Here is a 56,520-nt window from a genome sequence, read left to right on the forward strand (position 1 = left end):
CTTGGCAATCGTCGGTCTCCAAAAACAAGGTGCCGCCTGCGCCCTTGGCCACCAGTTCGGCCAGTTGTGTGCTGGACCCAGCGTCGAGCATTGGTGGTTTTGGAACGGGCATCAGCACCAGCCCGACGTCATCTTGCCCGACGGGTCCGACGCACAGCCACCGGAAGTTCCACGCCTCCATCGTCACATCCGCTCGGATCTCCCAGCCGAGCGTCTTGGTGTAGAACTCCAGCGCTGCGTCTTGGTCATGCACCCAGAATTGGGCGTTAGCGATCTTGAGCATCGATTCTCCTGACTTTGGTCTGTCGTTTCGAAGCTACGGGGGTCGCGGGTTCGCAGTCTTCTCGAAACGTGCGGTTTAGCGGACGCCCGTAGGCCAGCACGACACAGCGTGGAATCCGCACGTGGTGGTCGGCAGGCGGGAACTTGTCCCGGTACGCCTGCGGCGTGCCGCCGAACATGCGGCGAAAGCTGGTGGTGAACGAGCCGACGCTTTCCCAACCGACGGCGAAGCAAACAGCGGCGACCGTCCAATCGGTTGTGCGAAGCAATGCTGCGGCTCGTTCGAGCCGCCGCGTCAGTAGGTACTGGTGCGGCGACTCGCCGAACGTCTGCTTGAAGCGTCGACTGAAGTGGGCAGGTGATAGGCCTGCGGCCGCGGCCAGATCGGCGACGGAGAGCGGCTCGTGATAATGCGCGTCGACCAGGTCTTTGGCGCGAAGGAGATGCCGGGCTGTTGGTGCAGCTGCCACTTTCATAGTGTGCCGGACCTTCCACAGCTCTTCACGCGGATTGTGAACGTCCCAACGCGGTTTCCCGACGCGATCATGCGTGGGCGACCCCTTACCGGGTTGCCACGACCAGGCCGATGCTGCCCAGGGCGAGCAGCCAACTCGTGAAGCTGCCGACCAGGAAGTACTCGGTCACCTCGTCGATGCCGACGTCGCCGTTGCGGTTTGTTTGAGCGTTCAATTCGGGAAACCGGATGATGCCCTTGGCGGCGACGACGGCGCTGGCCGCGGCCACCTGTCCGCCGACACCGAGGCTCAGGATCAGCAGGCGCTCCATCGGTCCCAGCAGCCTGCCGCCCTTGAGCCGGTCCGAGGGCTGCGGTTCGCCGGCCGGCCGCACCGCGCCCACCGAGCCAAGCACCAAGCGCACCAACTGGTTTGCGGTGGCGAACTGAGCCAGGACCACGCCGACGAGCATCAGCAGGCGGGTTGGCGCAACATGGTCGAGCGGCAGGTGAACCCAGGCCGACCACCGCGCGACAGCGCCGTTGGCCGGCGAGGACCAGCCGGACGACACCGCCAGCAGCGCCAGCGCGCAGCCGAAGACGGCCAACGGTGCGCCCTGCGCGGCGCCGCTGCGCTCGCTTCGCGCGCACAGCCATTCCCAGGCGATAACCGCCGCGGCCGCCAACACGAGCAATGCGATGTCGCCGGCGTGCCACAGGGCCCCCAGCGCCGCGCACGCCAGCACCACGATCGGCCCGATCAACAGCGGCGGCCAGACCGCGCGGGTCGCCCGCCGGCAGAGGTCGGCGACTCCCAGTGCGATGAGAAAGACCGCGATGGCGCTCACGGCAGGCTCCGAAGATACTGGCTGGCAAGGACAACCAGATCCAAGCCATCGCGACTCGCGCGCTGGGACACCGCCGACGGGCTGATGCCCTCGTCGGCGGCGAGCTCCTTTTTGGTCCGGCCTGTCATCAACCCCGTCACAATCCGCAACGATCTTTCATCGAGAGATCCAAGCAGATGGTCCCGACAAATCAGGGCCGCGTTGACCGCGGCGACGTCGTCGCGTGTGTCGCCGTCGGCCCGGAACGTCGTGCGCACCAGCGCGAAGCCCGGCTGCCGCTGGGCCGCTGCGGTCTGCTCGATGGCCTCCCGCGCGGTCCACCAGCCCGGCCCGTCCTGGATTCCCGCGGCGGCATCCAGGATGGCGACCGTGCCCCAGCCGATGCCGAACCGGACGTCGACCTCGGGGCCGACGGCCAGCCGCACCGACAGGGCGGCATCGATCGCGGCACCCACGGTCGGGTAGCTGCCCTGAAACTCGTCGCCGACGGTGAATGCCGGCGGGTCGATGGCGTCGCCGGCGACGTGCCGCAGGGCGCTCGCGAGGGCCCGGTGCAGCTTTGAGCGGTCGGTGGCACGCCGGGAGCCGACGACGTCACCGATGAGCGTCGCGCGCGGTGAAGAAGATGGCTTCATCCGGGCCATGTGAAGATTATAGCTTAATAAAGCAAGACTTTAGCTATACACTTCAATAGGTGGGAGCGGCCGGTTACGGCCCTTCCACCAGCCCGGCTGCCGCTTGCAGGTGTTTGACGGCGTCGCGCACGATCGATTCGATCAGCTCGGCGCACGACGGCAGGTCCTCGAGAATGCCGGCCACCTGTCCGGAAGCCAGCACGCCGGCATCGGTGTTCCCGTCAACCAGGCCTGCCTTCAACAGCATCGGCGTGTTGGCCGCCATCACCACCTGCGACCAGGTCAGCTCCTTGCCGTGGCGCATCGCCAGGCCGTCGCTGATCAGCGACCGCCAGGTCATCTGCGACATGTGCTTGAACTTGGCGGCGTTGCGCACCGCGGCGGTCAGACCCCTGATCGGCGTGCCGTTTTCCAGCTTCTCGACCAGGCCGGTGCGCAGCACCCGGTGCGGCATGCCGTCCACACGCGTCGTGACGACCGTGCCGTCCAGCGCCGACTCCAGGTAACGGCGTTTCACCGCCTCCGGCACGGTCGAATCCGAGGTCAGCAGGAAGCGGGTGCCCATCGCGACGCCGGCGGCGCCGTAGCTCAGCGCGGCCGCAAGGCCGCGCCCGTCGAAGAATCCACCGGCCGCGATCACCGGAATCCCGCTGCCCTGCACCGCGTCCAGCACCGAGGGCAGCAGCAAGGTGGTGGCGACCGGCCCGGTGTGGCCGCCGCCCTCGCCGCCCTGCACGATCATCGCGTCGGCGCCCCAGCTCGCCACCTTGCGGGCGTGCTTGGCCGCTCCGATCGACGGAATCACCACGGCACCAGCCTCTTTCAGCCGGGCGATGAGTTCCTGCTTGGGCGCCAGGGCGAAGGACGCCACCTTGACGCCTTCGCGGATCATCAGGTCGACGCGGTCGCCGGCGTCGGCGGCGTCGGCGCGGATGTTCACGCCGAACGGCTTGTCGGTGGCGGCCTTGACCTTCGCGATGGCCGTGGCCAATTCGTCCAGCGTCATGGTGGCCGAGGCCAGGATGCCCAGCCCACCGGCGTTGGCCGTGGCGGACACCAGCCGGGCACCGGCCACCCAGCCCATCCCGGTCTGGACCACCGGGTGCTCGACACCGACCAGCTCGGTCAGCGGCGTGCGCAGCTTCATACCCACCGCCGACGATGCAGAGCGAAGCGATGAGGAGGAGGCGGAATAGTCATCAACGGATCTCTCTGTCGCGCAGCGCCTTCGGATCGATGACCTCGCGGATCAGGCGCAGCTCGTCGTCGGTCGGCAGCCTGGTCTCTGCGGCGCCGTCCAGGCCGTGCACCTCGAACGAGGTGTTCTCGGCGACCTCGTCGGCCGTGACACCGGGATGCAGGGACACCGCGCGCATCGTGCGGTCCGGCCCGCCGAAGTCGAACACACCGAGGTTGGACACCACCCGATACGTGTTCGCGAAACGGAACGCCGGATTGTCGTTGTCCACGTTGTCCCAACCGATTCCGCAGACGATGTCGACCTTCTCGCAGAACACCCGCTTGGAGTGGTTGCCCACCCAGTAGCTGGTCGCGTGGTTGATGGCGTTGCCGGGCGCACCCCGCACGCCGAACATCTGGCGCTTGGGCTGCTGCAGCGGGCCGAACGCCGAGATGTTCTGATTGCCAAAGCGGTCAACCTGATTGGCGCCCATCACCACGTGCCGCCGGCCCCACGCCAGGGTTTCGAAAACGCGGCCGAACGGCATCCAGCCCTCGACGGGAGCGGACGCGCCCAAGGCCGGGGTCTCGGCCAGCAGCTGCGCCTCGCCGTCGGTCAGCAGGATATCCGGTGAAAAGGTCAACCGCGCCAGTCGCGCGCCGACCGAGGCCATGTTGGTCATCGGGCTGACCATGATCTCGCCTGCGTCCCGGAACAATTCGGCGCAGGCGACCGCGCAGATCTCCGGTCGGGTGATCGCTTCGCCGCTCATGACGAGGCCTCCTCTTTGAAAGCGCGCACGGCCGCCTGGTAGTCCTCTTCGCTGCCCGAGAGGAAGGTCTGCACGAACTGCTGCCAACCCTCGTCCGTCGAGGCGGCCTCGGCGTAGTGCCGCTGAAACTTCTCGTCGCGGCCGTAATCCGGTGCGGCGGTGGTGAAGTGGGCGCCGCCCGGCGCCTCGATCACACCGTCGACCATCATGCGGTTCACCAGCAGCGCCTGCGGGGGGACCGCCTTGACCAATTCCTGGGTGGACACGACGCGCTCCACCGACAGGAAGCGCTTCTCGGCGGCCATCAGGAACAGGTCGTCGAAGTACGGGTCGATTCCCGTGTAGGCCGCATTGCCTTGCGCGTCACCGAGGTTGAGGTGCGCGAACGCGGCATCCAGGCGCAGCGCCGGCATTGCGATCAGGGTCTCGTGCCCACCGCCGGGTGCCGGATACGGGCTGGTCACCGTCTGCAGCTCGCCCTCCCAGAAGTCCAGCACCGAGCTGCCCAGCCCGGCGCGGATCGGCAGGAACGGCAGGCGCTGCGCGGCGGCCTGCAGTCCGCAGCGCAGCATGCCCTCGTCCATCTCCCGGGCCTCGATCGCGCCGTTGGCGCGGGCCTTGGCGAACCAGGGGTCGTAGAAGGGCGGGGAGTCCAGCGAGACGAACCCGTAGTAGACCCGCTTGACCTTGCCGGCCGAGCACAGCAGGCCCACGTCCGGCCCGCCGTAGGTGACCACCGTCAGGTCGGTGATGTCGGTGCGCAGCAGCGCACGCACGAACGCCATCGGCTTGCGCCGCGATCCCCAGCCGCCGATACCGATGGTCATGCCGCTGCGCAATTGCGCGACGGCCTCGTCGAGGGTGGTTCTCTTGTCGGCCACTACTGCTTGCCCTTCTCGGTACCGGCGAACGCGTCACGGTGCTCGTCGGACACCCCGGCGAGATTGAGCTCGAACGTAAAGCCTTGCTCCATGCGGTAACTCGAGTTGACTCGTTGCACGTCGATCAGGTTCAGCGCTTCCTTGGCCGCGCGGATGACGCGGGTGTCCTTGGCGGCGATGTCGCGCGCGACCCGCAGGGCGGCCTCGTCGAGCTCGTCGCGCGGCACCACCTCGTGCACCGAACCGAAGTGGTGCAGGGTGGCGGCGTCGACGGTGGCGGCGGTGAAGAACAGCCGCCGCATCATGTGCTGCGGAACCAGTCGCGACAGGTGCGTCGCCGCGCCGAGCGCGCCGCGCTCCACCTCCGGCAGCCCGAAGGTGGCGTCGTCGGAGGCCACGATGACGTCGGAGTTGCCGACCAACCCGATGCCGCCGCCGACGCAGAACCCGTTGACGGCGGCGACGACGGGCACCGCGCACTCGTAGACCGCGCGGAACGCCGCGAAGCAGCCGCGGTTGGCGTCGATCAGCGCGGTGAATCCCTCGGTGCGCTGCATCTCCTTGATGTCGACCCCGGCGTTGAAGCCGCGGCCCTCGGCGCGCAGGATCACCACGTGGGTGTTGAGATCTTGGCCGGCCGCGGTGATGGTGTCGGCAAGTTCGAACCAGCCGCGCGACGGGATGGCGTTGACGGGCGGGAAGTCGACGGTGACCGCGACGATGCCCGGTTCGGTCGTGGTGGATGTGATGGGCAAGGTGCCACTTCCTTGTGGGGGTAACTACCTAAGCAAGCACTTGCTTGGTACGCTAGCACAGTGACTCGCGCCGAAGCATGCCCCCCATTTGAAGCCATCAACTTGGGGCTGGCCGGGCGGGTGGTTCTCGTCACCGGCGGTGTCCGCGGGGTCGGTGCCGGCATCAGCTCCGTTTTCGCCAGGCAGGGCGCGACCGTCGTCACCTGTGCGCGACGGGCGGTGGACGGATTGCCCTACGAATTCCACTCGTGCGACGTCCGCGACGACGACGCCGTCAAGGGATTGATCGACACCATCGTGGACCGGCACGGGCGACTCGACGTCGTCGTCAACAACGCCGGGGGATCGCCCTATGTGCTGACCGCGGAGTCCAGCGCCAAGTTCAACCGCAAGATCATCGAACTCAATCTGATTGGTGCGCTGTCGGTTTCGCAGCACGCGAACGCTCACATGCAAGCTCAGCAGCAGGGCGGGTCGATCATCAACATCTGCAGCCTCAGCGGCCGCCGGCCGTCTCCCGGAACGGGCGCCTATGGGGCGGCCAAGGCCGGCCTGGAAAGCCTGACGCAGACCCTGGCGGTGGAGTGGGGCCCGAAGGTCCGGGTGAACGCCTGCGTGGTCGGCATGGTGGAGACCGAGCAATCCGAACTGTTCTACGGCGATGCCGACTCCATCGCGGCGATCTCGAAGAATGTGCCACTCGGCCGGCTGGCCGAGCCCGCCGATATCGGTTGGGCCACAGCATTTCTGGCCTCAGACATGGCGTCCTACATCAGCGGGGCCTCGTTGGAGGTGCACGGCGGCGGCGAGCCGCCGCACTATCTGGCCAGCACGAACGCGAGCGCGATCAAGTAGAGGAGACAAAAGCATGGGAGTGGTTGACGGCCGCGTCGTCATCGTCACCGGAGCGGGCGGCGGTATCGGTCGTGCGCATGCGCTGGCCTTCGCCGAAGAAGGCGCACGTGTGGTGGTCAACGACATCGGGGTGGGCCTGGACGGTTCGCCGGCCGGCGGTGGCAGCGCCGCCCAGGGTGTGGTCGACGAAATCGTCGCCGCCGGTGGCGAAGCCGTCGCCGACGGATCCAACATCGCCGACTGGGACCAGGCGGCGAGCCTGATCCAGACCGCCGTCGAAAACTTCGGCGGTCTGGACGTTTTGGTGAACAACGCCGGCATCGTGCGCGACCGGATGATGGCCAACACCAGCGAAGAGGAGTTCGACGCCGTCATCGCAGTGCACCTCAAGGGGCACTTCGCCACGATGCGCCACGCCGCGGCGTACTGGCGGGGACTGTCCAAGGAGGGCAAAACCGTTGACGCCCGGATCATCAACACCAGTTCGGGCGCCGGCCTGCAGGGCAGCGTCGGGCAGGGCAACTACAGCGCCGCCAAGGCGGGCATCGCGGCGATGACGTTGGTCGCCGCCGCCGAGATGGGGCGCTACGGCGTCACCGTCAACGCCATCGCGCCCTCGGCCCGCACCCGCATGACCGAGACGGTGTTCGCCGAGATGATGGCGACGCAGGACCAGGACTTCGACGCCATGGCGCCGGAAAACATTTCACCGCTGGTGGTTTGGTTGGGCAGCGCCGAATCGCGCGACGTCACCGGCAAGGTGTTCGAGGTCGAGGGCGGCAAGATCCGGGTCGCCGAGGGCTGGGCGCACGGGCCGGAGATCGACAAGGGTGCGAGGTGGGATCCCGCGGAACTGGGTCGCGTCGTCGCCGATCTGCTTGCCAAGGCGCGCCGGCCGGTCCCGGTCTACGGCGCCTAGCGCGGCTCGCACACCACCAGCGGGATCACCCGGTCGGCGGTTTCGCGGTACTTGCGATAGGGCGGGTACATCCGCGTCAATCGTGGCCAATACCGTTCGCGCTCAGTATCGGTGGCGTCGCGGGCGATCATCTCCAGGCGTTGGGCGCGGATCTGCACCCGCACGTCGGGATTCTCTTTGAGGTTGAGATACCACCGTGGATCCTCGTCGCGCCCACCGAAGGACGCGGGCAGGATCACCCGCTCGCCGTCGCGCAGGTAGAGCGTCGCGGTGGTCCGCGGCTCGTCGGACTCGCGTCCGGTGGTGGTCAACAAGGCCGCCGGGAACCGCAGCAGCTTGGCGCCGACCTTGCCGTTGGTTCGTCGGTACGCCCAGACATGGGCGCGCGCGAAATACTTGAGCAGCAGCGCAATCGGGCGCGAATTGCGAATCCAGCGGCGGTCGGACATGGTGCCCAGATGATTCCCTGGCTGGGCCAAATGGAAACTTAGGGGTCGCAGATGACGATCGGGATGACCCGATCGGTCCAGGCCCGGTAGTCGTCGAACGAGGGATACATGGCGTCCAGCTTCGGCCAGTACTCGGCGCGTTCCGCCTCGGTGGCATCGCGCGCCTGCAGCTGCAGGACCTCGTCCTTGATCTGCACAGAGACTTTGGGATCGGCCTTGAGGTTGAGGTACCACTGCGGGTGTTTGTCGCTGCCGCCCTTGGAGGCGACCAGGATCACCCGGTTCCCCTCGCGCAGGTAGAGCAGCGGGCTGACCCGCGGTTCGCCGCTCTTGCGGCCCGTCGTGGTGAGCAGCGCGACCGGAGCCTTCTGGAAGGTGTCGCCGAACCGTCCGTTGCTGCGCTGGTAGATCCACGTGTTGCCCTTGGCCATCCACTTGATGATGAAGCTGACCCAGGGCGCATTCAGTGAACGTGGCTTCGGTTTCGGCATGCTGCTCCTTGACGTCCCTAACGCTGGATAAAGGGTTGGAAGCGAACCTTGATGTGGTGGATTTCAGCCCTCCCGCTTGGGCTTTCGGCCGGAATCACGAAGGTCTCGTTGACGTGCGCGGCGAGCCGCCGGCCGCCGAATCCCGCCTTGGTCAGCACCTGGTATGTCGCGTGCACCCGGTCGCCGTCGATGCGGTAGTCCGGCGGCGTCGTGTCCGCGAGCAACCGGTACTGCAGCCCGCGATTCAGGCTGCGCCGCAGGTGATTTCCGGAGAAACCGTTCTTGATTCCCTGCTCGATGCGGGTGCAGTGGACGGCGAACGGAACGGAGTCACCGTCATGGTTGATCAACGCGTCGATGTAGGCCTGCGCCGCGGCGATGCGGCTGTCGTCGGAAACGCTCACCAGGAGACGAAAAACGATCGGGCGCTAGATGCGCTCGATGATGGTGCCGGTCGACAGGGCGCCGCCCGCGCACATGGTGATCAGCGCGGTGGTCTGGTCGGTGCGTTCCAGCTCGTGCAGCGCCGTGGTGATCAGCCGGCTGCCGGTGCTGCCGACCGGGTGGCCCAGCGCGATGGCCCCGCCGTTGACGTTGACCTTGGCCATGTCCGGGTCGTGCACCCGCGCCCACGACAGCACCACGGAAGCGAATGCCTCGTTGATCTCGGTGATGTCGATGTCGCCCATCTTCATCCCGGCCTTCTCCAGCACCTTCGCCGTCGACTGCACCGGGCCGTCCAGGTGGTAGTACGGCTCGGCCCCGACCAGCGCCTGGCTGACGATGCGGGCCCGCGGCCGCAGGCCCAGAGCCTTGGCCTTGTCCTCGTCCATCCACAGCACGGCCGCCGCGCCGTCGGAGATCTGCGACGACGTTCCCGCCGTGTGGATTCCGCCCTCGAGGACCGGCTTCAACGAGCTCAGGCCCGACAGCGTCGTCTCGCGCAGGCCCTGGTCGCGGCTGATGGTGACGCGCTCGGACGTCGGTTGCTTGTTCTCGTCGAGCGCCGGGGCCTCGATCGGGGAGATCTCGCGGTCGAAGCGGCCCTCCTCCCAGGCCTGCTTGGCCTTGGTCTGCGACGCCAGGCCGAACTCGTCGATGTCCTCACGGGTGATGCCGCGTCGTTTGGCGATCCGCTCGGCCGCGGTGAACTGGTCGGGCAGGTCGATATCCCACGACGCCGGCCGCAGGATGGTGCGGTCGGGGCCGGCGTTGGCGCCGAGTCCGACGCGGCTCATGGCCTCGATGCCGCACGCGATGCCGATGTCGATCGCGCCCGCCGCGATCAGGCCGGCGACCAGGCCGTTTGCCTGCTGGCCGCTGCCGCACTGGCAGTCCACGGTCATGGCGCCGACGTGCTCCGGCAGCCCGGCCACCAGCCAGCTGACCCGGCTGATGTTGTTCGACTGCTCGCCGTACTGTGTCACGCAGCCGCCGATGACCTGTTCGACGTCGCCGGCGTCGATGCCGGCCTTCTCGACCAGTGCCCTCTGGACCGCACCCAACAGCTCGGTGGCGTGCAAACCGGACAGCCATCCGTTCCGCTTGCCGATGGGGCTACGAGTGGCTTCAACGATGACAGGGTTACCCATTCCGTCAGGCTAGAACACGTTTCATTACTCTGACAAGCGAGGATGGTGACCTGCCTTTTATCTGCGCAGGAGGCATGTTTTACTGGCACTAGAACACGTTGCAATTAGTGTTGTAAAAGGAGCGCACTCTACATGGCACCCCCCAACATTCCCGCCGACTTCGACTTTCTCGACCCCGACGTCAACCTTGCCGGGTTGCCCGTCGAGGAGCTTGCCCAGCTGCGTAAGGCAGAGCCGATCCACTGGGTTGACATCCCGAATGGTGCGGGCGGGTTCGAGGACCACGGATACTGGATCGTCACCAAGCACGCCGACGTCAAGGAGGTGTCGAAGCGCAGTGACATCTTCTCCAGCTGGATGAACGGCGCCATCCCGACCTGGCCGCCGGAGATGAAGCGTGAGCAGGTCGAGCTGCAGCGCAGCGTCATGCTCAACATGGACGCGCCGCATCACACCCGGCTGCGCAAGATCATCTCCCGCGGATTCACCCCGCGGGCCATCGGACGGCTGGAAGCCGAGCTGGCCCAGCGCGCCCAGAACATCGCCGAGAACGCCGCGAAAGAGGGCAGCGGTGACTTCGTCGAACAGGTGTCGTGCGAGCTGCCCCTGCAGGCCATCGCGGGTCTGCTGGGTGTCCCGCAGGAGGATCGCGACAAGCTCTTCCGCTGGTCTAACGAGATGACCGGCGGCACCGACCCCGAGTACGCCACCGTTGATCCCGCGCAGTCGTCGATGGAGCTGATCACTTACGCGATGGCCATGGCCGAGGAGCGGGGCAAGAACCCCACCGACGACATCGTCACCACGCTCATCGAGGCCGACATCGACGGCGAGAAGCTCTCCGATGACGAGTTCGGCTTCTTCGTGGTGATGCTGGCCGTGGCGGGCAACGAGACGACGCGGAACTCGATCACGCACGGCATGATCGCGATGGCGAACAACCCCGATCAATGGGAGCTGTTCAAGAAGGAGCGCCCGTCGACCACGGCCGACGAGATCATCCGTTGGGCCACACCGGTTTCGGCCTTCCAGCGCACCGCCAACGAGGACACCGAGTTGAGCGGCGTGCAGATCAAGAAGGGTCAGCGGGTGGTGATGTCGTACCGGTCGGCCAACTTCGACGAAGAGGTCTTCGAGGACCCGCACAGCTTCAACATCCTGCGCGACCCGAACCCGCACGTCGGCTTCGGCGGCACCGGCGCCCACTACTGCATCGGTGCGAATCTGGCCCGCATGACGATCAACCTGATCTTCAACGCGGTGGCCGATCACATGCCGGACCTCAAGCCGATCGGCGAGCCCGAGCGGTTGCGGTCGGGCTGGCTCAACGGCATCAAGCATTGGCAGGTCGACTACGTCGGCAAGCCTGCGGTGACCCCCTGATGGACTTCGATCTCACCGCGACGCAACAGGCCGTCGCCGATGTGGTGACGTCGGTGTCCGAGCGCGAATTGAGCTGGGACGCTCTGGTCAGCGGCGGTGTGACGGCGCTTCCGGTGCCCGAACGCCTCGGTGGGGACGGCGTGGGTCTGCCCGAGGTCGCCACCGTGCTGACCGAGATCGGCCGGCACGGCGCCATCACGCCGGCGCTGGCCACCCTGGGTTTCGGTGTGCTGCCGCTGCTTGATCTGGCCTCCGACGAACAGCAGGACCGGTTTTTGGCCGGCGTCGCCAAGGGCGCGGTCCTGACCGCCGCCCTCAACGAGCCGGGTACCGCGCTGCCGGATCGGCCCTCGACCACGTTCGCCAACGGGCGGTTGTCGGGCACCAAGGTCGGCGTCGGCTATGCCGGACAAGCGGATTGGATCATCGTCACCGCCGACAGCGCGGTAGTCGTGGTGTCGTCGAAGGCCAACGGGGTCGAGGTGGTTCGAACCCCGACCTCGAACGGCTCCGAGGAGTACACGGTCACGTTCGCCGACGTCGCGGTCGCAGACTCCGACGTCCTGGCGAGCGCGACGGCTTCCCGGGTCAACCAGTTGGTGCTGGCCGCCATCGGCGCCTACGCCGACGGGCTGGTGGCCGGGGCGCTGCGCCTGACCGCCGACTACGTGGCCAACCGCAAGCAGTTCGGCAAGCCGCTGTCGACGTTCCAGACCGTGGCCGCCCAGCTCGCCGAGGTCTACATCGTCTCGCGGACCATCGATTTAGTGGCGAAGTCCGTTGCCTGGCGGCTGTCGGAAAGGGGCGGATCCGCCCCTCAAGTACAAGACGATCTGGATGTCCTCGGCTACTGGATCACCTCGCAGGCGCCGCCGGTGATGCAGATCTGCCATCACCTGCACGGCGGGATGGGAATGGACATCACCTATCCGATGCACCGGTACTACTCCACGATCAAGGACCTGTCCCGGCTGCTGGGCGGTCCTTCTCATCGTCTCGATCTGGTGGGAGCGCAATGTTCATAGACCTGACCCCGGAGCAGCGCCAGCTCCAAGCGGAACTGCGGGAATACTTTTCGAACCTGATCTCGTCCGACGAGATGAAGGCGATGGAGCAGGACCGTCACAACGAGGCCTATCGCGCGGTGATCCGGCGGATGGGCCGCGACGGCAAGCTCGGCGTCGGATGGCCAAAGGAGTTCGGCGGCTTGGGCTTCGGCCCGATCGAGCAGTCGATCTTCGTGAACGAGGCGCACCGGGCCGACGTGCCGTTGCCCGCGGTGACGTTGCAGACGGTCGGCCCGGTTCTGCAGCAGTTCGGCAGCGATGAGCAGAAGAAGAAGTTCCTGCCGGCCATCCTGGCGGGTGAGGTGCACTTCGCGATCGGCTACACCGAGCCCGAGGCGGGCACCGACCTGGCATCCCTGCGGACCACCGCCGTGCGCCAGGGCGACGAGTACATCGTCAACGGGCAGAAGATCTTCACCACCGGTGCCCACGACGCGGACTACATCTGGCTGGCCTGCCGCACCGACCCGGAAGCCGTGAAGCACAAGGGCATTTCGATCCTGATCGTCGACACCAAGGATCCCGGTTACTCCTGGACTCCGATCATCCTGTCCGACGGCGCCCACCACACCAACGCCACCTACTACAACGACGTACGGGTGCCCGCGGACATGTTGGTCGGCGAGGAGAACGGCGGCTGGCGGCTGATCACCACCCAGCTCAACAACGAGCGGGTCATGCTGGGCCCCGCGGGCCGCACCGCCGGCATCTACGACCGGGTGCACGCCTGGGCGTCCAAGCCGGGCAGCGACGGCGTCACGCCGATCGACCACCAGGACGTCAAGCGGGCGCTCGGTGAGATCCACGCGATGTGGCGGATCAACGAGCTGCTCAACTGGCAGGTGGCCGCCGCGGGCGAGGACATCAACGTGGCCGACGCCGCATCGACGAAAGTTTTTGGCACCGAGCGCATCCAGTACATCGGCCGGCTCGCCGAGGAAATCGTCGGCAAGTACGGCAACCCCGCCGATTCGGACACCGCCGACCTGCTCAACTGGCTGGACTCCCAGACCAAGCGCAACCTGGTCATCACCTTCGGCGGGGGCGTGAACGAAGTGATGCGCGAGATGATCGCCGCGTCCGGCCTCAAGGTGCCGAGGGTACCTCGATGACCGATATCAAAGAAGCGGTCGCGGAAATCACCGCCACCGTCGTCGCTAAGCCGCGGGACGCCCGGGATCCGGTGAACCAGCCGACGATCAACAATTGGGTCGAGGCGCTCGGCGATGCCAACCCGATCTACGTCGACGAGGCGGCCGCCAAGGCCGCCGGTCATCCCGGAATCGTCGCACCGCCGGCCATGATTCAAGTGTGGACCATGTTCGGACTGGGTGGCGAACGCCCGACCGACGACCCCATGGGCCCGATCATGCAGCTGTTCGACGAGGCCGGCTACATCGGTGTGGTCGCGACCAACTGCGAGCAGACCTATCACCGGTATCTGCGCCCGGGCGAGCAGGTCACCGTCCACTCCGAGATGCGCGACGTGGTCGGCCCCAAGCAGACCGGGCTCGGTGAGGGCTGGTTCATCAACCAGCACATCACCTGGCGGGTCGGTGACGAGGACGTCGCCGAGATGGCCTGGCGCATCCTGAAGTTCAGGCCACGCGAGGAATCCGGTGCCACTGGCTCCGTCCCGCAGGACCTGGACGCCGATGCCATGATGCGTCCCGCGGTGTCGCGCGACACCGCCTTCTTCTGGGAGGGCGTCAAAGCGCACGAACTGCGCATCCAGCGCCTCGCCGACGGCACCCTGCAGCACCCGCCGGTGCCGGCGGTGTGGCAGGACAAGGCCGAGCCCATCGACTACACGGTCGCCAGCGGCCGCGGCACGGTGTTCAGCTTCGTGGTGCACCACGCGCCGAAGGTGCCCGGTCGCACGCTTCCGTTCGTGATCGCACTGATCGAACTGGAAGAGGGCGTTCGGATGCTCGGCGAGCTACGTGACGTCGACCACCCCGAGATCAAGATCGGAATGCCGGTCCGCGCAACCTATATCGACTTCCCGGCCGGTGAGTCCGGCCCGGAGTGGAGCCTTTACGCCTGGGAGCCCTTGGGAGATCAAGCATGAGCGCGCCCGTTGTTGAAGTCGGCACCACCCTGCCCGAACTCAAGCTGCACGGTACGCCGACGTTCATCATCTCAACGGCCCTGGCCACCAGGGACTTTCAGGATGTGCACCATGACCGGGACCTGGCCCAGGCCAAGGGTTCCAAGGACATCTTCGTCAACATCCTCACCGACACCGGCCTGGTGCAGCGCTACGTCACCGACTGGGCGGGCCCGAGGGCGCGGATCAAATCGATCGGGCTGCGGCTGGGCGTGCCGTGGTACGCCTACGACACCGTCACCTTCTCCGGTGAGGTGACCGCGATCGACGACGGTCTGATCACGCTGAAGGTGTTCGGCCGCAACAGCCTTGGTGATCACGTCATCGCTAACGTGACGCTCACGATCGGGGGTGCCTGATGTTGTCGGGCAAGGCTGCGATCGTCGGCATCGGCGCCACCGACTTCTCCAAGGACTCCGGCCGCAGCGAGCTGCGGCTGGCGGCCGAGGCGGTCCTGGATGCGCTGGACGACGCGGGGCTGAGCCCCTCGGACGTCGACGGGCTGACCACGTTCACGATGGACACCAACAACGAGACCGCCGTGGCGCGTGCGGCCGGCATCGGTGACCTGAAGTTCTTCTCGCAGATCGGGTATGGCGGCGGTGCCGCGTGCGCGACCGTCCAGCAGGCGGCGATCGCCGTGGCCACCGGGGTGGCCGACGTCGTCGTGGCGTACCGGGCGTTCAACGAGCGCTCGGGCATGCGGTTCGGTCAGGTGCAGAGCCGGCTTGTGGGAAACGCCGGCGTGCAAGCTGATTCGACCGCGGCGGACAACTCCTTCTCCTACCCGCACGGGCTGTCCACGCCGGCCGCGCAGGTTGCCATGATCGCCCAGCGTTACATGCATCTGTCCGGCGCGACCAGCCGGGACTTCGGTGCGATTTCGGTGGCCGACCGCAAGCATGCGGCCAAGAACCCGAAGGCCTATTTCTACGAGAAGCCGATAACCATTGAGGACCACCAGAATTCGCGGTGGATTGCCGAGCCGCTGCGGCTGCTGGACTGCTGCCAGGAGACCGATGGCGCGGTCGCGATCGTGGTGACGTCGCCGGAGCGCGCGAAGGATCTCAAGCAGCGACCGGCGATCATCGAGGCGGCGGCCCAGGGCTCCAGCCCGGACCAGTACACGATGGTCAGCTACTACCGGCCCGAGCTCGGCCTGCCCGAGATGGGGGTCGTGGGCCAGCAGCTCTGGGGACAATCGGGGTTGAAGCCGACCGACATTCAGACCGCGATCCTGTACGACCACTTCACGCCGTTCACCCTGATTCAGTTGGAAGAGTTGGGATTTTGTGGCAAAGGCGAGGCCAAGGACTTCATTGCCGACGGTGCCATCGAGATCGGTGGGCGACTGCCGATCAACACCCACGGTGGCCAACTCGGCGAGGCCTACATCCACGGTATGAACGGCATCGCGGAGGGCGTGCGGCAGCTGCGGGGCACCTCGGTCAACCCGGTGCCCGACGTCGAGCACGTCCTCGTCACCGCCGGAACCGGTGTGCCCACCTCCGGCCTGATCCTGGGCTAGGTTCCCTCCCTCTCCTTCTCCGCCGAGTGTGACACTGCAGTCACGTTGGGGCGCGAATGTGACTGCACTGTCACGCTCGAGGCGCTGTCAGTGGTTGATGGCACACTCCCGCCATGGCAGAACCGTTTATCGGCAGTGAGGCCGTAGCGGCAGGAGTGGCTTCGCATAGTCAGTTGCGCCGCAGGTACACGCGTGTCTTCCGGGATGTGTACGTCACTGAAGGCACTGAGCTGACACATGATGTGCGCGCCCGGGCAGCCTGGCTATGGTCGGGGCGTCGTGGCGTCATCGCGGGCCTTTCGGCCGCGAGCCTTCATGGAAGCGAGTGGGTCGACGCAGCACGGCCCGTCGACATCATTCACGACAACCGCCATGCACCGTCAGGACTGCAGGTCTGGGGCGACCGGTTTGAGAGTGATGAGGTTGAGCTCCTCGGCGGCGTCGACGTGACCAGCCCTGCGCGCACTGCGCTCGACCTCGCCTGTTGGTATTCATCGACGACGGCAGTCGCGGCGATTGATGCCCTGCTTCGCGCGACTGATCTCAAGGTTGCCGACGCCGAATTACTGGCGGCCCGATACCGCGGACGCCGCGGACTCGAGCGTGCGCGCGTCAATCTCGGCCTCGTCGACGCAGGCGCACAATCTCCGAAGGAGACATGGCTACGGCTCGTCTTGATCCGGGGAGGCTTGCCTCGGCCCCAGACCCAGATTCCAGTGGTCGACGAATTCGGCAGCGCCTTCGCTTATCTCGATATGGGCTGGGAGGACGTCAAAGTCGCTGTGGAGTACGACGGCGACCAGCATCGCAGCGATCGCTCTCAATACACGTGGGATATCAGGCGACTCGAGCGATTACAGCGACGGGGTTGGATCGTGGTGAGGGTAGTCTCCGGCGACCGGCCGGCCGACATCGTTCGCAGGGTGAGAGAGGCTCGCGCGCGTCGAGTGTGACGCTGCAGTCACGTTGGGGCTCGAATGTGACTACAGTGTCACGCTCGGGGCGAAAAGGGCCAACCCCTAGGCGGGCACCAGTTCGACGCCCGACAGCACGACGGCGTTGTCGCGCGAAGGCGCGACAACGCTGGCCAGGAAGCGGCCGTTGTCCTTCCAGATGCCGACCTTGAGCGTTTCGCCGGGGAAAGCCACCCCGGCGAAACGTGCGCCGTAGGCCGCCACCGCTCCGGTATCGCCGTCGAGCAGCGCATCGGTGATCGCCTTGCAGGTCATGCCGTAGGTGCACAGCCCGTGCAGGATGGGCTGGGAAAACCCTGCGGCAGCGGCGAATTCGGGATCGGAATGCAGCGGGTTGCGGTCGCCGCACAGCCGGTAGAGCAGCGCCTGCTGCGGCAGAATCGGCACGTCGACCTCGAGATCGGGGGCACGATCGGGCGCGCCGTCCGATGTCGACGGTCCACGCTCGCCGCCCACTCCGCCTTCGCCGCGGGCGAAGATGGACCGGCGCTGCGTCCACAGCAGCGTGCCGTCCGGCGCTGTCACCGTCGTCTCGCTCCAGATGACGGCGGCCTTGCCTTTGTCCCAGATGTCCGTGAACCGGGTGACGGCCTTGGCCGAGCCCGACGGCGGCAACGGTGCGGGCGCCTCGACGCGCTCGCTGGCGTGCAGCACCTTGCTCAGCTCGATGTCGATGCCGGGGAACTTGACGGTCGGCGGCTTCGTGACATGGAAGGTGGCGGCGACGTTGCCGAACGTCGGCAGCACCTGCGGGGTGTCGTCGACCAGGTAGCGCAGCTCGCGCGGGTCCATCGGATCGGCGCCCGCGCCCAGCCCGAGGTGGTAAAGCTGCACATCACTGCTGGCCCAAGAGAATTCGATGGGATCCAGCTCGGCATTCAGCGCGACGTCTACGTCGATGGGCATCTCAGCGCTCCTCCGAAATGTGCAGGGCGGCCAGGTAGCCGAACGTCATGGCCGGTCCGATGGTGCCACCCGGACCGGGGTACGTGTGGCCCATCACCGGAGCACTGACGTTGCCGGCGGCGTAAAGGCCTTCGATGATACTGCCGTCGTCGCGCAGCGCCCGACCGTGGATGTCGGTGCGGATGCCGCCCTTGGTGCCCAGGTCACCGGGCACCATCTTGGCCGCGTAGTACGGCGCATGACTGAGCTCGCCGAGGTTGGGGTTCGGCTTGTTGGTCGGGTCGCCGTAGTACTTGTCGTACGCGCTCTCGCCGCGCTGGAAGTCGGCGTCGATGCCGGAGCGCGCGAAGCCGTTGAAACGCTCCACGGTCGCGGTGAATTCGCTCACCGGAAGGCCGGCCTTCTGCGCCAGCTCCGCCAACGTCTCGGCGGTGATGATGACGCCCGACTCCAGCCACTTGCGCGGAATGCGTTGTCCGGGCTGCAATCCCGCAAAGATGTAGCGGTCCCGGTACTGCTGGTCGAACACCAGCCAGGCGGGGATGTTTTCGCCCGGCCCCGGGCCCTGACCGTATTCGCCGCCGTACATGTGATGGCAGGCTTCGACGTAGGGCATCGACTCGTTCATGAACCGCTTGCCCGACATGTTGACGATGATCGACCCCGGCGAGTTGCGCTCGGACAACGCGAACCACGGTGCACCCACCAGCGGGACAGTCGGTCCCCACCAGGCGTCTTCCATGATATCCAGTGCGGCGCCGAGCTTTTCACCCGCCAGGATCCCGTCGCCGGTGTTGGCCACCGCGCCGACGGTCCATTCGGTGGTGATCGGTGCGCGCTGGTATTTCACCCGCATCTGTTCGTTGTGCTCGAACCCACCCGATGCCAGGATCACGCCGCGCCGGGCCCGGATCAGTTGGGGCTCGCCCGATTCGGCATCGCCGGCGCCGCGCACGTAAACACCACGCACCACACCGTCTTCGACGTAGAGGTCGGTGAGCGCGGTGTTGAGCACTACCGGAACCCCGGCCTGCTGCAACCCGATCCGCAGCGGCCCGATCAACGCCCGGCCCATGCCGACGAGATTCTTGCCGGTCGCCTTGGCCCACATGGTGCGTGCCCCGACCTTCAGGCTGCGCAGCACACCGCGCGGGTGACGCTTCAGCTGGTTCAGCCGCACGTAATCCTGTTGCATCACCACGACGTTGAGCGGGACCTTGCCGTAGGCCGGCTCCAGGCCGGCTTCGTCGGCGCCGAGCTTGCGGGCGTTGAACGGCTTCGGCTCGATCGATCGGCCCTCCGCGCGGCCGCCCGGCGACTCGGGGTAGTAGTCGGAGTACTTCGGCACCCAGCACATCTTCAGCGGGGTGTGCTTCAGCACAAACGACAGCATCTCGGGGCCGCGCTCGAGGTAGGTATCGATGCGTTCCGGCTCGACGACGTTGCCGACGATCCCGTGCAGATAGGTGCGGGCGGCCTCGGCGGTATCGCGGACCCCGTCACGCTTGAGGACTTCGTTATTTGGGATCCAAACGCCGCCGCCTGAGCGTGCGGTCGAACCGCCGAAGTGGGGGGCTTTCTCGATGACTATGGTGGAAAGACCCCGGTGAGCGGCGGTAAGGGCGGCCACCATGCCGGCCCCGCCGCTCCCGACCACGACGACGTCGTACTCCTGCGCTGACATGTAGAACACGTTATAGAATTGCCCCGGGCGGCCGCTACTGGCCCGGTCGACCGTACGAGGAGACGTGAAAAAATGCTCAGTGTTGCCACGCGCGACGAGCTGGCTGCCGACTTGGCGCAAGCCGAGCGGAGCGGCGAGCCGATCGCCCCGCTTACCGCCGCCTATCCGGACATCGACGTCGTCGACGCCTACGAGATTCAGCTGATCAACATCCGCCAGAGAGTCGCGGAGGGGGCCCGGGTGCTGGGCCACAAGGTGGGGCTGTCGTCGTTGGCGATCCAGCAAATGATGGGCGTCGACGAGCCGGACTACGGACACCTGCTCGACGAGATGCAGCTGTTCGAAGACACCCCGGTCAAGGCGAACCGCTACTTGTACCCCCGGGTGGAGGTCGAAGTCGGGTTCGTCCTGAACGCGGACCTGCCGGGAGCCGGCTGTACCGAGGACGACGTGCTGGCGGCGACCGAGGCGCTGGTCCCGTCGATCGAGCTGATCGACACCCGGATCACCGACTGGAAGATCGAACTGTGCGACACCATCGCCGACAACGCGTCGTCGGCCGGTTTCGTGCTCGGTGAGGCGCGCGTTTCCCCCCGTGACATCGACGTCAAGGGGATCGACGCCGTGTTGCGCTGCAACGACGAGGTCGTCGCGGAAGGCCGTACCGACGCGGTGCTGGGCAACCCGGTCACCGCGGTGGCCTGGCTGGCCCGCAAGGTGGATGGCTTCGGCGTCCGCCTGCGCAAAGGCGACGTGGTGCTGCCCGGATCGTGCACGCGGGCGATCGACGCACATCCCGGTGACAACTTCGTCGCCGACTTCGCGGGCCTGGGCTCGGTGCGTTTATCGTTCGAATAAGCTCGAATTAAATCGTCTAACTTAAATCTCAAAAGCTTCGAAAAGGGGCATCATGCCGACTAAGGCGACTGTGGCCATTGTCGGGTCGGGGAACATCAGTACTGACCTGCTCTACAAGCTGCTGCGATCGGACTGGCTGGAACCGCGCTGGATGGTCGGCATCGACCCGGACAGCGAGGGCTTGGCCCGTGCCCGCAAGCTGGGTCTGGAGACCACCCACGAGGGCGTCGACTGGCTGTTGGCCCAGCCGGAGAAGCCCGACCTGGTGTTCGAGGCGACCAGCGCCTACGTGCACCGCGACGCCGCCCCTAAGTACGAGGCCGCCGGCATCCGCGCCATCGACCTGACGCCGGCCGCGGTGGGCCCCGCGGTGATCCCGCCGGCCAACCTGCGCCAGCACCTGGACGCACCGAACGTCAACATGATCACCTGCGGCGGACAGGCGACCATCCCGATCGTCTACGCGGTGTCACGCGCCCTCGCCGACCTCGGCGGCGTGCCGTATGCCGAGATCGTCGCCTCGGTCGCCTCGCTGTCGGCCGGCCCCGGCACCCGCGCCAACATCGACGAGTTCACCAAGACCACCAGCCGGGGTGTGGAGACCATAGGCGGCGCCAAACGCGGCAAGGCGATCATCATCTTGAACCCGGCGGACCCGCCGATGATCATGCGCGACACCATCTTCTGCGCCATCCCGGAGGACGCCGACCGGGACGCGATCGCCAAGTCCATCCATGACGTGGTGGCCGAGGTGCAGACCTATGTGCCGGGTTATCGGCTGCTCAACGAGCCCCAGTTCGACGACCCGTCGATCCACTCCGGCGGCCAGGCGCTGGTCACCACGTTCGTTGAGGTCGAGGGCGCCGGCGATTACCTGCCGCCATATGCGGGCAACCTGGACATCATGACCGCCGCGGCGACCAAGGTCGGCGAGGAGATCGCCAAGGAATCCTTGAGCGCGACGGCCGGAGGAGCGCAATCATGACCACCGACATCTTCTTCAATCCGGTCTGGGACGTCCGGATGACCGACACGTCGTTGCGGGACGGTTCCCACCACAAACGCCACCAGTTCACCAAGGATGAGGTCGGCGCCATCGTGGCCGCCCTGGACGCCGCGGGGGTGCCCGTCATCGAGGTCACCCACGGCGACGGTCTGGGCGGCTCGAGCTTCAACTACGGGTTCTCCAAGACTCCCGAGCAGGAGCTGATCAAGCTGGCCGCCGAGACGGCCAAAGAGGCCAAGATCGCCTTCTTGATGCTGCCCGGCGTGGGCACCAAGGAAGACATCAAAGAGGCCCAGAACAACGGCGGCTCGATCTGCCGGATCGCCACGCACTGCACCGAGGCCGACGTGTCGATCCAGCACTTCGGCCTGGCCCGCGAACTCGGACTGGAAACCGTCGGGTTCCTGATGATGAGCCACACCATCTCGCCGGAGAAGCTGGCCGCGCAGGCCCGCATCATGGCCGACGCGGGATGCCAGTGCGTCTACGTGGTCGATTCGGCCGGAGCGCTGGTTCTCGAGGGCGTGCGTGACCGGGTCGCCGCCCTGGTCACCGAACTCGGCGACGACGCCCAGGTCGGCTTCCACGGCCACGAGAACCTCGGGCTCGGGGTGGCCAACAGCGTCGAGGCCGTCCGGGCGGGCGCCAAGCAAATCGACGGCTCGTGTCGCCGGTTCGGCGCCGGGGCCGGCAACGCGCCCGTCGAGGCGCTGATCGGGGTGTTCGACAAGATCGGCGTGAAGACCGGGATCGACTTCTTCGACATCGCCGACGCCGCCGAAGACGTGGTCGCCCCCGCGATGCCCGCCGAGTGCCTCCTCGACCGCAACGCCCTGATCATGGGGTACTCCGGCGTGTATTCGAGCTTCCTCAAGCACGCCATCCGCCAGTCCGAACGCTACGGTGTGCCGGCCCACCAGCTGCTGCACCGCGCGGGCCAGCGCAAACTCATCGGCGGCCAGGAAGACCAACTCATCGACATCGCGCTGGAGATCAAGCGCGAGCAGGAGAGCGGTACCGCGCCCTCGCGCTGACCCGCCCGTTCGGCCGACGGCGCACACATGCTACACAAAGGCGTCGCGGGTACCCTGGCTCCCATGAGCACATCCAACACAGTCGGCGCCCGTCGCCGCGGGCTGTACGGCCTGCTCGCCGGGGGGTTACTGACCGCTACCGCCGCAACGGTGATCGCGCTACCCGTGGCGGGCATCGCCAACGCGGATCCGCAATGCAATCAGGACGTGGGTTCATCCATCGACTCGTACCTGCAGCGGCATCCCGACCTCCACCAGCAACTGCAGGCCAAGTCACAGGCTGAGGGCGGCAACGGCAACGTCCTCGACTACCTCAATCGGCATCCCGACGTCCGCCAGCACCTGATCGACCTTTCCCACTCGTGCCCACCCTAGTGAGTCGGCGTCGTCATTGAACCCTGTCGCCGACGCGGGGGAACGTTCGCCATTGACGAAAAAGTAGAACACGTTCTAGCGTCTAGGCGTGTTCTCTGATTCCCTCACCGCTGCGATCGCAGAGGCCGAGCAGTTGGTGGCCGATGCACCGTTCATCGAGACCGAAGCCGACCTGCTCGAAGGATTGCAGTACCTAGCCGGCTGTATCTCGGGCTGCATTCATCTGGCCGTGGACTACGACCGCGACCATCCCTTCCTGCAGTCGGGTACCGGGCCGTTCACCAAGATGGGCCTGGACAACCCCGACACCCTCTACTTCGGTACCCGGGTGCACGCCAACCACGACTACGTGGTCACGGGCAGGCGCGGGACCACCACCGACCTGAGTTTCCAGCTACTCGGCGGCGAGTACACCGACGACTTCGTGCCCGTCAGCCAGGCCGCGTTCGACGACCGCGAGCTTGAGATCGCGCCCGACGGCAGCTTCGAGTGGCGGGTGCGGCCGACGAGTCCCGGGCAACTGGTGATCCGCGAGGTGTACGGCGACTGGGCGGCGCAGCGCGGCACGCTGGCGATCTCCCGGCTCGACACGGCAGGCACCGCACCGCCGCCCTTGACCCGTGAGCTCATCGAAAAGCGTTACGCCACAGCGGGAAAGCAGCTTGTCCAGCGGGTGAAGACCTGGCTGCAATTCCCCCAATGGTTTTATCTCGACCTGCCGGTCAACACCATGGTGCCGCCGCGGCTGACTCCGGGCGGACTGTCCACGCAGTACTCGTCGGTCGGCCATTTCGACCTGCGACCGGATCAGGCGATGGTCATCACCATCCCGGTCTCCGACGCGCCCTACCTCGGCTTCCAGCTGGGCAGCCTCTGGTACATCTCGCTGGACTACATCAACCACCAAACCTCGCTGAACAACACTCAGGCGCAGGCGGATCCGGACGGCAAGGTCCGCATCGTCGTCGCCGAGCAGAACCCGGGAGTGACCAACTGGGCCGAGACGGTCGGCCACCGGCGTGGCTTCCTGCAGTTCCGCTGGCAGCGGGTGTCGCGTCAGCTCACCGACGCCGACGGTCCGACCGTCGAGGTGGTAGACATCGACAAGGTTCCGGCGGCGTTGCCGTACTTCGAGCACAACAAGATTTCGGAGGACGACTGGCGCGCCCGAATTGCCCTGCGCCACCAACAGATTCAGGCAAGGATGCTGGGATGACGAAGTTGCTCGACGGCAAGGTAGTGGTGATCAGCGGCGTCGGCCCGGGTCTGGGCACGACGCTGGCGCACCGATGCACGCGAGAAGGCGCCGACCTGGTGCTGGCGGCCCGCACGCCGGAACGCCTGGACGACGTCGCCAAGCAGATCGCCGACCTCGGAGGCCGTGCGACAACGGTGCGCACCGACATCACCGAGGACGACCAGGTGAGCAACCTGGTCGATGCCACCTTGGAGGCCTACGGCAAGGTCGACGTGCTGATCAACAACGCGTTCCGGGTGCCGTCGCTGAAACCATTCTCGGGCACCAGCTTTCAGCATATCCGCGACGCGATCGAACTCAGCGCGCTCGGCGCACTGCGGCTCATCCAGGGGTTCACGCCGGCGCTGGCCGAGTCGAAGGGCTCGATCGTCAACGTCAACTCCATGGTGCTGCGGCACTCGCAGGCGAAGTACGGCGCCTACAAGATGGCCAAGTCCGCGCTGCTGTCCATGTCGCATTCGCTGGCCACCGAGCTGGGTGAGCAGGGGATCCGGGTCAATTCCGTTGCACCCGGCTACATCTGGGGCGAGACGCTGCAGGGCTACTTCAACCACCAGGCCGGCAAGTACGGCACCACGGCCGAGCAGATCTACCAGGCCACCGCGGCCGACTCCGACCTGAAGCGGCTACCGACCGAGGACGAGGTGGCCTCGGCGATCTTGTTCATGGCCAGCGACCTGTCCAGCGGCATCACCGGGCAGACCCTGGACGTCAATTGCGGGGAGTACCACACCTAATGGCAGAACGCACCGATGTCGGTACCGTTGACGACCTGAAGGCGTCGGCCAGCAAGATGATCGGGCTGGACGATTTCGGCAGCAACGACGACAACTACCTCGAAGCGCTGGAAGTTCTGCTGGACTCCTACCGGCGCGACGCCGACTTGACGCCGTTGGGCAGCAAGATGAATCGGTTCTTCTTGCGCGGTGCGCTGGTTGCCAGGCTGCTTTCCGAATCTGCCTGGAAGCAATACCCGCAGCACGCGGACGTCGCCATCGAGCGGCCGATCTTCGTCACCGGGCTGGTGCGCACCGGCACCACTGCCTTGCATCGGCTGCTCGGCGCCGATCCCGCGCACCAGGGCCTGCATCTGTGGTTGGCCGAATTTCCGCAGCCGCGCCCGCCTCGTGAAACCTGGGATTCCAACCCGTTTTACAGCCAACTGAACGCACAGTTCGAGAAGCATCATGCCGAAAACCCCGACTACACGGGTCTGCATTTCATGGCGGCGTACGAGCTGGAGGAGTGCTGGCAGCTGCTGCGGCAGTCGGTGCATTCGGCGTCCTATGAGACGCTGGCGCACCTGCCCACCTACTCGCAGTGGCTGTCCCAGCAGGACTGGACGCCGTCATATCAGCGGCACCGCCGCAACCTTCAGTTGATCGGGCTCAACGACGCCGACAAACGGTGGGTGCTGAAGAATCCCAGCCACCTGTTCGCGTTGGACGCGTTGATGGCGACCTATCCCGACGCGTTGGTGATCCAGACTCATCGTCCGGTCGAAACAATCATGGCCTCGATGTGCTCGCTGGCGCAGCACACCGCCGAGGGATGGTCGACGTCGTTCACCGGCGCCCAAATCGGTGCTGACGCAATGGAAACGTGGTCGCGAGGCCTGGAGCGGTTCAACACCGCGCGGGCCAAATACAGCCCGTCGCAGTTCTACGACGTGGACTACAAAGAGTTGATCGCCGACCCGATGGGCACTGTGGCCGACATCTACCGGCACTTCGGCTTGACGTTGACCGAAGAGGCGAAGGCTGCCATGGAAAAGACCCATGCCGACAGCCAGTCCGGCGCGCGGGCGCCCAAGCACACCTACTCGCTGGCCGACTACGGCCTCAGCACCGAGACGGTCAAGGAGCGGTTCGCGGGCCTGTAAGTCACAGGCGCCACCCGGGCGCGACGTTCGCTCAGTCGTCGTCCGGCTCGTCGTCGAGATAACCCTCGGCGACCGCATGTTCAATGCTGTCACCGAGTTTCGGGCACGACTTCGTGCGTGCGGTATCGCCCCCGGACTCGCGCACCTCGGTGAAGTACGCGCAGCGCTGCAACGCCTCGGTGTTCCATTGCACCGCGGTGTGTCCCGGCCCGAGCCTGCGAACGGTGACCCGCACGTGGCAGAACCGGCAGTCCACCGGCAGCAGGCCCGAGTTCAGGTAACGCTCGCGGTCTGCGCGACTGGCCACGGCCACCGCCGCGGCGCGCTGTGGGTCATTGGCGAAATCCGTTGATTTCGACGCTAAACGAGAACGAGCTCCGCCCTTGCGCTCGGGACCGGCCGGATGCTCGTCGTGGTCGTGATGATCGCCATGCAGCAACAACATCGACCGCGCAAGCTGATCGACGTCAGGTACCGCCGGCTGATCGTCGCCCATGATTCCTAGTGTTGCTTGGCCGGCACGTCGTCGGTGACCGTCTCGTCGGCCTCGGAGTCTTTGGTCTTGAGGTTCTCCTCGACCTCGGCATTCCAGTACTCGTTGGCACGGGTGGTGTCCACCTCGATCTCGAAGCGCTCCACCATTTCCGGCTCGATGTCGGCGACGTCGACGTAGAACTGCTGGTACCAGCGGCGCAGCTGGTAGACCGCACCGTCCTCCTCGACCAGCAGCGGATTGTCTATGCGGGTCTTGTGCTTCCAGATCTCGACGTCTTGCAGGAAGCCCTTGCTGACGCCCTCGGTGAACACCTTCGACAGCTTGTCGGTCATCTTTTCGTCCATGCCCTTGGGCTTTTCGACGATGACACCCCACTGCAGCATGAACGAGTTCTGGGTCACCGGGTAGTGGCAGTTGATCAGGATCGACTCGGCCTTGTAGCCGCCGTAGCTGTTGTGCAGCCAGTTGATCATGAACGACGGCCCGAAGTAGGACGCCTCCGAATCCAGGTGCGCTTCACCGTACGACGTGCCGAGGTCGTTGACGTCGGGCCGGCCCACGTTGTGCAGGTACTGCGACGCGATGTGGCCCTCGAAGACGTTCTTGAAGTACGTCGGCAATCCGAAGTGGATGTAGAAGAAGTGCGCCATGTCGGTGACGTTGTCGATGATGTCGCGGCAGTTGGACCCCTCGATGAGGATCCTGTTCCAGCGCCACTCGGTCCACTCGTCGCTGTGGGATTCGGGGATGTCCGGAATGCGCACGGCGGGGTCCGGCGGATTGTTCTCGTGGTCGTGCCAGACGAACAGCAGGCCGCCGCGCACGTCGGTCGTCCACGACCGGGTCCGCGCGGTCTTGGGTGTGCGCTTGGCGTAGGGGACCAGCTTGCAGCGGCCGTCGCCGCCCCAGCGCCAGTCATGGAACGGGCAGGCGACCTCATCGCCCTTGATGGTGCCCTCCGTCAGGTCCCCGCCCATGTGGCGGCAGTACCCGTCGAGAACCTTGATGTCCCCCTGCGAGTCGGCGAACACCACCAGCTTGGTGCCGAACGCCTCGATCGAGTGCGGCTTACCGTCCTGGAAGTCCTTGGCAACGCCCAGGCAGTGCCAGCCGCGGGCGTATCTGGTCGGCAAGTCGCCGGGATCGATTTCCCGGATGCCGACCGACTTGGTGTCGGTACTCACCTGTCACCTCCAACTCACTGGGCCTCTAACTAGAACACGTTACAGTTTTGCGGCGGGAGCGCGCAACGACGGCGAGCCTGGCCATGACATATGCGCGCTGGGGTATATCTAAACGATGCCGCTGTTTGCGTTCGAGGGCCGCAGGCCACGGGTCGATCCCACCGCTTTCGTGGCCCCGACGGCCACGCTGATCGGCGACGTCGTGGTGGAGGCGGGGGCCTCGGTCTGGTTCAACGCCGTATTGCGCGGCGACTACGGGCCCATCGTGGTGCGCGAGGGCGCCAACGTCCAAGACGGGTCGGTTTTGCACGCGCCTCCCGGTATCCCGGTCGACATCGGTCCCGGTGCCACGGTCGCGCATCTGTGCGTCATCCACGGGGTTCACGTCGGGCAGGAGGCGCTGATCGCGAACCACGCCACCGTGCTGGACGGGGCGGTGATCGGCGCGCGCAGCCTGGTCGCCGCGCACTCGCTGGTGACGGCCGGGACCCAGATTCCGCCCGGGATGCTGGCCGTCGGCGCCCCGGCCCAGATCAGGGGACCGGTCGCCGGGACCGGCGCCGAGATGTGGATCAAGCTGAACCCGCAGGCCTATCGCGACCTCGCCCTGCGGCATCTGGCCGGGCTGGATCCGCTCTAGACCTTGCGGGTGTTGGCCGCCGCGCGCTCCATCTCCCAGTAGGCGCGCAGGGCCACCATCTTGCCCTCGGCGTCGACCCGGTAGGTGAAGACGCCCTCGGCGGTCGTCTGGTACTCACCCGTCGTGATGAGGATGTGGCCCACGTTGGCTTCCTCGTTGCCGCACTGGTACGTGTCGCGGAAGAAGAACTCGATCTTCGTGGTGGGGGCGATGGCCTTGTCCCAGAAGGCCGAAATCGCGTCGCGGCCGCGGTGCCCCAGGCCTTCCGGGTCGAATACCGAAGGCCCGATCGGGTCCTCGACGATGGCGTCGTCGGCGAACACCGCCAGCCAGGCGTCCTTGTTCCGGGCCGCCACCGCCTCGCGGGAGCGGCGCCCGGCCTCGTGCGCGGGATGCCCGCTCACGCATCGACCTTCTGGGCCGCGGGCTTGTCGGCGCCCACCACCCACATCGAGTAGTACTGCGAGCCACCGCCGTAGGCGTGTCCCAACGCCTTTCGCGCGTTGGGCACCTGGTGGTCGCCACCCTTGCCCATCACCTGAATGGCCGCTTCGGCGAAGCGAATCAGGCCGGAGGCGCCGATCGGGTTCGACGACAGCACGCCGCCCGACGGGTTCACCGGCAGCCGGCCGCCGATCTTGGTTTCGCCGGCCTCGGTGAGTTTCCAGCCCTCGCCCTCGGCGGCAAAGCCGAGGTTTTCCAACCACATCGGCTCGAACCAGGAGAACGGCACGTAGATCTCCGCGGCGTCGATCTCGTCGATCGGGCTCTCGATGCCGGCGGCCTTCCACAGCGCCGCGGACGCGTCGCGGCCGGCCTGCGGGCTGACCTGGTCGCGTCCGGAGAACTGCAGCGGCTCGGTGCGCAACGCGGTGGCGTGAATCCAGGCCACCGGATGTCCTTGCGCCAGGCGGGCTTCGGCGGCCTCCTCGTTGCCGATCACGACGGCGGCGGCGCCGTCGGACGACGGGCAGGTCTCGTCGTAGCGGATCGGGTCCCACAGCATGGGCGACGACATCACCTTCTCGACCGTGATGTCGGGTTGGTGCAGGTGCGCCAGCGGGTTCTTGCTGCCGTTGAGCCGATCCTTCACCGCGACAATGGCACCGATGTTCGTCGGCGCACCGGACCGGCGGATGTACGAGCGCACGTGCGGCGCGAAGTAGCCACCCGCGCCGGCGCCCACCGGCTTGATGAAGGGGATCGGAATCGACAACGCCCACATGGCATTTGATTCCGACTGCTTCTCCCAGGCCATCGCGAGCACGCGCCGGTACTTGCCGGACTGCACCAGGCTGGCGGCCACCACCCCGGTGGACCCACCGACCGATCCCGCGGTGTGCACGCGGATCAGCGGCTTGCCCGTGGCGCCCATGGCGTCGGCCATGAACAGCTCGGGCATCATGACGCCCTCGAAGAAATCCGGCGCCTTGCCGACCACGACGGCATCGATGTCGTCGAACGTGCTGCCGGAGTCGGCGAGCGCCCGGTCGATCGCCTCGCGCACCAGGCCGTTCATCGAAACGTCTTGGCGTTTGGCGACGTACTTCGTCTGTCCGGTACCTAGTACCGCAGCGACGTTTGGCCCTGCACCGGCCATCAGTTCTTTCCTTCCATCACCGCGACCAGGTTCTGTTGTAGCGCAGGCCCGCTGGTGGCGTGCGCCAGCACGCGCTCAGCCGACCCGTTCCAGATGTGTTGTGCCGCAAAGCCGATGCGTTCGAGACCAGCGACGAACATGGGATTGGCCGCCAGCGCGCCGCCGGACGGATTGACCTTGGTCGGTCCCGGTATCCGGATGGCTTCCTCGATGATCAGATGCTGGTGGGTAAACGGCGCGCAGATCTCGGCCACGTCGAGGTTGTCGGTCCGCCCGCCGGTGGCCACGTGCGCCGCGGCCTTGGTCGAAACGGACTCGGTGAGATCCCGCGCGCCCAGCGACGGGGTTTCGATGCGATGCTCGATCCCGGTGATCCACGCCGGGTTTTCGCGCAGCTCGCGCGCCCGGTCGCCGGCCGCGAGCACGATGGCCGCGGCGCCGTCGGTGATCGGAGCTATGTCGTGACGGCGGAGCGGGTCGGCGAAGAACGGCCGCTCGAGCAGTTCTGCCACGCTGATCGACCCCTTCACGTTGTCCACCCGGCGCGCGTTGGCGAAGGAGTCGAAGGCCACCCGGGCCATCTGCTCCTGGGTCCACTTGCCGGTGTCGAGCCCGATGCGCGCCTGCAGCCCGGCCATCGAGATCGAATCGGGCCACAACGGCGCGACGGTGTAGGGGTCGGTCTGCCGCGACAGGATCTGACGCAGGACGCCTGCCGAGGACTTACCGAAGCCGTACACCAGCGCGGTGTCGACCTCGCCGGTCAGGATCTTGATGTAGGCCTCGTAAAGTGCCCAGGCCGCATCCATTTCCACGTGTGATTCGTTGATCGGCGGGACGGCACCGATCGAGTCGATCGCCGAGATGAACGAAAATGCCCGTCCGGCAAGGTAATCGGATGATCCGGAACACCAGAAGCCGATGTCGGTCCTGCTGATGCCCAGCTCCTCGTACAGCTGGGCGAAGCACGGGATCAACATCTCGACACCGTTGGTGGTGCCGTCGGTGCGGCGGACATGCGGCGCGTGGGCAAAGCCGACCACCGCAACGTTACGAGCGCTCATGTGCAGGTAAGCCCTTTACAGGTGGTGCTTGTAGGTGTCGTAGTCGGCGTCGGGTTCCCCGGTCGGCCGGAAGTACTCGATGTTGTCGATGCCGAATCCCCACTCCTCGCGGGGTTTCCACACCGCCTCGACGCGCATGCCCATCCGTACTTCGTGGGCGTCGATGTCGGCGACCAGATGCAGGAACGGGATGTCGGCTCCGTCGAGCAGCACGTAGGCCGCCACGTACGGCGGCTTGATGCGCTGGCCCTGGAACGGGATGTTGATGATCGCGAACGTCGTGACGGTGCCCTTGTCCGGCAGCTCCAAAAACTCGGTCGTCGGCTGACCGGTGGCCGGGTCGGCGCCATGCGGCGGGAAATAGACCTTGCCGTTTTCGCCCGTCTTCGCGCCGAGCAGCTTGCCCTGCGCGATGGCCCGCAGGTAGGCGCTCTCCTCGTGCGAGGCGCTGTGCTGGATGGTCAGCGAGACGGGCGTGACGATCATGGTCACCGGGTCTTTGTCGCCGTCCGACTGCTCGGTCACGGCCTCGGCTTCGTCGCCGAGCGCGAAATAGGCGATGTCGGTGATGGCGCCCACCGGCTCGTCCACCCAGTGCACATGCACCCGGGTGCCGGTCTTGATGTCCTTCGGCTCACCCGCGTCCACCGCGTGGATCAGCGGGGTGTCGGCGCCGTCCAGCTTGATCAGCGCCCAGGCAAACGGCCGGTCCAGCGGCTGGCCCTCGATCGGCTCGGGCTGCCAGGTCCACGAGACCACGGTGCCGACACTGGACACCGGTACCATCTCGCCCAGCGGCTCATAGGTGACCGGGTCATATTCCGCCGGCGGAACGTGCACCCGGCCATCCGATCCGCGCACACCCAGGACGTGGCGATCACGTAGCGCGGTGAAGAATTTGCTCAGCGTCGGTCCGACCGAACGGGTGTAGTCAAAGGACAACGTCAGTGGCGCGGCGAGCGGTGGCTCAGGGTGATCAATCAGGGGCGGGCTACTCGAGCTGGCTGTCACGCCATCGAGTAGAACAGGTTCTAAGAACGGATTCAAATCTTTCTTGGATCGGGACGACCACCGGAAGGGCGAAGACGATGAAGCTGGGATTGCAGCTGGGATATTGGGGCGCGCAGCCGCCGCAGAACCATGGCGAGCTCGTCGCCGCGGCCGAGGAGGCCGGATACGACGCCGTCTTCACCGCGGAAGCCTGGGGTTCGGACGCCTACACACCGCTGGCCTGGCTGGGTGCGTCGACGTCGCGGGTGCGGCTGGGCACCTCGGTGATCCAGCTGTCCGCCCGCACCCCGACGGCCTGCGCCATGGCGGCCCTGACGCTCGACCACCTGTCCGGCGGACGGCACGTCCTCGGCCTCGGCGTCTCCGGCCCGCAGGTGGTCGAAGGCTGGTACGGCCAGTCGTTCCCCAAGCCGCTCGCCCGCACCCGTGAATACATCGACATCATCCGGCAGGTGTGGGCGCGCGAGGCCCCGGTGACCAGCGCCGGACCGCACTACCCGCTGCCGCTGACCGGCGAGCGCGCAACGGGTTTGGGCAAGCCGCTCAAGCCCATCACTCATCCGTTGCGGGCCGACATCCCGATCATGCTGGGCGCCGAGGGACCCAAGAACGTCGCGCTGGCCGCCGAGATCTGCGACGGCTGGCTACCGATCTTCTACACGCCGCGCATGGCCGACACCTACAACGAATGGCTGGACGAGGGATTCGCCCGGCCGGGCGCACGCCGCAGCCGCGAGAACTTCGAGATCTGCGCGACGGCCAACATCGTCGTCACCGAGGACCGCAGCGCCGCCTTCGCCGCCATGAAGCCCTACATCGCGCTCTACATGGGTGGGATGGGCGCGGAGGACACCAACTTCCACGCCGACGTCTACCGCCGGATGGGCTACTCCGAAGTGGTCGACGACGTGACGAAGCTGTTCCGCAGCAACCAGAAGGACAAGGCCGCCGAAATCATCCCCGACGAGGTGATCGACGACGCCGCGATCGTCGGCGACCTCGACTACGTGCGTAAGCAGATCAAGGCCTGGGAGGCCGCCGGCGTCACCATGATGGTGGTGTCCGGCCGCAGTACGGAGCAGGTCCGAGAGCTGGCGACGCTGATCTGACACCCGCCCACGACAATCTAGAACACGTTCTAATTTTCTTGCCAGGGGCTTAGAACGCGTTCTAGATTGTCCGGATGGCAGGCCCGACGACGATGCAGAGCGCGCAGCGCGATGAGGCGGGGGTACGCCCCCTCGCCGCTACGCGGCTGGGGGGACCCCCACCCGCTTGCGGGGGCGAGCCGGGCAATGGACTCCGGCCCGGCCGGTCAGCCGAGCGGGTGGGCGTCGCCGAATGTCATCTCGACGTGGCCGACAGATCCAGAGACCATCGCCCGCTTTGGCAGGCCCAGCGACGCCAGCTCCTCGGCGTAGGCGTGATCGCCCAGTCGCAATTTCGCTCCGCCGAGCTGACCGCGCAGCCCGCGCACCCGCATCTCCCAGGGCACTTCCCGGGTGGTGCCGTCGGCGAAGGTGTAGGTCTTGAGCACCTGCGGGCGCGACGTGAACATCGAGGGCACCGGCACTCCGCGGGCGAAGTCGATGCCCGCGATGTGCGCACCGTCGGCGCTGACGTCGAATCCGAACCGGCCGTGCTCGCGAACGGTGAAGTCCGCCATGATCTTCGGGAATCCCCAGATCGAGCGCCCGGCTTCCAGGGTGAAGCTCTGGTCGACGGGCAGATGGTGGATGAACGCGGCCGCATCGCCCAGCGCCCGCCAGCCGCGCGCCGTCGAGCCGGGTGGGTTGACCATGACGCAGGTACCGAATTCGTGGTACTGCCCCAAATCGCCGTCGATGTAACGTGCCAGCATCAGGTTCACCACCGCCCGGCCGGGGCGGGGCTGGCAGACCTGCAGACCGCTGTAGTCGATAAGGCGTTGTGCCGCTTGCGCATCCACCGAAAACATCGCGGTGTGTACGTCCGCTTTTCGTATCCGCACCGGCATGGTGAGGACTGTCCCCGCAACTACGTGTTGTGACTCAGGCATGCCGCTTACTGTAATCCGCTCGTCAATATTTGGAGGCTGTGAATGACTTCGACCATCCCCGAAGCAATCTCGAACATCGACCTGACCGACGGCAACTTCTACGCCGACCGTCACACGTCGCGCGAGGCCTATCGCTGGATGCGGGCCAACCAACCGGTGTTTCGTGATTGCAACGGACTGGCCGGTGCTACCACGTATCAAGCCATCCTCGACGCCGAGCGCAATCCGGAACTGTTCTCCAGCACGGGCGGCATCCGTCCCGATCAGCCCGGCATGCCCTACATGATCGACATGGACGATCCGGCACACCTGGTGCGGCGCAAGCTGGTCAACGCCGGCTTCACCCGTAAGCGGGTGAAGGAGAAGGAGCCGTCCATCGCCAAGCTGTGCGACACCCTGATCGACGCGGTGTGTGAGCGCGGCGAGTGTGACTTCGTTCGCGACATCGCCGCCCCGCTACCGATGGCGGTGATCGGCGACATGCTGGGCGTGCTGCCCCAGGAACGCGGCATGCTGTTGAAGTGGTCCGACGACCTGGTCTGCGGGCTGAGTTCGCACATCGACCCGGAATCGGAGACCGCCCAGAGCGTGATGAACGCTTTCGCCGCCTACACCGCGTTCACCATGGACATCATCACCAAGCGGCGAGCCGAGCCCACCGACGACCTGTTCTCCATTTTGGTGAACGCCGAGGTGGAGGGTCAGCGGATGTCCGACGACGAGATCGTCATGGAGACGCTGCTCATCCTCATCGGCGGCGACGAGACCACCCGCCACACGTTGAGCGGGGGAACCGAGCAGCTGGTGCGCCACCGCGACCAGTGGGGTGCCCTGGTGCGCGATCCCTCGCTGCTGCCCTGCGCCATCGAGGAGATGTTGCGCTGGACGTCACCGGTGAAGAACATGTGCCGGATCCTGACCGCCGACACCGAATTCCACGGCACCTCAATGCGTGAGGGCGAGAAGATCATGCTGTTGTTCGAGTCGGGCAACTTCGACGAGTCGGTGTTCGAGGATCCGGACCACTTCGACATCCGGCGTAACCCCAACAGCCACATGGCTTTCGGTTTCGGCACGCACTTCTGCCTGGGCAACCAGCTGGCCCGCCTGGAACTTTCGATGATGACCGAGCGGGTGCTCAAGCGGCTGCCGGATCTGCGGCTGGCCGACGACGACTCGACCCTGCCGTTGCGGCCGGCGAACTTCGTCAGCGGCCTGGAAGCGATGCCGGTGGTGTTCACCCCGAGCGCGCCGCTGCTGAGCTGATTCTCTGCGCCGAGCGTGAACTCAGGGCGAAAATCGCCGAAAAGCCGCCCTGAGTTCACACTCGGCGAAGTGGGGTCGGCGACCAGGCGCCTAGCGGTTTTTGAAGTTGGGCTTGCGCTTCTCGGCGAACGCCCGCGGGCCTTCCTTGGAGTCCTCGGAGAGGAACACCGGAATGCCGTTCGCGGTGTCGGGCTTGAAGGCCTCTTCCTCGTGCATGCCCTCGGTCTCGCGGATCGTCTTGAGGATCGCCTGCACCGCCAGGGGCCCGTTGTTCTCGATGACCTCGGCGATCTCGAGCGCCTTGGTCAGCGCCTGCCCGTCGGGAACGACGTGGCCGATCAGGCCCATCTCCTTGGCCTCGGCGGCGGTGATGTGCCGTCCGGTCAGCAGCAGGTCGCAGGCCACGGTGTAGGGGATCTGGCGCACCAGGCGGACGGCGGAGCCGCCCATCGGGTACAGGCTCCACTTGGCCTCCGAGATGCCGAATTTGGCGCTCTCGCCGGCGACCCGGATGTCGGTGCCCTGCAGGATCTCGGTGCCCCCGGCGATGGCCGGGCCCTCGACGGCGGCGATCAGTGGCTTTTTCAGCCGACGGCCTTTGAGCAATGCGTCGATTCGCGACGGGTCGTAGCTGCCGTCCTTGAACGACTCACCCGGCGGCTTCTGGGTTGCTGCCTTGAGGTCCATGCCCGCGCAGAAGTAGCCACCGGCGCCGGTCAGGATGCAGCAGCGGATGTCGTCGTCGTTGTCGACGCGGTCCCAGGCCTGGACCATGATTTCCATCATTTCCGTGCTCAGGGCGTTGCGGCGGTGTGGCCGATTCATGGTCACGATGAGGGTGTGACCACGCTGTTCCACCAGCGCATCGGCTTCAGAGGGGCCGGTCTCCCCGTTTTCTGTGTTTGCTGGGGTTCCGGCATTCTCCACGGACACGGCTACCGCCTTTCCCTCGACAATGGGCACGAGCTTGCCTCGAAATGTAACACGTTCTAATTTGGTGGCCGTGGCCTTGAATATTGCCGACCTTGCAGAGCACGCGATCGACGCTGTGCCCGAGCGTGTCGCCCTGATCTGCGGCGACGAGAAGTTGACCTATGCCCAGCTAGAGGAGAAGGCCAACCGCCTGGCTCACTACCTGTTGGAGCAGGGGGTGAAAAAGGACGACAAGGTCGGACTGTACTGCCGCAACCGCATCGAGATCGTCATCGCGATGCTCGGCATCGTGAAGGCCGGCGCCATCCTGGTGAATATCAACTACCGCTATGTCGAGGGCGAGCTGCGCTACCTGTTCGAGAACTCCGACATGGTCGCGCTGGTCCACGAGCGCCAGTACTCCGACCGGGTGGCCAACGTGCTGCCCGAGACCCCGGACGTCAAGACGATCCTGGTCGTCGAGGACGGCAGCGACAACGACTTCGGCCGCTACGGCGGTGTCGAGTTCTACTCCGCGATCGCGGGCAGCTCGCCCGAGCGCGACTTCGGTGAGCGCAGCGCCGACGACATCTACCTGCTCTACACCGGCGGCACCACCGGTTTCCCGAAGGGCGTGATGTGGCGTCACGAGGACATCTACCGGGTGCTGTTCGGCGGAACCGACTTCGCCACAGGCGAATTCATCAAGGACGAGTACGACCTGGCCAAGGCCGCCGCGGCCAACCCGCCGATGGTCCGCCACCCGATCCCGCCGATGATCCACGGCGCCACCCAGTCGGCCACCTGGATGTCGATCTTCTCGGGCCAAACCACCGTGCTGGCACCGGAATTCAACGCCGACGAGGTCTGGCGCACGATCCACGACCACAAGGTGAACCTGCTGTTCTTCACCGGCGACGCGATGGCGCGGCCGCTGCTGGACGCGCTGCTGGCCGCGCAGGAAGGCGCGGAAGGGAAAGAGGCGTACGACCTGTCGTCGCTGTTCCTGCTCGCCTCCACCGCGGCGCTGTTCTCGCCGAGCATCAAGGAGAAGTTCCTCGAACTGCTGCCCAACCGGGTCATCACCGACTCGATCGGATCTTCGGAAACCGGATTCGGCGGCACCAGCATCGTCGCCAAGGACGCGCCGCACGCCGGTGGCCCGCGTGTGACTATCGACCACCGCACCGTCGTCCTCGACGAGGAGGGCAACGAGGTCAAGCCCGGCTCCGGTGTGCGCGGCTTCATCGCGAAGAAGGGCAACATCCCGGTCGGTTACTACAAGGACGAGAAGAAGACCGCCGAGACGTTCAAGACGTTCAACGGCGTGCGCTACGCCATCCCCGGCGACTTCGCCGAGGTCGAGGCCGACGGCACCGTCACGATGCTGGGCCGCGGCTCGGTGTCGATCAACAGCGGCGGCGAGAAGATCTACCCCGAGGAGGTCGAGGCCGCGCTCAAGGGCCACCCCGACGTCTTCGACGCCCTGGTGGTCGGCGTGCCCGACCCCCGGTACGGGCAGCACGTCGCCGCCGTCGTACAGCCCCGGCCGGGCGCCCGGCCCGCGCTGTCCGAGCTGGACAGCTTCGTGCGCTCCGAGATCGCGGGCTACAAGGTGCCGCGCAGCCTGTGGCTGGTCGACGAGGTCAAGCGCTCGCCCGCGGGTAAACCCGACTACCGCTGGGCCAAGGAGCAGACCGAAGCGCGGCCCGCCGACGACGTGCATGCGGCTCACGCGACTGCGTGACCGACTTCGTCAAACGTAATCCGGCCGCACCGACCGGTTTCTTCGCAGCCGAAGCCGCAGGGCTGCTATGGCTTTCGGCCGTCGAAGGCGGCGTCCCGTGCGCGCAGGTCGTCTCCGTGGACGACGCGAGTCTGACCCTGCGGCGCCTGGAATCGGTGGGCCCGACCCCCGAGGCCGCGCGCACGTTCGGCGGCCGGCTGGCGATCACCCACGACGCCGCCGCCCCGGCGTTCGGGGCCGGTCCGGACGGCTGGGACGGGCCGGGCTTTTTCGGGCCGCTGTCGCAGCCCTTGCCGATGTCGCTGCGCAGGCACGGCGACTGGGGCGAGTTCTACGCCGAGGAACGGCTGGCCCCGATGGCCGAACTCGCGGCCCCGCGGCTCGATGCCGGTACCCGTGACGCCGTCGACTCTGTCGCGGCGCGTTGCCGTGCAGGCGATTTCGACGACGACGATCGGCCGGCCCGGCTGCACGGCGATCTGTGGAGCGGGAACGTGATGTGGACGCCCGACGGTGTGGTGCTCATCGACCCCGCCGCGCACGCCGGTCACCGCGAGACCGACCTGGCGATGCTCGCGCTGTTCGGCTGTCCGCACTACGACGCGGTGATCGCCGGATACCAGGAGGTGCGACCGTTACGGCCCGGCTGGCGCGACCGCATCGGGCTGCACCAGCTCTTCCCGCTGCTGGCGCACGTCGTGCTGTTCGGCGGCGGGTACGTGCAGCAGACGCACGCCTGCGCCCGCGCGGCGCTGACCATCTGACCTCGGTCCGCGGCGGGCCCCGGTCTAGAGTCGAATCGCATGACGATCGATGTCTGGATGCAGCACCCGACTGCGCGGTTCCTGCGCAGCGACATGCTGGCATCCCTGCGGCGGTGGACGGGCGGGACCATCCCCGACACCGACATCCCGATCGAGACGACACTGGCCTCGATGGACGCCGCCGGCGTCGAGGTGGGTGTGCTCAGCGCCTGGCGCGGGCCGGGCGGAGCGGACCTCGTCTCCAACGACGAGGTGGCGCAATGGATTGCCGCGCATCCGCACCGGCTTGCCGGCCTGGCCACCGTCGACCTGGACCGCCCGATGGAAGCCGTCCGGGAGTTGCGGCGCCGGATAGCCGACGGCGGATTCGTGGGCCTGCGGGTGGTGCCGTGGTTGTGGAATGCCCCGCCCACCGATCGTCGCTACTACCCGCTGTTCGCCCAGTGCGTGGAATCCGGGGTGCCGTTCTGCACCCAGGTCGGTCACACCGGCCCGCTGCGCCCGTCGGAGACGGGCCGGCCGATTCCCTACATCGACCAGGTGGCGCTGGACTTCCCGGAGCTGGTGATCGTCTGCGGCCACGTCGGCTACCCGTGGACCGAGGAGATGGTCGCGGTGGCCCGCAAGCACGAAAACGTCTATATCGACACCTCGGCCTACACGATCAAGCGGTTGCCTGACGAACTCGTCCGATTCATGAAGACCGGCACCGGGCAACGAAAAGTGTTGTTCGGCACCAATTATCCGATGATCACACACGAGCACGCGCTGGCGGGACTGGACGAAGTCGGGTTGTCCGACGAGGCTCGCCGAGACTTCCTGCGCGGCAACGCCGAACGAGTTTTCCGACTGGAGGCAATGAAGTGAACGGTGCCCAGGCCCTGATCAACACCCTGGTCGACGGTGGCGTCGACGTGTGTTTCGCCAACCCGGGCACCTCGGAGATGCACTTCGTCGCCGCACTGGACGCCGTGCCGCGGATGCGCGGCGTGCTCGCGTTGTTCGAGGGTGTCGCCACCGGCGCGGCCGACGGTTATGCCCGCATCGCCGATCGCCCGGCCGCGGTCCTGCTGCACCTGGGCCCCGGATTGGGCAACGGCCTGGCCAACCTGCACAACGCCCGCCGCGCGCGGGTGCCGATGGTGGTGGTGGTCGGCGATCATGCCACGTATCACAAGAAGTACGACGCCCCACTGGAATCCGACATCGACGCGCTTGCCGGCAGCGTCTCGGGATGGGTGCGCCGCACCAGTGACGCCTCCCAGGTCTCGGCCGACGCCGTCGAGGGCATCGCGGCCAGCCTTTGGGGTTCGCAGATCTCGACGCTGATCCTGCCCGCCGACGTGTCCTGGTCCGACGGCGCCCAGCTGTTCTCCAACCTGGAGGCGCAGCCGACGGGCGCCGATCCATTGCTGGCGCCCGAGGTGCTCGAGGTGCTTCGGTCCGGGGAGCCAACGGTGATCATGGTGGGCGGTGACGCCACCCGCCATGCCGGGCTGGCGGCGGCCACCCGCATCGCGGCGGCCACGGGTGCCCGCGTGCTGTGCGAAACCTTCCCCGCCCGGCTGGAGCGCGGCGCCGGCGTCCCGGCGGTCGACCGGCTCGCGTATTTCGCCGAGGCCGCGACTGCCCAGCTGGACGGCGCCAAGCATCTGGTGCTGGCCGGCGCCAAGTCGCCGGTGTCGTTCTTCGCCTACCCGGGCATGCCCAGCGATCTGGTACCGGCCGGCTGCGAGGTGCATGTGCTCGCCGAATACAGCGGCGCGGCAGACGCTTTGATCGCCCTGGCCGATCAGCTGGCGCCGGGCATCGAAGCGCCGGTGGCGCCCGCATCGCGTCCCCAGCTGCCGACGGGCCCGCTGACTTCCGCGTCGGCCGCCGACGTGATCGGGGCGCTGTTGCCTGAAGGCGCGATCGTGGTCGACGAGTCGAACACCTCCGGTGTGTTGCTTGCGGGCGCGACCGCCGGCGCGCCGGCGCACGACTGGCTGACCCTGACCGGCGGGGCGATCGGCTACGGCATCCCGGCCGCGGTGGGCGCCGCCGTGGCCGCCCTGCACCGTCCGGTGCTGTGTCTGGAATCCGATGGCTCGGCGATGTACACGATTTCGGGATTGTGGACCCAGGCCCGCGAGAACCTCAACGTGACCACCGTGCTGTACAACAACAGCGCCTACGACATCCTCCGGATCGAGCTGCAGCGCGTCGGCGCCGGGTCCGCACCCGGGCCCGAAGCGCTCGCGCTGCTCGATTTATCAGATCCCACAATGGATTTCGTGAAGATCAGCGAGGGCATGGGAGTACCCGCGCGGCGCGTCACGACGGCCGAGGAATTGGCCGATGCGCTGCGGGCCGCCTTCGCCGAGCCCGGGCCGCATCTGATCGACGCCGTGGTGCCGTCAATAGCGGGCTAGGGTCGGCAGCCGGCTCAGCAGCCAATCCGTCATCGTATTGACCACTTCGACGCCCGTTTCGAACGTGCCGTCATCCGCGTCCGCGGCCAGCGCCACACCCCATTGGCCGGACGGCGTCGGAACGATGCCGAACTGGCGGACCAGATACCCGCTGTGCACGCCCGGGCCCCAACCACCCTTCGCGGCATGGCCTTTGGCGGCCAGCCCCCACTGGTCGCCGGCAACCAGCCGTTGCATCAGGTCGATCACTTCGACGGCGTCGGGGATGGTCGACAGCTCCGCGGCGAACCGCGCCTGGCGCTGCAGGCTCCACTGGGTTTGGCCGAAAGCGGTGAAGCCGCGGCGAAGTCGCCGCGATTCGACCACCGTCGCGGTGTCACCGCCTTCGGCCACCACGCCCTGGACCCACCGCGCCGCGTCCATCGGCTCGCCCAGTTGCGACCACAACTGTTCGGAGGCGCGATTATCGGATTCGGTGATGGCCTTCACGACCAGATCGCGCGAGCCCAGCCAATCGTTGCGCAGCGCCGCTATCGCCAGGGGCACCTTGATCGTCGACCATGCCACGCCCGACCACCAGCTGCCCAGGGAAAACGTTCTGTCCGGCCGGGCGATCGCGACGCCGACGTTCGCCGGCGCCGCGGCGGAGAGCTGTTCGAAGCCGGCTTCCAGCGCGAGTTCGAGCGGCCGTGCGGTCATGCGCTGATTTCGCTATCGGCGCGCGTGACGCTGACGGCGGCGACCGGCGCGTCTACCATCGCGTCTCCTTGTCCTTGCGGCATTTTCATTGCGGCCCCGCATTCGTCCGCGGCGTGTGCGGGGAAGATCGTCAGCCCGCCGGCGGCGGGAGCGGCGGCAACGGCGGCCCTTGCTCCGGCGGGGGAGGTTCCCACTGTTCGGGGTCCGGGGTCGGCGGAGACCACACCAGCGGCGGCGGGGGCGGCAGCGGAGGCGGCGGGGGCGGCTCCGCCGCGGCGAAACCGGCGCCCAGGCCGAGCGCGGCCGCGCCCACTGACCCGACCAGGATCGAGCCTGCGATGAGTTCGCGGATTTTCATCAAGCGCTGAGTTTACTGCCAGGACGGCGCAACAGGCGGCAACGCCCGCCGCCGGGGCGCTATCGGTGGATCTTCCACACCGGGTCGCCGCAATCGACGCCCTGGGCGGCCAGCTGCCGCTTCAGCACTTTGAACGTCACCGTCCGCGGGAGTTCGGCGCTGATCCGCACGTACGACGGCCACTGTTTGGGTCCCAGGTCCGGCTGCTCGGCCAGGAAGGCCCGGAACTTCCCGTCGTCGAATTCGGTGCCCGGCGCCAACACCACCGCGGCCATCACCTGATCGCCGACTATCGCGTCTGGCACCGGGTATACCGCGACCTCCATGACGTCGGGGTGGCGCAGCAACACCCGCTCGATCGGGGCCGCGCCAAGGTTTTCGCCGTCAACCCGCATCCAATCGCCCAGCCGCCCAGCGAAGTAGGCGTAGCCGGCGTCGTCGCGGTAGGCGAGATCACCGCTGTGGTACACCCCGCCGGCCATCCGCTCCGCCTCGGCCGCCGCGTCGTTGTAGTAACCCTCGAAACGACCCGGCCCCGCGGTGTTGACCAGTTCGCCGACCACGCCCGGCGGGCATGACGCGCCGGTCTCGGGATCGATGATGTCGATGCCGTCGGGAAGCGGGCCCAGTGAACCCGCCGGCGTATCGGGCGTGCGCGCGATGGCCACGCCGCCTTCGGTCGAACCGAACCCGTCCTGCACGACGCACCCGAACCTGCGCCCGAAGCGCTCGATGTCATCGGGCACGCCTTCGTTGCCGTAGACGGCGCGCAGCGGGTTGTCCGCATCGTCGGGGCGCTCGGGCGTGGCGAGCACGTACGACAACGGCTTGCCCACGTAGTTCGCGTAGGTGGCGCCGTAGCGACGCACATCGACGATGAAGTTCGAGGCGGAGAACTTGCGCCGCAACGCCATCGAACCCTCGCAGGCCGCCGCCACCGCCCAGCCGACCAGCACCGCGTTGGAATGAAACAGGGGCATCGACACGTAGCAGACGTCGTCGCGGCCGAGGTCGAAGCGCTGTGACATCGTCACGCCCGCGATCGCGACCTTGCCGTGGCTGCACTTGACCGCCTTGGGCTCGCCGCTGGTTCCCGACGTGAAGATCAGCATGAACAGGTCCGCCGGCGAGGCGTTCTGAAAGGAGAGCTGCGCGTCGCGATGTGCGGCGATCTCGTCGGCCCACTCGGGCGAGTCGGCATTCAGGTGCTCGATATCGCCCAGCGTCTCGGCCGACTTCGAGTCGGCGAGCACCAGTTGGCAGTCGGCCCTTGCGATGTCGCGTCGCAGCGCCTCGCCGCGGCGCACCGGATTGAGCCCCACCGGCACGATCCCCGACATTCCGGCCGCCGCCAGCATCGCCGAGAAGAACGGGGTGTTCTCCAGCAGCACGCCGACATGCGGCGGCCGGCCGGGGTCGAGCCGCGCCCGCAACGTCGCGGCGATGGCGGCACCGTGCTGCAGGTGATCGCGCCAACTCGTGAACGAGTCCTCGAAGTAGATACCCCGGTCGTCGATCTCGGTCAGCGGCGCCAGCAGCTTGGTGACCGTCAGGTCGTCGGTGAGATCCATTGCGCCTAAGCGGGCGTCTCGGCCAGCTCCCGGCCGATCCGGCGCAGCTGCCCGGTGGCACCGCCCAGGGCGAACTCGGTCTCCTTGGCGGCCAGGAAGTAGCGGTGCGCGGGGTGATCGGTGTCGACGCCGACGCCGCCGTGCACGTGCACGATGGTGTGCGCCACCCGATGACCGGCGTCCGCCGCCCAGAACGCCGCGCTGGCGACATCGATTTCGGCCGGAATGTCCTCCGAGACCCGCCAGGCTGCCTGGGTCAGGGTGAGCCGCAGCCCCTTGACGTCGATGTAGCCGTCGGCCAGCCGCTGCGACACCGCCTGGAAGCTGCCGATCGGGCGGTCGAACTGCTCACGCTCGCGCGCGTATTCGGCCGTCATCTGCAGGCCCCGCTCGAGCACCCCGAGCTGGAAAGCGCTGCGGCCCAATGTGCCCAGCGTGCCGAGCCAGGTCACGACCTCGGCGCCGCCGACCTTGCGGCCCTCGTCCACCTCGGTCCCATCCAGGGCCAGGTGCCCGACGCTGCCCAGGCCGGTGGTTTCCAGTGCGGTCACCGTGACGCCGGGGTCGTCGGCGGTGACGAGGAAAACCGCAGTGCCGGAGTCTGTTTCGGCTGGCACCAGGAACGCGTCGGCCACCGGGCCGAAGCCGACCTGGGTGCGGGTCCCCGTCAGCCGGTACCCGCCGCCGACGCCGGCGGCCTGCACGGGCCCGTCGCCCATCTCGCCGTCGAGGGCGACGGCGAGCGTCTTCTCCCCGTTGACCGCGGGGACGCCCCAGCTCTGTTGCAGCTCTTCGGAGCCGAACCGGGCCAGCGCTCCGGCGCCCAGCACCACCGACTCCAGGTAGGGCACGGCGGCCAGCTGGTGTCCCAGCGCAACCTGGATCGCGATCTGCTCGAGCGCGCCGAAGCCGTCGCCGCCCAGCGACGAAGCCGAGGCGCTGGACAGGATGCCGGCGTCGATCAGCTTGCGCCACAGGTCGCGGTCGAAGCGCTGATCGAGCCCGTCGAGCTCACGCTGGTGTTCGGGGGTGCATACCGAGTCCACGATGGTGTCGACCAGGTTGCCGAGGTCGTTCGCCGCTTCGGTGGTGGTGAAATCCATGAACGTCCGTCCTTCTATTACGTAGCGGCTCAGCGGTTCCGGGGCAGGCCGAGGGCGACCATGCCGATGATGTCGCGCTGCACTTCGTTGGTGCCGCCGCCGAACGTCAGGATCAGGCAGGCCCGGTGCATCCGTTCGACCCGGCCGCGCAGCAACGAGCCCGGCGAATTCTGGCGCACCGTCGCGGCGGTACCCAGCACCTCCATCAGCAGCCGGTAGGCCTCGGTAGCGAGCTCGGTGCCGTACACCTTGGCCGCCGACGCGTCGGCGGGCGACAGCGCTTCGTCTGCCGCCGAGGCGAGTTCCCAGTTGATCAGCTTGAGCACCTCGGCCTTGGCGTGCACGCGGGCCAGGTTGATCTGCACCCATTCCGAGTCGATCAGCCGGGCGCCGCCGGCGTCCTTGGTGTTCTGCGCCCATTCGCGAACCTCGCGCAGGGCCAAAAAGATCGGTTGCGGCGAGACCAGCGCGACCCGCTCGTGGTTGAGCTGGTTGGTCACCAGTTTCCAGCCGCCGTTCTCCTCGCCGACCAGGTTGGTCACCGGGACACGCACATCGGAGTAGTAGGTGGCGCTGGTGTCCACGCCGGCCACGGTGTGCACCGGTGTCCAGGAGAAGCCCTCGGCGGTCGTCGGCACGGTCAGCATCGAAATGCCGCGGTGCTTCTTGGCCTCGGGATTGGTGCGCACCGCCAGCCACACCCAGTCCGCATAGGCGATCAGGCTGGTCCACATCTTCTGGCCGTTGATGACGTAGTCGTCACCGTCGCGCACCGCCGTGGTGCGCAGGTTGGCCAGGTCGGTGCCGGCGCCGGGCTCGGAGTAGCCGATGGAGAAGTGCAGTTCACCGGCGGCGATCTTGGGCAGGAAGAACTTCTTCTGTTCCTCGGTGCCGAACGCCATGATCGTCGGCGCCACGCTGTTGATGGTCAGGAACGGCACCGGCACGCCGGCGATGGCGGCCTCGTCGGTGAAGATCAGCGAGTCCATCGGGGAGCGGTCCTGGCCGCCGTACTCCTTGGGCCAGTTCAGGGTGAGCCATCCGTCCTTGCCCATCTGCGCGACGGTGTCGCGGTAGGCGGTGCCGGTGCCGACCTCGCCCTGCGTCGAGGTCAGCGCCTCCCGGCGCTCGGGGGTCATCAGCTCGGTGAAGTACGACCGCAGCTCGCGACGCAGCTCCTCTTGTTCCGGGGTGTAACTGATACGCATTTCGGCCGTCCTTGAGGTTCACGACGTTCGGAGTAACAAGCCTCGTCACAGGCTGCAGCTCGACCAACGGCTACCCGTTCGCCTCCCCGGTTGTAACACGTTCTAGTCTGGGAATCCAGCGACCGTTTCGCCAGAGGTGTCGGGGCCCTATGGTGGACCTACATACTGATGAGGCGTGTCCTCAGCTGAAAGCCAGGTTCAAGGAGGGTGCTGTGCGGGTGATCGTGGACCGTGATCGGTGCGAAGGTAACGCAGTGTGCTTGGGAATTGCGCCAGATATCTTCGACCTGGACGACGAGGACTACGCCGTGGTGAAGCTCGACCCGATTCCCGCCGATCAGGAGCAACTGGCCGAGCAGGCGATCGCCGAATGCCCGCGCGCGGCACTTCAGCGCGGCGACTAATCCGAGCCCAGAGCGCGTAACCCGAAACTAGAGGTATTCATAAATTGACTAGCAGCACGAACGCGACCGATCTCTCCGGGAAGGTCGCGGTGGTGACCGGTGCGGCCGCGGGCCTGGGACGCTCCGAGGCGTTGGGTCTGGCACGCCAGGGTGCGACCGTCGTCGTCAACGACATCGCCGCGGCGTTGGACGCCTCCGACGTCATCGACGAAATCAACTCGGCCGGTTCGAAGGCGGTCGCGGTGGCCGGCGACATCAGCGAACGCGCCACGGCCGACGAACTGGTTGCTCAGGCCGACTCACTGGGGGGCCTCGGCATCGTGGTCAACAACGCCGGGATCACTCGCGACCGGATGCTGTTCAACATGTCCGACGAGGAGTGGGATCTCGTCATCGCGGTGCACCTGCGTGGGCACTTCCTGCTGACCCGTAACGCGGCAACCTACTGGCGCTCCAAGGCCAAGGAGGCCGGCGGCCAGATCTTCGGGCGCATCGTCAACACCGCATCGGAGGCCGGGCTGGTCGGTCCGGTCGGGCAGGCCAACTACGGCGCCGCCAAGGCGGGCATCATCTCGCTCACCCTCACGGCCGCACGGGCGCTGGGCCGCTACGGCGTGTGCGCCAACGCCATCTGCCCCCGCGCGCGCACCGCGATGACCGCCGACGTGTTCGGCGAAGCACCCGAGGTGGAAGCGGGAGGCGTCGACCCGTTGTCGCCCGAGCATGTGGTCAATCTGGTCAAGTTCCTGTCGTCCCCGGCGGCCGCCGAGGTGAACGGTCAGGTGTTCATCGTCTACGGTCCACAGGTGACATTGGTCGCCGCGCCGACCGTGGAGCGGAAATTCAGCGCCGACGGCGTCGCTTGGGACCCCGCTCAGCTGAGTGCGACGCTGCAGGATTACTTTGCTGGCCGTGATCCTGAGCACAATTTCTCGGCTGGCGCGCTAATGGAGCAATAGCCACAAAAGGCTGGTTGATTGGGGGGAATCGCCAGGTAGAACGTGTGTCAGTTTGACACGTGACAAGTGCGTCTGACCTGGCGAATTAACGGTTCGGATAAAGACGTGCTGTTCATTGACATGGTGAACTTGTTCTGAGTTAATATGATCCGGCTCACACCGAGCCACGTGCGACCGTAGACGACGCAAAGGCCAGACATAGACTTCGCCGAGACCAAACCGAGGGGGAACGCGTTGAGGGAACAACTTGCGGTTCCCGCCCGCGCAGTCGGCGGATTTTTCGAAATGATGTTGGATACCGGCCGGGCAGCTTTTCGCCGGCCGTTTCAATTCGGTGAGTTCCTCGATCAGACGTGGATGATCGCGCGCGTGTCGCTGGTCCCCACGCTGCTGGTGTCCATCCCGTTCACCGTCCTGGTGGCCTTCACCCTCAACATCCTGCTGCGCGAGATCGGCGCCGCCGACCTGTCCGGCGCCGGGACGGCATTCGGCACCATCACCCAGCTGGGGCCGGTGGTGACGGTGCTCGTGGTGGCCGGTGCCGGTGCCACCGCGATCTGCGCCGACCTCGGCGCCCGCACCATCCGCGAAGAGATCGACGCGATGCGGGTGCTCGGCATCGACCCGATCCAGCGGCTGGTCGTGCCCCGTGTGCTGGCCTCCACGGTGGTGGCCCTGCTGCTCAACGGATTGGTATGCGCCATCGGTCTTTCCGGTGGTTACGTGTTCTCCGTCTTCCTGCAGGGCGTCAACCCCGGCGCGTTCATCAACGGGTTGACCGTGTTGACCGGCCTGCGCGAGCTGGTGCTGGCCGAATTCAAGGCGCTGCTGTTCGGCGTGATGGCCGGCATGGTCGGCTGCTACCGCGGCCTCACCGTCAAGGGTGGGCCCAAGGGCGTCGGCAACGCGGTCAACGAAACCGTGGTCTACGCCTTCATCTGTCTGTTCGTGATCAACGTGGTGATGACCGCCATCGGCGTGCGGATCTCGGCTAAGTGATGGGACGGGTACGCACGCCATGAGTTACGACGCCACACTGCGGTTCCGCCGCATCTTCACCCGGCTGCAAGAGCCGGTCGACGACTTCGGCGAGCAGGCGTTGTTCTACGGGCAGACCATGCGGTATGTCCCCAATGCGCTCACCCGATACCGCAAGGAGACCATCCGGCTGATCGCCGAGATGACGATGGGCGCGGGCGCACTCGTGATGATCGGTGGCACGGTCGGTGTGGCGGCCTTCCTGACCTTGGCCTCCGGCGGTGTCATTGCCGTGCAGGGGTATTCGTCGCTGGGCAACATCGGCATCGAGGCGCTGACGGGATTCCTGTCGGCATTCCTGAACGTCCGGGTCGTCGCGCCGGTGATCGCCGGCATCGCGCTGGCCGCCACCATCGGCGCCGGCGCCACCGCCCAATTGGGCGCCATGCGGGTGTCCGAGGAGATCGACGCCGTCGAATGCATGGCGGTGCACTCGGTGTCCTACCTGGTATCGACCCGCCTGGTCGCCGGCCTCATCGCGATCATCCCGCTGTACTCGCTGTCGGTGCTGGCCGCGTTCTTCGCCGCCCGCTTCACCACGGTGTACATCAACGGGCAGTCGAAGGGCCTCTACGACCACTACTTCAATACGTTCCTTATCCCGTCGGACCTATTGTGGTCGTTCCTGCAGGCAATCGTGATGTCCATCGCGGTGATGCTCGTCCATACCTATTACGGCTACAACGCCCACGGCGGTCCGGTCGGAGTCGGGATCGCGGTCGGCCAGGCCGTGCGGACTTCGCTGATCGTCGTGGTCGTCATTACATTGTTCATCTCGCTCGCTGTGTATGGGGCGTCCGGTAACTTCAACCTCTCCGGATAAGAGGACCGCTTAAAAGGGACATGGCAGAAACAGACGCGCGCCGCACAACCGTCCGGCTGGCAGCAGCAGTGCTGGCCAGCCTGATGGTGGCTTTCGCTGTGCTGACTTACCTTTCGTACACGGCGGCTTTCGCGTCGATCGACACCGTCACGGTGTCGGCGCCCCGGGCCGGGCTGGTGATGGAGAAGGGCGCCAAGGTCAAATACCGGGGTATTCAGATCGGCAAGGTCGAAACCATCGACTATTCCGGTGACCAGGCGCGGTTGACGCTGGGTATCAACAGCGACGACATGCACTTCATCCCGTCCAACGCGACGGTGCACATCGCGGGCAACACCATCTTCGGTGCCAAGGCGGTGGAATTCGTTCCGCCGCAAGCTCCCTCGCCGACATCGCTGCGTCCGGACGCGCACGTGGCGGCCTCTTCGGTGCAGCTGGAAGTCAACACCTTGTTCCAGTCGTTGATGGACCTGTTGCACAAGATCGACCCCGTCGAACTCAACGGCACGCTGAGTGCGTTCGCGGAAGGCCTGCGCGGCCACGGCGACGACGTGGGCGGGATCCTGACCGGCCTGAATACGCTGACGCAGCAGGCGAATCCGAAGCTGCCCGCGCTGCAGGAGGACTTCCGCAAGACCGCGGTGGTGGCCAACACCTACGCCGACGCCGCGCCGGACCTGACCACCGTGATCGACAACCTGCCGACGATCAACAAGACGGTGGTGGACCAGCAGAAGAACCTGGACAGCACGCTGTTGGCCACGATCGGCCTGTCGAACAACGCGTATGAGACGTTGGCGCCGGCCGAAGAGGATTTCATCGCCACCATCAACCGGCTGCGGGCCCCGCTCAAGGTGGCCGCCGATTATTCGCCGGAACTCGGCTGTCTGTTCGCCGGCGTCGAGCGCGGTATCAAGGAATTCGCCCCGTTGCTCGGTGTTCGCAAGGCGGGCCTTTTCACGTCGTCGAGTTTCGTGCTGGGTGCTCCTTCCTACACCTACCCGGAATCGCTGCCGATCGTGAACGCCTCGGGCGGCCCGAATTGCCGTGGCTTGCCTGACATTCCGACCAAGCAGACCGGAGGATCGTTCTTCCGTTCCCCGTTCCTGGTGACCGACAACGCGAACATCCCGTACGAGCCGTTCACCGAGCTGCAGTTCGACGCGCCCTCCACGCTGCAGTTCTTGTTCCACGGCGCCTTCGCGGAACGGGACGACTTCTGATGGCCGGCTCGGGAATGCCGTCGCACCGCGAGATGATCATCAAGGTCAGCATCTTCGCGGTGGCCATGGTGCTGGTGTCCGCGGGGCTGGTGGTGGTCTTCGGCGACTTCCGCTTCGGCCCCGAAAGCACTTACCACGCAACATTTACCAACGTGTCTCGGCTGAAGTCCGGCCAGAAGGTGCGCATCGCCGGGGTGCCGGTCGGCGCGGTGTCGGGCATCAAGCTCAACCCCGACAACACCATCGACGTGAAGTTCGGGGTCGACAAGCGCTACACGCTCTATTCGTCCACGCGCGCGGTGATCCGCTACGAAAACCTGGTCGGCGATCGATTTTTAGAGATCACGTCGGGTCCTGGGGAGCTGCGGAAGCTGCCGGCCGGCGCGACGATCAACAGCGAACACACCCAGCCCGCACTGGATCTCGACGCGCTGCTGGGCGGACTGCGACCGGTGCTCAAAGGTCTTGACGCCGACAAGGTCAACACCATCAGCAGCGCGGTCATCCAATTGCTGCAGGGCCAGGGCGGGGCTCTGTCGAATGTGCTGGCGGACACCAGCGCGTTCTCCTCGGCGCTGGGCCAGCGCGACCAGCTCATCGGCGACGTGATCAACAACCTAAACACGGTGCTGACGACCGTGGACCAACGCAGCGCGCAATTCTCGACCAGCGTTGATCAACTGCAACAACTGATCACCGGGCTGGCCGAGCACAAGGACGACATCGCCGGTGCCATTCCACCGTTGGCGTCGACGACGACGGATCTGACTCAGCTGCTGAAGAATTCGCGCCGCCCGCTGCAGGGCATCCTGGAGAACACCCGCCCGCTGGCCACCGAACTGGACGACCGCAAGGCCGAGGTGAACAACGACGTCGAGCAGCTGGGCGAGGACTACCTGCGGCTGTCCGCCCTCGGCGCCTACGGGTCGTTCTTCAACATCTACTTCTGCTCCGTGACGATCAAGATCAACGGCCCGGCCGGCAGCGACATCCTGCTGCCGCTCGGTGGCCAGGTGGATCCCAGCAAGGGGAGGTGCGCTTTTGCCAAGTAACTCAAGGCGTGAGCGCGATCCACTGCGCACCGGCATCTTCGGCGTGGTGCTGGTGGTGTGTGTCGTGCTCATTGCGTTCGGTTACTCCGGATTACCGTTCTGGCCACAGGGCAAGATCTACGACGCCTATTTCACCGACGCCGGTGGCATCAATCCCGGCAACGCCGTTTATGTTTCGGGTTTCAAGGTCGGCAAGGTGACCTCGGTGGGCCTGGCCGGTGACAGCGCCAAGATCAGCTTCAGCGTCGACCGCCATGTCGCGGTCGGCGACCAGTCGCTGGCCGCGATCCGCACCGACACCATCCTCGGTGAGCGATCCATCTCGGTCACCCCGGCCGGCGGCGGCAAGGCGACCGCCATCCCGCTCAGCCGCACGACGACGCCGTACACGCTTGCCGGCGCGCTCGAGGATCTGGGTCAGAACGCCAACAACCTGGACAAGCCGCAGTTCGAGAAGGCGCTGAACGTGCTGACCGACACGCTGCACGACGCCAACCCGCAGTTGCGCGGTGCGCTGGACGGCGTGACGTCGCTGTCGCGCACGCTGGACCGCCGCGATGAGGCTCTGCAAAGCCTGCTGGCACACGCGAAGTCGGTCACCGGCGTGTTGTCGCAGCGCGCCGACCAGGTCAACAAACTGGTCGATGACGGCAACGAGTTGTTCGCCGCGCTCGACGAACGGCGCAGCGCCTTGAGTCAGCTGATCTCGGGGATCCAGGACCTTTCCACGCAGATTTCCGGTTTCGTCGCCGATAACCGCAAGGAATTCGGTCCGGCGCTGAACAAGCTCAACGACGTGCTGTCCAACCTCAACGAGCGCCGCGACTACATCACCGAGGCCCTCAAGCGGCTGCCCACCTACGCCACCGAGCTGGGTGAGGTCGTCGGTTCGGGTCCCGGATTCAACGTCAACGTCTACGGCGTGATCCCGGCGCCGTTGCTTGCCACCATGTTCGACTTCTTCTATCAGCCCGGCAAGATGCCTGCCAGCCTCGCCGACTACCTGCGTGGCCTGATTCAGGAACGCTGGATCATCAGGCCGAAGTCGCCATGACGCAGCGGATCCTCGGCAGCAGGGGGCTGCGCTACGCCACTATCATCGCGCTCGTCGCGGTGCTGGTGGGCGGCGTGTATGTGCTTTCGTCGCAAGCGAATAACCGCAAGATCGTCGGCTACTTCGCTTCCGCGGTCGGCCTGTACCCCGGTGATCAGGTGCGCATTCTGGGTGTCCCGGTCGGCACCATCGACACGATCGACCCGCGGCCTTCCGACGTCAAGATCACCATGTCGGTGAGCAAGGACGTGAAGATCCCTAAGGACGCAAAGGCGATCATCATGTCGCCAAACCTGGTGGCGGCCCGGTTCATTCAGCTGACGCCGGCGTACACCAGCGGTCCGGGGATGGCCGACGGCGCCAGCATCGGGCCGGGGCGCACCGCGGTCCCAGTGGAATGGGACGAAGTCAAGGAGTCGCTGACCCAGCTGGCCGTACAGCTCGGTCCCACGGCCGGATCGATGCAGGGCCCCTTGGGTGCGGCGATCAACCAGGCCGCCGACACCTTCGACGGCAAGGGCCAGTCCTTCCACAACGCGTTGCGTGAGCTCTCGCAAGCCGCTGGACGGCTGGGGGATTCGCGCGGCGACATCTTCGGCACGGTGAAAAACCTGCAGGTGCTGGTCAACGCGCTGTCGTCCAGCAACGAGCAGATCGTCCAGTTCGCCGGCAACGTCGCCTCGGTGTCGCAGGTGCTGGCCGACAGTTCGCGTCACCTCGACACCACGCTGGGGACCCTCAACAAGGCGTTGTCGGACATCCGGGGTTTCCTGCACGAGAACAACTCGACGATCGTCGATACGGTCAACAACCTCAACGATTTCGCGAAGACGCTCAGCGACCAGAGCGACAACATCGAGCAGGTGCTGCACGTCGCGGGCCCGGGTATCGCCAACTTCTACAACATCTATGACCCCGCACAGGGCACGCTCAACGGTCTGTTGTCGATACCGGAATTCGCCAACCCCGTGCAGTTCATCTGCGGTGGATCCTTCGAGACCGCGGCCGGGCCCCGGGCGCCCGACTACTTCAAGCGCGCCGAACTCTGCCGTGAGCGGTTGGGACCGGTGCTGCGCCGGCTCACCGCGAACTACCCGCCGCTGATGTTCCACCCGCTCAACACGATTACGGCGTATAAGGGCCAGATCATCTACGACACCCCGGAGACGCAGGCCAAGTCGGCGACCCCGGTGCCGCAACTGACCTGGGTCCCTGCCAAGGGTGCCCAGACGCCGCCCGCCGCGCAGAACCCGGCGGATCTGCAGGCCCTGCTGGTCCCGACGGCCCCGCAGGCCGCTCCCGGGCCTGGCCAGCCGGCACCGGCGGGCGCCGCTCCCGCGCCCGGCCCCGCTCCCGGAAGCGCGTTCGGTCCGCTGCCGGGTCCGGCTCCGGGCCAGGCGCCCAGCGGGCCGGCGGCCGACTTGGGCGGTGGCGGATGAACCGAATGTGGTTGCGCGCCGGCGGATTGGCGACGGGCAGCATGCTGCTGGCCGGCTGCCAGTTCAGCGGGCTGAACTCGTTGGTGATGCCCGGCACCGCCGGTCACGGCAGCGGTGCCTACTCGATCACCGTGGAACTGCCCGACGTGGCGACCCTGCCGCAGAACTCTCCGGTCATGGTCGACGACGTCACCGTCGGCAGTGTCGCCGGCATCTCGGCCGAACAGCGGGCCGACGGATCATTCTATGCGGCAGTGAAATTGGCGCTCGACAAGAACGTGGTGCTGCCCGCCAACTCGACCGCGACGGTCGCCCAGACGTCGCTGCTCGGTTCGATGCACATCGACCTGGCCCGCCCGAAGGACAAGCCGGCCGTCGGCAAGCTGAAGGACGGGTCGAAGATCTCGGAGGCCAACACCGGCCGCTATCCCACCACCGAAGAGGTGCTCTCGGCGCTCGGCGTGGTGGTGAACAAGGGCAATGTCGGTGCCCTGGAAGAGATCACCGACGAGACCTACCGGGCGGTCGCGGGGCGTCAGGACCAGTTCGTCGACCTGATCCCCAGGCTCGCGGAGCTGACCTCGGGACTGAACCGTCAGGTCAACGACATCATCGATGCCGTCGACGGACTGAACCGATTCTCGGCGACCCTGGCGCATGACAAGGACAACCTGGGCCGGGCGCTGGACACGCTGCCCGAGGCGATTCGCGTGCTCAACAAGAACCGCGGCCACATCGTCGAGGCCTTCAGCGCGCTGCACAAACTGGCGAATGTCACCTCGAACATCCTGGCAAAAACCAAGGTGGACTTCGCCGCCGACATGAAGGACCTGTATTCGGTCGTCAAGGCGCTGAACGACAACCGGAGGAACTTCGTCACCTCGCTACAGCTGTTGCTGACGTTCCCGTTCCCCAACTTCGGTATCAAGCAGGCCGTGCGCGGCGACTACCTCAACGTGTTCACCACCTTCGACCTCACCCTGCGGCGCCTTGGTGAAACGTTCTTCACCACCGCGTATTTCGACCCGAACATGGCCCACATGAACGAGATCCTCAACCCGCCCGACTTCTTGACCGGCGAGATGGCCAACCTGTCCGGACAGGCGGCCGATCCGTTCAAGATCCCGCCCGGCACGGCTTCAGGACAGTAGGGGGCGGGCCCAGATGCACGACAGACTGACCAAGATCCAGCTGGCGATCTTCGCCGTGATCACGGTTATCACCCTGACCGTGATGGCGATCTTCTATCTGCGGCTGCCCGCGACGTTCGGTATCGGAACCTACGGTGTGAGTGCCGATTTCGTTGCCGGTGGCGGGCTGTACAAGAACGCCAACGTCACGTATCGCGGCGTCGCCGTCGGCCGCGTCGAGTCGGTGGGCCTGAGCCCCAACGGTGTCATCGCCGACATGCGGCTGAACAGCGGCACCGCCATCCCGTCGAACGTCACCGCCACCGTCAAGAGCGTGTCGGCGGTCGGCGAGCAATACATCGACCTGGTGCCGCCGAGCTCGCCGGCATCGACGAAGTTGAGCAATGGATCCCGCATCCAGCGGCAGAACACCCGGATCGGCCAGGACGTCGCCGACCTGTTGAAGCGCTCGGAAACCTTGGTCAACAGCCTTGGCGACACCCGGCTGCGCGAGCTGCTGCACGAGACGTTCATCGCGGCAAACGGTTCCGGCCCGGAGATGGCCCGGCTCTACGAGTCCGCCCGGCTGCTGGTGGACGAGGCCAACACCAACTATCCGCAAGTCTCGCAATTGATCGATCAGGCGGGCCCCTTCCTGCAGGCCCAGATTCGCGCCGGCGGCGACATCAAGTCGCTGTCCGACGGGCTGGCGCGGTTCACCAGCGAAGTGCGTCAGGCCGACCCCCAGCTTCGCGACACGCTGGCGACGGCCCCGGGCGCCACCGACGAGGCCAGCACCGCGTTCTCCGGTATCCGCCCCTCGTTCCCGGCCCTGGCCGCCAGCCTGGCCAACCTCGGCCGGGTCGGCGTGATCTACCACAAGTCGATCGAGCAGCTGCTGGTCGTCTTGCCGGCGCTGTTCGCGGCCATCACCACCGCCGCGGGCGGCGGGCCGCAGGATGAAGGCGCCAAGCTGGACTTCAAGCTCGACCTCAACGACCCGCCGCCATGCGCCGTCGGCTTCCTGCCACCGCCGTTGATGCGGACCCCGGCCGACGAGACGGTGCGCGAACTGCCGAAGGACATGTACTGCAAGACCGCGCAGAACGATCCGAGCACCGTGCGCGGCGCGCGCAACTACCCGT

The 56,520-nt window shown here is 66.5% G+C and carries 60 protein-coding genes (2 of these 60 only partly in view); 33 read left to right on the forward strand and 27 right to left on the reverse strand.

Annotated features, from left to right (window positions below; genetic code table 11):
- From A5760_RS15120 to echA20, 8 genes are all read right to left on the reverse strand, one after another.
- Positions 1–283: the 5' portion of a VOC family protein gene (locus tag A5760_RS15120; protein ID WP_064882113.1), read on the reverse strand. Its footprint begins 149 nt before the window's first position; only the first 283 of its 432 coding nucleotides appear in the window; the start codon lies at positions 281–283; its stop codon lies off the left edge, out of view.
- Entirely contained in the window at positions 267–752 is a 486-nt protein-coding gene (locus A5760_RS26195; RefSeq protein WP_331237119.1) for an AraC family transcriptional regulator, read from the reverse strand. Before A5760_RS26195 ends, A5760_RS15120 begins: the two co-directional genes overlap by 17 nt.
- Positions 753–843: 91 nt before the next feature.
- On the reverse strand, positions 844–1,584 hold the full coding sequence (locus A5760_RS15125) for a hypothetical protein (RefSeq protein ID WP_064882115.1): 741 nt from the start codon (positions 1,582–1,584) through the stop codon (positions 844–846).
- Positions 1,581–2,228, reverse strand: a complete 648-nt coding sequence (locus A5760_RS15130) for a SatD family protein (RefSeq protein WP_082279481.1) — start codon at positions 2,226–2,228, stop codon at positions 1,581–1,583. Before A5760_RS15130 ends, A5760_RS15125 begins: the two co-directional genes overlap by 4 nt.
- A 64-nt stretch (positions 2,229–2,292) precedes the next feature.
- Positions 2,293–3,366 (reverse strand): (3aS,4S,5R,7aS)-5-hydroxy-7a-methyl-1-oxo-octahydro-1H-indene-4-carboxyl-CoA dehydrogenase, encoded by a 1,074-nt coding sequence (gene ipdC, locus A5760_RS15135; RefSeq protein ID WP_064882117.1) that lies wholly within the window; start codon positions 3,364–3,366, stop codon positions 2,293–2,295.
- 52 nt (positions 3,367–3,418) lie between these two features.
- Positions 3,419–4,171 (reverse strand): cholesterol ring-cleaving hydrolase subunit IpdB, encoded by a 753-nt coding sequence (gene ipdB, locus A5760_RS15140; protein WP_064882119.1) that lies wholly within the window; start codon positions 4,169–4,171, stop codon positions 3,419–3,421.
- On the reverse strand, positions 4,168–5,052 hold the full coding sequence (gene ipdA, locus A5760_RS15145; RefSeq protein ID WP_064882122.1) for a cholesterol ring-cleaving hydrolase subunit IpdA: 885 nt from the start codon (positions 5,050–5,052) through the stop codon (positions 4,168–4,170). The genes ipdB and ipdA overlap by 4 nt, the downstream gene beginning before the upstream one ends.
- Complete coding sequence (gene echA20, locus A5760_RS15150; protein WP_064882124.1) at positions 5,052–5,807, reverse strand: (7aS)-7a-methyl-1,5-dioxo-2,3,5,6,7,7a-hexahydro-1H-indene-carboxyl-CoA hydrolase; 756 nt, start codon at positions 5,805–5,807, stop codon at positions 5,052–5,054. Before echA20 ends, ipdA begins: the two co-directional genes overlap by 1 nt.
- Before the next feature lie 60 nt (positions 5,808–5,867).
- Between echA20 and A5760_RS15155 the strand changes: the two genes are divergently transcribed.
- Both A5760_RS15155 and A5760_RS15160 read left to right on the forward strand, forming a co-directional pair.
- On the forward strand, positions 5,868–6,662 hold the full coding sequence (locus A5760_RS15155) for an SDR family oxidoreductase (protein WP_155764344.1): 795 nt from the start codon (positions 5,868–5,870) through the stop codon (positions 6,660–6,662).
- 13 nt (positions 6,663–6,675) lie between these two features.
- Entirely contained in the window at positions 6,676–7,581 is a 906-nt protein-coding gene (locus A5760_RS15160; RefSeq protein WP_064882128.1) for an SDR family oxidoreductase, read from the forward strand.
- Here the strand turns inward: A5760_RS15160 and A5760_RS15165 are convergent.
- The 4 genes from A5760_RS15165 to A5760_RS15180 are packed head-to-tail and all read right to left on the reverse strand — an operon-like array spanning position 7,578 to position 10,113.
- The gene (locus tag A5760_RS15165) at positions 7,578–8,030 is read right to left on the reverse strand and encodes a nitroreductase family deazaflavin-dependent oxidoreductase (RefSeq protein ID WP_064882131.1); all 453 of its coding nucleotides are present in this window, start codon (positions 8,028–8,030) and stop codon (positions 7,578–7,580) included. The genes A5760_RS15160 and A5760_RS15165 overlap by 4 nt on opposite strands.
- Before the next feature lie 38 nt (positions 8,031–8,068).
- A complete protein-coding gene (locus A5760_RS15170; protein WP_064882133.1) occupies positions 8,069–8,521 on the reverse strand; it encodes a nitroreductase family deazaflavin-dependent oxidoreductase in 453 nt (150 codons plus the stop codon).
- Between the two features lie 17 nt (positions 8,522–8,538).
- On the reverse strand, positions 8,539–8,928 hold the full coding sequence (locus tag A5760_RS15175) for a hypothetical protein (RefSeq protein ID WP_196772109.1): 390 nt from the start codon (positions 8,926–8,928) through the stop codon (positions 8,539–8,541).
- A gap of 21 nt (positions 8,929–8,949) precedes the next feature.
- Positions 8,950–10,113: a steroid 3-ketoacyl-CoA thiolase gene (locus tag A5760_RS15180; RefSeq protein WP_064882137.1), complete on the reverse strand. Its 1,164-nt coding sequence runs from the start codon at positions 10,111–10,113 to the stop codon at positions 8,950–8,952.
- Between the two features lie 132 nt (positions 10,114–10,245).
- Between A5760_RS15180 and A5760_RS15185 the strand changes: the two genes are divergently transcribed.
- From A5760_RS15185 to A5760_RS15215, 7 genes are all read left to right on the forward strand, one after another.
- Positions 10,246–11,496, forward strand: a complete 1,251-nt coding sequence (locus tag A5760_RS15185) for a cytochrome P450 (protein WP_064882139.1) — start codon at positions 10,246–10,248, stop codon at positions 11,494–11,496.
- On the forward strand, positions 11,496–12,521 hold the full coding sequence (locus tag A5760_RS15190; RefSeq protein ID WP_064882141.1) for an acyl-CoA dehydrogenase family protein: 1,026 nt from the start codon (positions 11,496–11,498) through the stop codon (positions 12,519–12,521). Before A5760_RS15185 ends, A5760_RS15190 begins: the two co-directional genes overlap by 1 nt.
- Complete coding sequence (fadE29, locus tag A5760_RS15195) at positions 12,512–13,675, forward strand: acyl-CoA dehydrogenase FadE29 (protein WP_064882143.1); 1,164 nt, start codon at positions 12,512–12,514, stop codon at positions 13,673–13,675. Before A5760_RS15190 ends, fadE29 begins: the two co-directional genes overlap by 10 nt.
- Entirely contained in the window at positions 13,672–14,634 is a 963-nt protein-coding gene (locus tag A5760_RS15200; protein WP_064882146.1) for a bifunctional MaoC family dehydratase N-terminal/OB-fold nucleic acid binding domain-containing protein, read from the forward strand. The genes fadE29 and A5760_RS15200 overlap by 4 nt, the downstream gene beginning before the upstream one ends.
- Complete coding sequence (locus A5760_RS15205; RefSeq protein ID WP_064882148.1) at positions 14,631–15,032, forward strand: MaoC family dehydratase; 402 nt, start codon at positions 14,631–14,633, stop codon at positions 15,030–15,032. Before A5760_RS15200 ends, A5760_RS15205 begins: the two co-directional genes overlap by 4 nt.
- Positions 15,032–16,201, forward strand: a complete 1,170-nt coding sequence (locus A5760_RS15210; RefSeq protein ID WP_064882150.1) for a lipid-transfer protein — start codon at positions 15,032–15,034, stop codon at positions 16,199–16,201. The genes A5760_RS15205 and A5760_RS15210 overlap by 1 nt, the downstream gene beginning before the upstream one ends.
- A gap of 113 nt (positions 16,202–16,314) precedes the next feature.
- The gene (locus tag A5760_RS15215; RefSeq protein ID WP_064882152.1) at positions 16,315–17,154 is read left to right on the forward strand and encodes a hypothetical protein; all 840 of its coding nucleotides are present in this window, start codon (positions 16,315–16,317) and stop codon (positions 17,152–17,154) included.
- A 66-nt stretch (positions 17,155–17,220) separates the two neighbouring features.
- Here A5760_RS15215 and A5760_RS15220 read toward each other — a convergent pair whose 3' ends face one another.
- On the reverse strand, positions 17,221–18,081 hold the full coding sequence (locus A5760_RS15220; RefSeq protein ID WP_064882154.1) for a MaoC family dehydratase: 861 nt from the start codon (positions 18,079–18,081) through the stop codon (positions 17,221–17,223).
- A 1-nt stretch (position 18,082) separates the two neighbouring features.
- Positions 18,083–19,765, reverse strand: a complete 1,683-nt coding sequence (gene kstD / locus A5760_RS15225; protein ID WP_064882782.1) for a 3-oxosteroid 1-dehydrogenase — start codon at positions 19,763–19,765, stop codon at positions 18,083–18,085.
- A gap of 72 nt (positions 19,766–19,837) precedes the next feature.
- Between kstD and A5760_RS15230 the strand changes: the two genes are divergently transcribed.
- From A5760_RS15230 to A5760_RS15260, 7 genes are all read left to right on the forward strand, one after another.
- Positions 19,838–20,623: a 2-keto-4-pentenoate hydratase gene (locus tag A5760_RS15230; protein ID WP_064882156.1), complete on the forward strand. Its 786-nt coding sequence runs from the start codon at positions 19,838–19,840 to the stop codon at positions 20,621–20,623.
- A 52-nt stretch (positions 20,624–20,675) separates the two neighbouring features.
- Positions 20,676–21,608 (forward strand): acetaldehyde dehydrogenase (acetylating), encoded by a 933-nt coding sequence (locus A5760_RS15235; RefSeq protein ID WP_064882158.1) that lies wholly within the window; start codon positions 20,676–20,678, stop codon positions 21,606–21,608.
- Positions 21,605–22,663 (forward strand): 4-hydroxy-2-oxovalerate aldolase, encoded by a 1,059-nt coding sequence (gene dmpG, locus A5760_RS15240; protein ID WP_064882160.1) that lies wholly within the window; start codon positions 21,605–21,607, stop codon positions 22,661–22,663. Before A5760_RS15235 ends, dmpG begins: the two co-directional genes overlap by 4 nt.
- Positions 22,664–22,726: 63 nt before the next feature.
- Positions 22,727–23,038, forward strand: coding sequence for a hypothetical protein (locus tag A5760_RS15245; protein WP_064882783.1), 312 nt, complete (start codon positions 22,727–22,729; stop codon positions 23,036–23,038).
- Between the two features lie 88 nt (positions 23,039–23,126).
- On the forward strand, positions 23,127–24,254 hold the full coding sequence (locus A5760_RS15250; RefSeq protein WP_064882162.1) for a hypothetical protein: 1,128 nt from the start codon (positions 23,127–23,129) through the stop codon (positions 24,252–24,254).
- The gene (locus tag A5760_RS15255; protein WP_064882164.1) at positions 24,251–25,033 is read left to right on the forward strand and encodes an SDR family oxidoreductase; all 783 of its coding nucleotides are present in this window, start codon (positions 24,251–24,253) and stop codon (positions 25,031–25,033) included. Before A5760_RS15250 ends, A5760_RS15255 begins: the two co-directional genes overlap by 4 nt.
- Positions 25,033–26,178 carry a sulfotransferase family protein gene (locus tag A5760_RS15260; protein WP_064882167.1) on the forward strand — a complete coding sequence of 382 codons (1,146 nt, stop codon included), beginning with the start codon at positions 25,033–25,035 and terminating at the stop codon, positions 26,176–26,178. Before A5760_RS15255 ends, A5760_RS15260 begins: the two co-directional genes overlap by 1 nt.
- 31 nt (positions 26,179–26,209) lie before the next feature.
- On the opposite strand, the gene A5760_RS15265 is transcribed toward A5760_RS15260, so the two are convergent.
- Entirely contained in the window at positions 26,210–26,674 is a 465-nt protein-coding gene (locus A5760_RS15265) for a hypothetical protein (RefSeq protein ID WP_064882169.1), read from the reverse strand.
- 5 nt (positions 26,675–26,679) lie between these two features.
- A complete protein-coding gene (locus A5760_RS15270) occupies positions 26,680–27,858 on the reverse strand; it encodes a Rieske 2Fe-2S domain-containing protein (protein WP_064882170.1) in 1,179 nt (392 codons plus the stop codon).
- A gap of 115 nt (positions 27,859–27,973) precedes the next feature.
- Here A5760_RS15270 and A5760_RS15275 point away from each other — a divergent pair, with 115 nt between their 5' ends.
- On the forward strand, positions 27,974–28,498 hold the full coding sequence (locus A5760_RS15275) for a gamma carbonic anhydrase family protein (RefSeq protein ID WP_064882172.1): 525 nt from the start codon (positions 27,974–27,976) through the stop codon (positions 28,496–28,498).
- On the opposite strand, the gene A5760_RS15280 is transcribed toward A5760_RS15275, so the two are convergent.
- From A5760_RS15280 to A5760_RS15295, 4 genes are read right to left on the reverse strand one after another with little or no spacing between them, the layout of a single operon-like run.
- Positions 28,495–28,902, reverse strand: coding sequence for a nuclear transport factor 2 family protein (locus A5760_RS15280; protein WP_064882174.1), 408 nt, complete (start codon positions 28,900–28,902; stop codon positions 28,495–28,497). The genes A5760_RS15275 and A5760_RS15280 overlap by 4 nt on opposite strands.
- Positions 28,899–30,098, reverse strand: a complete 1,200-nt coding sequence (locus A5760_RS15285; RefSeq protein ID WP_064882176.1) for a thiolase domain-containing protein — start codon at positions 30,096–30,098, stop codon at positions 28,899–28,901. The genes A5760_RS15280 and A5760_RS15285 overlap by 4 nt, the downstream gene beginning before the upstream one ends.
- Positions 30,098–31,162: a thiolase domain-containing protein gene (locus A5760_RS15290; RefSeq protein ID WP_064882178.1), complete on the reverse strand. Its 1,065-nt coding sequence runs from the start codon at positions 31,160–31,162 to the stop codon at positions 30,098–30,100. Before A5760_RS15290 ends, A5760_RS15285 begins: the two co-directional genes overlap by 1 nt.
- A gap of 15 nt (positions 31,163–31,177) precedes the next feature.
- The gene (locus A5760_RS15295) at positions 31,178–32,173 is read right to left on the reverse strand and encodes a Zn-ribbon domain-containing OB-fold protein (RefSeq protein WP_064882180.1); all 996 of its coding nucleotides are present in this window, start codon (positions 32,171–32,173) and stop codon (positions 31,178–31,180) included.
- Between the two features lie 77 nt (positions 32,174–32,250).
- Here A5760_RS15295 and A5760_RS15300 point away from each other — a divergent pair, with 77 nt between their 5' ends.
- Entirely contained in the window at positions 32,251–33,282 is a 1,032-nt protein-coding gene (locus A5760_RS15300) for an LLM class F420-dependent oxidoreductase (protein WP_064882182.1), read from the forward strand.
- Positions 33,283–33,488: 206 nt separating this feature from the next.
- On the opposite strand, the gene A5760_RS15305 is transcribed toward A5760_RS15300, so the two are convergent.
- Entirely contained in the window at positions 33,489–34,211 is a 723-nt protein-coding gene (locus A5760_RS15305; RefSeq protein WP_064882184.1) for an acetoacetate decarboxylase family protein, read from the reverse strand.
- A 42-nt stretch (positions 34,212–34,253) separates the two neighbouring features.
- On the opposite strand from A5760_RS15305, the gene A5760_RS15310 reads away from it, so the two are divergent.
- Positions 34,254–35,477: a cytochrome P450 gene (locus A5760_RS15310; RefSeq protein ID WP_064882186.1), complete on the forward strand. Its 1,224-nt coding sequence runs from the start codon at positions 34,254–34,256 to the stop codon at positions 35,475–35,477.
- A gap of 90 nt (positions 35,478–35,567) precedes the next feature.
- On the opposite strand, the gene A5760_RS15315 is transcribed toward A5760_RS15310, so the two are convergent.
- Positions 35,568–36,404, reverse strand: coding sequence for a crotonase/enoyl-CoA hydratase family protein (locus A5760_RS15315; protein WP_196772111.1), 837 nt, complete (start codon positions 36,402–36,404; stop codon positions 35,568–35,570).
- A 70-nt stretch (positions 36,405–36,474) separates the two neighbouring features.
- Here A5760_RS15315 and A5760_RS15320 point away from each other — a divergent pair, with 70 nt between their 5' ends.
- From A5760_RS15320 to A5760_RS15335, 4 genes are read left to right on the forward strand one after another with little or no spacing between them, the layout of a single operon-like run.
- Positions 36,475–38,136 carry an acyl-CoA synthetase gene (locus A5760_RS15320; protein ID WP_064882189.1) on the forward strand — a complete coding sequence of 554 codons (1,662 nt, stop codon included), beginning with the start codon at positions 36,475–36,477 and terminating at the stop codon, positions 38,134–38,136.
- Positions 38,133–38,900 carry a fructosamine kinase family protein gene (locus tag A5760_RS15325; RefSeq protein WP_064882191.1) on the forward strand — a complete coding sequence of 256 codons (768 nt, stop codon included), beginning with the start codon at positions 38,133–38,135 and terminating at the stop codon, positions 38,898–38,900. Before A5760_RS15320 ends, A5760_RS15325 begins: the two co-directional genes overlap by 4 nt.
- Positions 38,901–38,939: 39 nt before the next feature.
- Positions 38,940–39,767, forward strand: coding sequence for an amidohydrolase family protein (locus A5760_RS15330; protein WP_064882193.1), 828 nt, complete (start codon positions 38,940–38,942; stop codon positions 39,765–39,767).
- On the forward strand, positions 39,764–41,314 hold the full coding sequence (locus A5760_RS15335; protein ID WP_064882194.1) for an acetolactate synthase large subunit: 1,551 nt from the start codon (positions 39,764–39,766) through the stop codon (positions 41,312–41,314). Before A5760_RS15330 ends, A5760_RS15335 begins: the two co-directional genes overlap by 4 nt.
- Here A5760_RS15335 and A5760_RS15340 read toward each other — a convergent pair.
- The 5 genes from A5760_RS15340 to A5760_RS15360 all read right to left on the reverse strand — a co-directional run bounded on the left by A5760_RS15340 (position 41,300) and on the right by A5760_RS15360 (position 46,253).
- Positions 41,300–42,013, reverse strand: coding sequence for a hypothetical protein (locus tag A5760_RS15340; RefSeq protein ID WP_064882196.1), 714 nt, complete (start codon positions 42,011–42,013; stop codon positions 41,300–41,302). The genes A5760_RS15335 and A5760_RS15340 overlap by 15 nt on opposite strands.
- A gap of 130 nt (positions 42,014–42,143) precedes the next feature.
- Positions 42,144–42,371, reverse strand: coding sequence for a hypothetical protein (locus A5760_RS15345; protein ID WP_064882197.1), 228 nt, complete (start codon positions 42,369–42,371; stop codon positions 42,144–42,146).
- Positions 42,372–42,430: 59 nt separating this feature from the next.
- Entirely contained in the window at positions 42,431–43,942 is a 1,512-nt protein-coding gene (gene fadD17, locus A5760_RS15350; protein ID WP_064882199.1) for a long-chain-fatty-acid--CoA ligase FadD17, read from the reverse strand.
- A 5-nt stretch (positions 43,943–43,947) separates the two neighbouring features.
- A complete protein-coding gene (locus A5760_RS15355) occupies positions 43,948–45,045 on the reverse strand; it encodes an acyl-CoA dehydrogenase family protein (RefSeq protein WP_064882201.1) in 1,098 nt (365 codons plus the stop codon).
- A gap of 29 nt (positions 45,046–45,074) precedes the next feature.
- Positions 45,075–46,253, reverse strand: a complete 1,179-nt coding sequence (locus tag A5760_RS15360) for an acyl-CoA dehydrogenase (RefSeq protein ID WP_064882203.1) — start codon at positions 46,251–46,253, stop codon at positions 45,075–45,077.
- A 212-nt stretch (positions 46,254–46,465) separates the two neighbouring features.
- Between A5760_RS15360 and A5760_RS15365 the strand changes: the two genes are divergently transcribed.
- The 10 genes from A5760_RS15365 to A5760_RS15410 all read left to right on the forward strand — a co-directional run.
- Positions 46,466–46,657 (forward strand): ferredoxin, encoded by a 192-nt coding sequence (locus tag A5760_RS15365; RefSeq protein WP_007772497.1) that lies wholly within the window; start codon positions 46,466–46,468, stop codon positions 46,655–46,657.
- A gap of 44 nt (positions 46,658–46,701) precedes the next feature.
- Positions 46,702–47,616: a 3-oxoacyl-ACP reductase gene (locus tag A5760_RS15370; RefSeq protein WP_064882205.1), complete on the forward strand. Its 915-nt coding sequence runs from the start codon at positions 46,702–46,704 to the stop codon at positions 47,614–47,616.
- Positions 47,617–47,850: 234 nt separating this feature from the next.
- The gene (locus A5760_RS15375; protein WP_064882207.1) at positions 47,851–48,615 is read left to right on the forward strand and encodes an MlaE family ABC transporter permease; all 765 of its coding nucleotides are present in this window, start codon (positions 47,851–47,853) and stop codon (positions 48,613–48,615) included.
- A gap of 19 nt (positions 48,616–48,634) precedes the next feature.
- Entirely contained in the window at positions 48,635–49,477 is an 843-nt protein-coding gene (locus A5760_RS15380; RefSeq protein WP_064882209.1) for an MlaE family ABC transporter permease, read from the forward strand.
- A gap of 20 nt (positions 49,478–49,497) precedes the next feature.
- Positions 49,498–50,700 (forward strand): MCE family protein, encoded by a 1,203-nt coding sequence (locus A5760_RS15385; protein ID WP_064882211.1) that lies wholly within the window; start codon positions 49,498–49,500, stop codon positions 50,698–50,700.
- Positions 50,700–51,752 (forward strand): virulence factor Mce family protein, encoded by a 1,053-nt coding sequence (locus A5760_RS15390; RefSeq protein ID WP_064882213.1) that lies wholly within the window; start codon positions 50,700–50,702, stop codon positions 51,750–51,752. The genes A5760_RS15385 and A5760_RS15390 overlap by 1 nt, the downstream gene beginning before the upstream one ends.
- Positions 51,742–52,806, forward strand: coding sequence for a virulence factor Mce family protein (locus tag A5760_RS15395; protein WP_064882215.1), 1,065 nt, complete (start codon positions 51,742–51,744; stop codon positions 52,804–52,806). The genes A5760_RS15390 and A5760_RS15395 overlap by 11 nt, the downstream gene beginning before the upstream one ends.
- Positions 52,803–54,245 carry a virulence factor Mce family protein gene (locus A5760_RS15400; RefSeq protein WP_064882217.1) on the forward strand — a complete coding sequence of 481 codons (1,443 nt, stop codon included), beginning with the start codon at positions 52,803–52,805 and terminating at the stop codon, positions 54,243–54,245. Before A5760_RS15395 ends, A5760_RS15400 begins: the two co-directional genes overlap by 4 nt.
- Positions 54,242–55,396: an MCE family protein gene (locus tag A5760_RS15405; RefSeq protein WP_064882218.1), complete on the forward strand. Its 1,155-nt coding sequence runs from the start codon at positions 54,242–54,244 to the stop codon at positions 55,394–55,396. The genes A5760_RS15400 and A5760_RS15405 overlap by 4 nt, the downstream gene beginning before the upstream one ends.
- A gap of 13 nt (positions 55,397–55,409) precedes the next feature.
- Positions 55,410–56,520, forward strand: the 5' portion of a protein-coding gene (locus tag A5760_RS15410) for a virulence factor Mce family protein (RefSeq protein WP_064882220.1). 617 nt of this gene lie beyond the right edge of the window; the window shows 1,111 of its 1,728 coding nt (coding positions 1–1,111); its start codon is at positions 55,410–55,412; its stop codon lies beyond the right edge, outside the window.

The organism is Mycobacterium colombiense (genome assembly GCF_001665835.1).
Classification (GTDB): Bacteria; Actinomycetota; Actinomycetes; order Mycobacteriales; family Mycobacteriaceae; genus Mycobacterium; species Mycobacterium colombiense_A.

Coding starts and splice junctions, on each gene's coding strand:
- A5760_RS15285 (WP_064882176.1), bottom strand. CDS start 30,098: ATGGCCGGTGCAGGGCCAAACGTCGCTGCGGTACTAGGTACCGGACAG.
- ipdC (WP_064882117.1), bottom strand. CDS start 3,366: ATGAAGCTGCGCACGCCGCTGACCGAGCTGGTCGGTGTCGAGCACCCG.
- A5760_RS15390 (WP_064882213.1), top strand. CDS start 50,700: ATGGCCGGCTCGGGAATGCCGTCGCACCGCGAGATGATCATCAAGGTC.
- A5760_RS15210 (WP_064882150.1), top strand. CDS start 15,032: ATGTTGTCGGGCAAGGCTGCGATCGTCGGCATCGGCGCCACCGACTTC.
- A5760_RS15305 (WP_064882184.1), bottom strand. CDS start 34,211: ATGCCTGAGTCACAACACGTAGTTGCGGGGACAGTCCTCACCATGCCG.
- A5760_RS15185 (WP_064882139.1), top strand. CDS start 10,246: ATGGCACCCCCCAACATTCCCGCCGACTTCGACTTTCTCGACCCCGAC.
- A5760_RS15160 (WP_064882128.1), top strand. CDS start 6,676: ATGGGAGTGGTTGACGGCCGCGTCGTCATCGTCACCGGAGCGGGCGGC.
- A5760_RS15230 (WP_064882156.1), top strand. CDS start 19,838: ATGCTCAGTGTTGCCACGCGCGACGAGCTGGCTGCCGACTTGGCGCAA.
- A5760_RS15260 (WP_064882167.1), top strand. CDS start 25,033: ATGGCAGAACGCACCGATGTCGGTACCGTTGACGACCTGAAGGCGTCG.
- A5760_RS15360 (WP_064882203.1), bottom strand. CDS start 46,253: ATGCGTATCAGTTACACCCCGGAACAAGAGGAGCTGCGTCGCGAGCTG.
- A5760_RS15290 (WP_064882178.1), bottom strand. CDS start 31,162: ATGAGCGCTCGTAACGTTGCGGTGGTCGGCTTTGCCCACGCGCCGCAT.
- A5760_RS15355 (WP_064882201.1), bottom strand. CDS start 45,045: ATGGATTTCACCACCACCGAAGCGGCGAACGACCTCGGCAACCTGGTC.
- A5760_RS15340 (WP_064882196.1), bottom strand. CDS start 42,013: ATGACCGCACGGCCGCTCGAACTCGCGCTGGAAGCCGGCTTCGAACAG.
- A5760_RS15200 (WP_064882146.1), top strand. CDS start 13,672: ATGACCGATATCAAAGAAGCGGTCGCGGAAATCACCGCCACCGTCGTC.
- A5760_RS15400 (WP_064882217.1), top strand. CDS start 52,803: ATGACGCAGCGGATCCTCGGCAGCAGGGGGCTGCGCTACGCCACTATC.
- A5760_RS15300 (WP_064882182.1), top strand. CDS start 32,251: ATGAAGCTGGGATTGCAGCTGGGATATTGGGGCGCGCAGCCGCCGCAG.
- A5760_RS15180 (WP_064882137.1), bottom strand. CDS start 10,113: ATGGGTAACCCTGTCATCGTTGAAGCCACTCGTAGCCCCATCGGCAAG.
- A5760_RS15345 (WP_064882197.1), bottom strand. CDS start 42,371: ATGAAAATCCGCGAACTCATCGCAGGCTCGATCCTGGTCGGGTCAGTG.
- A5760_RS15255 (WP_064882164.1), top strand. CDS start 24,251: ATGACGAAGTTGCTCGACGGCAAGGTAGTGGTGATCAGCGGCGTCGGC.
- A5760_RS15330 (WP_064882193.1), top strand. CDS start 38,940: ATGACGATCGATGTCTGGATGCAGCACCCGACTGCGCGGTTCCTGCGC.
- A5760_RS15215 (WP_064882152.1), top strand. CDS start 16,315: ATGGCAGAACCGTTTATCGGCAGTGAGGCCGTAGCGGCAGGAGTGGCT.
- A5760_RS15265 (WP_064882169.1), bottom strand. CDS start 26,674: ATGGGCGACGATCAGCCGGCGGTACCTGACGTCGATCAGCTTGCGCGG.
- A5760_RS15275 (WP_064882172.1), top strand. CDS start 27,974: ATGCCGCTGTTTGCGTTCGAGGGCCGCAGGCCACGGGTCGATCCCACC.
- A5760_RS15245 (WP_064882783.1), top strand. CDS start 22,727: ATGAGCACATCCAACACAGTCGGCGCCCGTCGCCGCGGGCTGTACGGC.
- dmpG (WP_064882160.1), top strand. CDS start 21,605: ATGACCACCGACATCTTCTTCAATCCGGTCTGGGACGTCCGGATGACC.
- A5760_RS15205 (WP_064882148.1), top strand. CDS start 14,631: ATGAGCGCGCCCGTTGTTGAAGTCGGCACCACCCTGCCCGAACTCAAG.
- ipdB (WP_064882119.1), bottom strand. CDS start 4,171: ATGAGCGGCGAAGCGATCACCCGACCGGAGATCTGCGCGGTCGCCTGC.
- A5760_RS15385 (WP_064882211.1), top strand. CDS start 49,498: ATGGCAGAAACAGACGCGCGCCGCACAACCGTCCGGCTGGCAGCAGCA.
- A5760_RS15165 (WP_064882131.1), bottom strand. CDS start 8,030: ATGTCCGACCGCCGCTGGATTCGCAATTCGCGCCCGATTGCGCTGCTG.
- A5760_RS15170 (WP_064882133.1), bottom strand. CDS start 8,521: ATGCCGAAACCGAAGCCACGTTCACTGAATGCGCCCTGGGTCAGCTTC.
- fadE29 (WP_064882143.1), top strand. CDS start 12,512: ATGTTCATAGACCTGACCCCGGAGCAGCGCCAGCTCCAAGCGGAACTG.
- A5760_RS15190 (WP_064882141.1), top strand. CDS start 11,496: ATGGACTTCGATCTCACCGCGACGCAACAGGCCGTCGCCGATGTGGTG.
- A5760_RS15130 (WP_082279481.1), bottom strand. CDS start 2,228: ATGGCCCGGATGAAGCCATCTTCTTCACCGCGCGCGACGCTCATCGGT.
- A5760_RS15310 (WP_064882186.1), top strand. CDS start 34,254: ATGACTTCGACCATCCCCGAAGCAATCTCGAACATCGACCTGACCGAC.
- A5760_RS15405 (WP_064882218.1), top strand. CDS start 54,242: ATGAACCGAATGTGGTTGCGCGCCGGCGGATTGGCGACGGGCAGCATG.
- A5760_RS15380 (WP_064882209.1), top strand. CDS start 48,635: ATGAGTTACGACGCCACACTGCGGTTCCGCCGCATCTTCACCCGGCTG.
- fadD17 (WP_064882199.1), bottom strand. CDS start 43,942: ATGGATCTCACCGACGACCTGACGGTCACCAAGCTGCTGGCGCCGCTG.
- A5760_RS15235 (WP_064882158.1), top strand. CDS start 20,676: ATGCCGACTAAGGCGACTGTGGCCATTGTCGGGTCGGGGAACATCAGT.
- A5760_RS15220 (WP_064882154.1), bottom strand. CDS start 18,081: ATGCCCATCGACGTAGACGTCGCGCTGAATGCCGAGCTGGATCCCATC.
- kstD (WP_064882782.1), bottom strand. CDS start 19,765: ATGTCAGCGCAGGAGTACGACGTCGTCGTGGTCGGGAGCGGCGGGGCC.